The sequence below is a fragment of the Neorhizobium sp. S3-V5DH genome, assembly GCF_004343065.1.
Taxonomy (GTDB): domain Bacteria; phylum Pseudomonadota; class Alphaproteobacteria; order Rhizobiales; family Rhizobiaceae; genus Neorhizobium; species Neorhizobium huautlense.
This window is the reverse complement of the sequence record NZ_SMCL01000018.1, coordinates 1-57211: the sequence shown is the minus strand read 5'-3', so window position 1 is coordinate 57211 and position 57211 is coordinate 1. Positions and strand designations below refer to the sequence as shown.

Sequence of the window (57211 nt, the reverse complement as noted above, 5' to 3'; positions counted from 1 at the left end):
AGGCACCGACATCGCCACTAATCCTGCCAATGTAAAGCTCGTCGGCACCGGCCCGTTCAAGTTCACGGAATACAAGCCGGGGGAATATTATCGCCTGACGAGGAATGCCGACTACTGGAACAAAGGCGAACCGAAGCTGGACGAGGTGATCTTCCGCGTTCTGCCGGATCGCGCCGGCGCAGGCGCGGCGCTGGAAGCGGAAGAGATCCAGCTCGCCGCCTTCTCGGCCATACCGCTCACCGATCTCGCCCGCATTTCCAAGGTGCCGGGTATCAAGGTCATCTCCAAGGGCTACGAAGCACTGACTTACCAGCTTGTGGTGGAGATCAACCACCGCCGCAAGGAACTCGCCGATCTCAAGGTGCGCCAGGCAATCGCGCATGCCATCGACAAAAAGTTTGTCGTCGACACCATCTTCCTCGGCTATGCGGCTGCCTCGACCGGGCCAGTGCCGAAGAACGCCCCGGAATTCTACGACGCCAGCGTGCCGGCCTATGATTTCGACGTCGCCAAGGCCAATGCCCTGCTTGACGAAGCCGGTTATCCGAAAGGCGCCGACGGCAACCGCCTCTCGCTCAAGCTGCGCCCGGCTCCCTATTTCAACGAGACCAAACAGTTCGGCGCCTATCTTCGCCAGGCGCTCGCCGCAATCGGCATCGATGCGCAACTCGTCAATGCGGATTCCGCTGCTCACCAGAAAGCGGTCTACACGGACCACGATTTCGATCTCGCAGTCGCTCCGCCGGTTTTCCGCGGCGATCCGGCAATCTCGACGACAATTCTCGTGAAGTCCGGCACCCCCGCCGGAGTGCCCTTCTCCAACCAGGGCGGCTACGCCAACAAGGAACTGGACGACGTCATCTCCGAGGCGGCAGAGACGGTCGACACCAAGGCCCGCACCGACCTCTACAAGCAGTTCCAGAGATTGGTCGCCACCGACTTGCCATTGATCAACGTCGCCGAGTGGGGCTTCATCACCGTGGCGCGCGACAGCGTGCTCAACGTCTCCAACAATCCGCGCTGGGCAGTCTCCAACTGGGCGGATACGGCGCTGCAATCGTGATAGGTTCGGATTTCAAAAAACGAGTCCAAAGGCCTTCCGCAGCGTGAACCGTGCCCTTCGATTGATCAGGCGACGCGCGATCAGCAGCATTCCGGTGCTGCTGATCGTCATCGTCCTGACTTTCCTGCTGCTCGAATCCGCCTCCGGCGACGCCGTGGACGCCTATCTGCTGTCTATCGGCGGCGGGGATGCGACAGTGGCGCAATCGCTGCGCCAGGCCTACGGCCTCGACCAGTCCATGCTCGCCCGTCTCTGGCTCTACATCTCTTCGCTCTCACGACTTGACCTCGGCTGGTCCGTCGCCTTCGACCGGCCGGTCCTCCTCCTCGTTCTCGAACGCCTGCCTAATACCCTGCTCCTGATGGGAAGCGCCACCGCGCTTGCCTTTGGGCTCGGTTCCGCACTTGGCATCGTCGCCGGTGCAAAGCCAGAAAGCGCAAGCGACAGAGTGCTTTCCACCGTTTCCCTGATTCTCTACGCGATCCCGAGCTTCTGGCTCGGCCTGGTGCTCAGCATCGTCTTTGCCGTTCAGCTTCGCTGGCTGCCGACTTCCGGGATCGAAACGATCGCCTCCGGCAAGACCGGCCTCACCCGCGCCGCCGATATCGCGTCCCATCTCGTGCTGCCGGTCGGGGCATTGGCGCTAATCTATACGGCGCTTTTCCTGCGGGTGATGCGTGCCGGGATGGCCGATGTCTGGGCGCTGGATTTCGTGCTCTTCGCCCGCTCCAAGGGTCTGTCCCGCAGCCGCATCGTGCTGCGCCACGTTGCCCGCAACGCGCTCCTGCCGCTCGTCACCATGCTCGGCCTTCAGTCGGCAGCCATGCTCGGCGGCAGCGTCGTCATCGAGAGCATTTTTGCGGTACCCGGCTTCGGCAGGCTGGCTCAGGAAGCGGTGAGCGGTCGCGATGCGCCGCTTCTGATGGGTATCATCCTTGTCAGCGCAGTGCTGGTCATCTGCATCAACCTCGTGATCGACCTCCTTTACGCCGCACTCGATCCACGCGTCGGCGCCTCGGAGCCGGCAGCATGAGGCGGATTCGAAATCTCATGAAAACGCCGGAAGGTATGGCCGGGTTTGGCATTTTGGCCACGCTGATACTCGTCGCGCTGTTCGCACCGGTGCTGTCGCCCGGTGATCCTCTGCGCATTGCGGGCGACCCGTTGCTGGCGCCCTTCGTCGATCCCGCCTTCCCGCTCGGCACGGATCGACTCGGCCGGGATGTACTCGCCGGCATCATACATGGAACCCGCACCTCGCTTGCGGTCGGCATTGCGGCGGCCATTGCTGCCATTGCCATCGGCCTCTGTGTCGGGCTGGCGGCCGGCTTTGCCGGCGGGCTCGTCGAAGAGGCGCTGATGCGGGTGGTCGACGCCTTCCAGATCGTGCCGAGCTTCCTCCTGGCGCTTGCCTTCGTCAGCGTCATCGGCGCCTCCGTTCCCGTCGTGGTGCTGGCAATCGCTTTGGGCGCATGGGCCGACCCGGCCCGGCTGACCAGGGCGCAGGTGCTTTCGATCCGGGAAAGGGACTACGTCGCCGCCGCCCGGGTGATCGGCATGCATCCGGTCGAGATCGCCTGGAAGGAAATCCTGCCGAACGCCCTGCCGCCGGTGCTGGCGCTGTCGGCGATCATCGTCGCTGCCGCGATCCTCACGGAGGCCGCACTTTCCTTTCTGGGCCTGGGTGATCCCAATATCGTCACCTGGGGTTCGATGATTGCCGAAGGCCGCAATGTCCTGCGCTCGTCGCCGTCGCTGTCGATCTTTCCGGGCATCGCTCTAGTGGTGACGGTTATCGGCGTCTATCTGCTCAGTGAGGGCTTCGGGAAAACGCTCGCCGGGAGCGAGGCATGAGCGCGCTTTGCGAAATCAGAGAGCTCGAGGTCGCCTATCGAGGCAATTCCGTGCCCGCGCTGACGAATATCGATCTCGATATCCACGCCGGCGAGCGGCTGGCAATCATCGGCGAAAGCGGGTCCGGCAAGAGTACGCTTGCGCGAACAATTGCAAGGCTTCTGCCGGCTGGCGCGAGGGTGCGCGGAGAGATGCGCTGGTCCATCGGCCAGGTGCCGCTTCCCGGCCGGGACTTAGGATTCGTCTTCCAGGACCCCTCCGCAAGCCTCAACCCCGTGCTGACGATCGGCGAACAGGTGGCCGAAGGCGCGCGCCGCCATCTCGGACTGACCTGGAGAACTGCCTATGAGCGGGCTCTCGACATGCTGGAACGAGTCCGGATTCCCGATCCGGCAAAAGTGTTGAAGGCTTTCCCGCATCAGCTTTCCGGTGGACAAAGGCAGCGGGTGGCGATCGCGGCCGCTCTCGCGGCCGGGCCCGGCATTCTGATCGCGGACGAAGTAACCAGCGCGCTCGACATGATCGTCCAGGCCGAAATCGTCTCGCTCCTCGACGAATTGGTTCGCGAAGCCGGGATGACGCTGATCTTCATCACCCACGACATCGCGCTTGCGTCTGGCTTTGCAGACCGGGTGGCAATCTTTAGGGACGGCGGATTGGTCGAGGCCGGACCAACCGGGGCCATCCTCACCTCGCCGAAGGATGTCTATACCAGGGCGCTGCTTGCCAGCCATCGGGATCTCTCCACACCCCCTCTCATCCGCGAGGCGACGTCCTGATGTTGCTCGATATCGCAAACCTCTCGAAACGCTTCTCCTCCGGCGGCCGCGACGTGGCGGCGCTGAACGATGTTTCGTTGACGCTCGACCCCGGAGAGACGCTTGGTCTCGTCGGTGCGTCGGGAAGCGGAAAATCGACGCTCGCCCGCATTCTCCTGCGGCTGACGTCCGCCGATGCAGGCAGTATCCGGTTTGAAGGGAAAGACTGGCTGGCGCTTTCGGGCGCTGAACTGCGCCGCCGTCGCGCAAAAATGCAGATGGTGTTTCAGGACGTGCTCGGCGCCTTCAATCCCCGCGCCACCGTCGCCTCGGTCCTGGGCGACCCGCTGCGGATCCACGATATCGTCCCGAAGGTGGAGAGGCCGAGGGAGATAGCGACCCTGCTCGAACGGGTCGGACTGCCGGCAAGTTACGCTAGCCGCTCGATCCGCGAGGTTTCAGGCGGTCAGCGGCAGCGGATCGCGATAGCCAGAGCGATCGCCACGCGGCCATCCCTGATCGTGCTTGACGAGGCCGTCTCGGCGCTCGATGTCTCCATCCGCGGAAAGATCCTCGAACTCCTGGTCGAACTGCAGCAGGAGCGCGGCATCGCCTGCCTCTTCGTTTCCCACGACCTTGCGGTGCTGCGGGCCGTCTCCCACCGCATCGCAGTCATGGAAGCCGGCCGACTGGTGGAAATCGCCTCCGCTCGCCAGGTGATCGAAAATCCGCAATCGTCCGCCGCGCGGGCGCTGATCGCCGCCGTGCCGCGTCTCGTCACCGGAATGCCAGAGAGACCCCATCATGACGTTTGAATCGTGGAACCCGCTCAACGATCCGCCCGCATTTCCCGCAGCGCGCTATGGCGCCGTCGCCGATCGGTTGAAGAACATCCTGAAGACACGGATGGATGTGCTGCTCATCCAGGCGGAAGCCGTCGTGGCGCTGGAGGCGGCGGCTGCCAGCGTCGCGCGGCCCGGCATGAAGGTCCTCAACATCGTTACGAGCCTTTACGGCGCCTGGATCGGCAACTGGCTGAGACGTGCCGGTGCCGAGGTGATCGAACTCAGGGCCGAACCGGCGCGCCCCATCGATGCGGCGGCCGTCGAAGCGAACCTCAAGGTTCATCCGGACATTGCGGTCCTGTCACTCGTCCATGCGGAATCGGCGAGCGGCATCCGCAATCCGCTCGAGGAGATCATGCTGCTTGCGCGTGCCCGCGGTATAGTGACGATCGTCGATGCGGTCGCTTCCGTCGGCGGCCATGCCTTGAACGTCGATGAGCTCGGCATCGACGTCGCCGTGATCGGCGCTCAGAAATCGCTGGCTGGCCCGGCCGGCATTTCCGCCATGTCGATCAGCCCCGCCGCCTGGAAACTGATTTCTCAAGAAGGCGGACCAAGGGATTCCATTCTTTCGCTTTTCGACCAGAGGGCATGGCTCGAAACCGGCCGCGGCCAATTGCCCGGGACGGCGGCGCCGCTGGAATTCTTCGCGCTCGAGGCGGCGCTGGATCGGGTGGAGGCAGAGGGCCTGGAGCAGATGATCGCCCGGCATGTCCGGGCTGCCCGGGCAACTCGAGCAGCACTGGCCGCCATGGGAGCCGAGCTGTGGGTCCCTCCCGCCGGACGTTCCAATCTGGTCACCACGGCCAGGCTGCCTGCGGGTGCCGATACCTCCGCCTTGCTGGCTGTCGCGCCCGGCGTCATGGAGCTCTCTGCCGGGGTCGGCCCTGGCGCCGAACGGCTCATCCGGCTGAACCATACCGGCCGCCGCGCCCGCTTCGACAGCGTGCTCGGCAATGTCACGGCCTTCGGCATGGGTCTGAGGCGCCTCGGCTTCAAGGCGGATATCGCCGCAGCCGTCGATGCGGTCTCCCTCCACTACGGCGACTGACCGGGCCGACATCTCGTAAGGCACGCGGCCGGACGAAAATTTACATCCCGGCGTCGCTCAGCCAGTTGCGAGCGATCGTCTCGTCCTCCCACCCGATCCCGTGGTTGGCATCGAGTTTCATCGCGGTGACCTCCGCACCGGCAGTCCGCAGCCGCTCCTCCAGTTCCTCCGCGAGAGATCCGTAGAAATCGTCCGTGGCGCTCAATGAAAGAACCTTGCTGCCGGAAAGAACAACGGACGGTTTCTCTTCCAGGCAGTTCATCGAACGCAGCAGCACCGCCTTGCGGATCAGTTTCGGATGAAGCTGCATGACCGCGCCGATCATGTTGCCGCCGTTCGACCAGCCTGCAAAAGCCGTACGGTCGGGATCGACGCCATAGGCCGGCCCCAGTTCCTGCACGAAGGCCGCGAAAGCTTCCGCTTCGGATACGATCTCCCTCTGGTCGAACGTCGTTTGGCTAAAGCGGCGGAAGTAACGGGGATGTCCCTCGTCGGTCGACCGTCCCCGGATCCCGATCAGCATCGCATTCGGCGCAGCGCTGCGGCCGAAGGGAAGCATTGTCGTCTCGTTGCCGCCCGTTCCATGCATCACGATCAGTGTGGAACCGTCCCACGTTTCGGGCATGTGGATACGATGCACGAAAGGCAGGTCGCGATAGATGATGCGCTCCTCTCCCGGCAGGCCGAATTGCGGCAGCATGACCCGGAGCACCTCATGGTCTTCCTTGAAATGCGCCGGAATGAAAAGACGGCTGCCAAGCGTTTCCAGAGGTTCGTCGGCCGTGAAACCCGGCCCGTCGGTTGCCAATTCGATCAGCGTTCCGGCAGGCTCACGCACATAGAGCGAATAGAAATAATGGCGGTCGTGCATGTTCATCTCGCCGCTGCTTTCCGCTTCCAGCGCCGAATACACCGCCTCCACCCGTGCCCGGTCAGGCGCCCGGAAGGCGATATGATCGATCGTTCCTGTGCCCGGAGCCGCGGTCCAGAAGCCGCCCGCATCGCGGACATCGACGATGTCCTGCGCCTCCGAGGTGAGCCGCTGGATAGTGCCCTCCTTCGGTCCAGGCGTAAGTCCCATGTGACGCGCCAGGAAATCCGCCGTCGCCGCCGGCTTTTCCGATAGGATTGTCACGCCGCGCAGTCTGCGGATCGCGTCAGCCTCGGCAATGCCGCCGCCGGCCCACCAGATCCAGGGCGCGGCTTCCTCGACCCCAACCAGTTTCACGATAATGCCGTCAGGATCCGTCAGCCGCAGAACCGGTTCGCCAAACTCCTGTGTGGGGCCGCTGAGCTTGACATTGTACTGCAGTGCCCGCGTCAGCCAGAAACCGATCGCGTCCGGCGCGATCGAAAAGCTGATTTCGCTCGGCGCGCCATGGCCTACCCGGCCGAGCGATCCGTCCTCCCAGGCAAGAAACGTCACCAATGAGCCGGGAGATGCGCCGCCGTCACCGTAGAAGAGGTGAAGCTGACGCGCATCCTCGAAACCCGCCGTCCGCTTTACGAGCCTCAGACCGAGGAAACCCACGTAGAAATCGACATTGGCCTGGATCTTCCGGGTTATCGCCGTGACGTGATGAAGGCCGCTGGTCATGCGTATTCTCCCGCCCTCAGGCCGCCTGGATGGTCTTGATACGGTCGATCCCGCCGACAGTGGCCGCAAACTCCTGCCAAACCCCTTGCGCTCCCTTTTGCCATTCGTCGAGCGCCTCCGGCTTCAAGACCTTGCCGCCGTTCCCCAACGCCTGCTGCACCGACCTGGCTTCGTCTTCGACGATAAGGCGGTCGAAATAACCCGCCGCCTCCTGCGAAGCATCGCGAAAAACCGTCTTCTGCTCGTCCGTCAGCCGGTTCCAGAAGTTCGCTGCGTAGAAAACCACCCCCGAGGCCCAGATATGGCCCGTCTCGGTCATATAGGGCACGACCTCGTAGAGCTTGAATCCGGCATAGGCGGACTTGGTGAGATCCATGGCATCCGCCACGCCGGTCGACAGGGCATTGTAGGTTTCGGTGATCGGGATGCCCACGGGCGTGGTGCCGAAGGCGCTCCAGAGCTTGGTGTGCAGCGGGCTTTGGATGACCCGGATCTTCTTGCCCTTGAGCTGATCGGGGCGCGTTACGGGCTCCTTGGTAAGCAGGTGCCTGGCACCGTAATTTATGAAATCTCCGACGACGAAACCCTGCGCAGCAAGCTTCTCTTTCAGGTTGCCGCCGATCTCCCCATCCACGGTCCGGCGCACATGGTCGCGATCACGGTAGAGGAAGGGAAGATCGAGGATCTGCAATTCCGGCACCCATCCGGAGAGCGAGGAAACTGTCGAGAGGCTTGCTTGCACCGAACCCAGCCGGGCGCCCTCGGCAACTTCCTTCTCGCCTCCAAGTGCGCCGTTCTTGACCACATTGAACCTGAACTGGCCGGGAAGCCTTGCCTCCACCAGTTCGCCGATCTTCACCCAGATCTTGGTCTCAGGCTTGTCGTCGCCCAGAAGCGAGGCGACCGTGATCGCAGTCGCGCGAGCGTTGGCGGTGCGGACATAGGCCGGAGCGGCGAGCGCCAACCCGGTGGCAACCGAAGTCTTCAGAAAGCGGCGGCGGTCCAATTTGTTCATATCCGGATCCTCGGGTTCAAAAACGACGGCACCGGCGGATTGAATTGCCTGGCTCAGCCGACCCGACCTTTTCACCCATGAGATCCGTTTCTTCAAGTTCTCAGATGAGCACCTTTCCAACCATTCACTCGGAAAATGCCGGATCGTCCCATCGAAGTACCTGCATTTTGTCAATTATGTTGACTGGCAATTACGGTTGTGCACGCTAGGTCTTCTACCGAGTCTCATCTCATAGTGGTCTTTCCGGATATTTTAACCGGCCCAGTGATTCATTTTGGAATAAAACCGTGAGCAGCGAAGCAAAACTTCGCGTCGCGAAGCCGTCGGCTTCGTTGGCGTTCGTGAATGCGACAGGCTGGGGCAAGGGCCTCTCGATCCTCACCCGCATCACCGTCATGGCCTTCCGCCATCCCTGGCAATCAAGTCTCGCGATCGGCGCGACCCTGGTCGCCTCGACGTTTCAGCTGATGATCCCGCAGCTGCTCGGCGAGGCGGTGGATCACACGCAGGTCGTGCTCACCGGCGGTGATGCCGGCCGCGCGGCTCAGGATGCACTCCTGACCACGGCACTGCTTCTGCTGGGCGCGAGCGTATTGCGCGGCATCTTCACGCTCGTGCAAAACTACTACAGCGAATCCGTCGGCCACCACATGGGCTATCGGCTGAGGCTCGCGTGTTACGAAAAGATCCAGCGCCTGTCCTTCAGCTTTCACGACAGCATGCATTCCGGAGACCTGATCACCGTCGGGCTTCTCGACCTCGAAGGCGTCCGCATGTATTTCTCGACGGCACTGGTGCGTATGGTGCTTCTCACCATGCTGATCGGCATCGGTGCCTACCTGTTGCTCTCCACCGATGTCGTCCTCGGTCTGCTCGCCTTGAGCTTCGTTCCCTTCGTCGGCTGGCGGTCGTCCGTGACCCAGCTCAGGCTGCGCGCCACCTGGCTGGAACTACAGGAGCGGCTGTCGGTGCTGACCCGCGTCATGGAGGAAAACCTCGGCGGCATTCGCGTCGTCCGGGCATTCGCCGCGCAGAAACATGAACTCGACAAGTTCGAGACAGCCTCGCAGAGCGCCGTGACGCTGGCGCATCAACGCGTCGGCATTCGGGTCGCAAACACCAGCGCCATGACCTTCTCGTTCTTCCTCGCCATGGTGCTCGTTCTCTGGCTCGGCGGAGCCAAGGTGATGGCCGGCGAGATGACGGTCGGCACGCTCACCTCGTTCCTGACCTTCATGACGATCATGCAGATGCCGGTGCGCCAGCTCGGCCTGATGGTCAATGCCTTTGCCCGTGCTTCTACCTGCGGGGCGCGGCTCTTCGAGCTGCTCGATCTCGATATTGCGATCAAGGACGAAAAGGACGCCAAGGACCTTGCCGTTTCTCAAGGCACGCTGCGCTTCGAACACGTCGATTTCGCCTATCCCGGCGCAGAAGAGCATAAAGTGCTGACGGACATCTCCTTTGAAGCAAAACGCGGCGAAACAATCGGCATCGTCGGACCTCCCGGTAGCGGCAAGTCGACCCTGGCTCATCTGATCCCGCGCTTCTATGACGTGACAGCCGGACGCATCACCATGGACGGACAGGACATTCGCAGCGTGACGCTGCAATCCCTGCGCCGCAAGGTCGTCGTGGTGCAGCAGGATTCCTTCCTTTTCACCACTACCATCGAAAACAACATCGCCTACGGCGATCCCTGGGCGAAGGAAGGCCGGATCGAGCGCGCCAGCGAAAGCGCCCAGCTGCATAACTATGTGCTCGGCCTTCCCAGCGGATATGACACTGTCGTCGGTGAACGCGGCGTCTCTCTTTCCGGCGGCCAGCGCCAGCGCCTGTCGATCGCCCGCACCCTGATGCTGCGCCCCGCCGTGATGGTGCTGGACGATTCCACCGCCGCGATCGATGCCGGCACCGAGCAGCGCATCCGCAGCGCCATGCGCAGATACGCTTCGGATCGCGTCACGATCATCGTCGCGCACCGCCTGAGTTCGCTGATGCATGCCGACCGGATCCTCTTCATGGAGGAAGGGCGGATCGTCGAAAGCGGCACGCACGAGGAGTTGCTCGCTTTGGGCGGTCGCTACAAGGCGCTTTACGATCTGCAGATTCGCCCCGACGACGACGCGCTGACCGCTTGATGACGGCCTGAGGAGGAGCCGGGAATGGCCGATGAACTGGAAACCGAACGCGCCGACGTGCGCGACGACGGCAGGCGGCCGCCCCGGGCGGTCGTCGGCTCACACCGGATCGAAGAGGAAATCTTCGGCAAGGTCTTCGACGGCGATATCGTCAAGCGGATATGGGCCTTCGTGCGCCCCTATCGGGTGAAAATCTACTGGGCGGTTGTCGCCGTCCTGATCTTCACCGCCATGCAGTTGGTGATCCCGCTGATCATCCGTTACGCGATCGACAACGGCATGCAGTCCGGCAGCGCCGATCACGGCGTGCTCATCGGGGCCATCGGTGCCTTTCTCGTGGCGATCGTCATCAATTTCGGCGCGAGCTATGCACAGGAAATGCTGGTCGGAAATGCCGCAGAGGACGTTCTCTTCGACATCCGCAAGGCGATGTTCAGCCATCTCCAACGCGTTTCTCTTTCGTGGATGGACAAGACCGAAGTCGGCCGGCTGATGTCGCGGCTGCAGGGCGACGTCAATTCCATGCAGGAATTTCTGGAAACCTCGGTGCTGTCGGTGGGCGATATCGCCCTGCTCTTTGGCATCGTTTTCGTGATGCTCTACCTTGATTTCAAACTGGGCCTGCTGACGCTTTCGGCCTTGCCGGTCCTTTTTGTCGTCCGCATCTTCTGGCTGCCGAGGGCACGCAAGTCCTTCATGGCCGCGCACGAGACCAATTCCGTCGCGAACGGCGCCCTTGCCGAAGCAATCCATGGCGTTCGTGCCATCCAGAGCATGGACCGCGAACGGGTCAACTTCATGCTCTACGACGACAAGGCGCGGGCGAACCTCAGGACCCATCTGACGGCCGCGAAATACGCCCAAGTCATGGTGCCGATCGTCGATACGCTCACCGGCCTCGCCATGGCGCTGGTCATCGTCGTGGGAGGCGCCCGCGTCCTCAACCAGGCGCTGGATGTCGGTGTGATGATCGCCTTCCTGTTCTACATCCAGCGCTTCTTCGACCCGATCCGTTCACTGACGCTGCAATATTCCGTGATGCAGCGCGCCATGGCCTCGGGCCAGAGGCTGACCGAAGTGCTGGACGTGCCAGTCGACATCAAGGACGCGCCAAATGCCAAAGTCCTCTCGCCGGACATGGATGGTTCGGTCGAATTCCGTGACGTTGTCTTCGGCTACAATCCGAAACATCCGGTGCTGAAACATGTGAGTTTCAAGGTCAATCCTGGAGAAACGGTGGCTCTTGTTGGGCCGACAGGCTCAGGCAAATCGAGCTGCATGTCGCTCATTCATCGTTTCTACGATGTCCAGCAGGGCCAGGTCCTGGTCGGCGGCCACGACGTCCGGGACCTGACGCAGGATTCGCTCGGCCGGCAGATCGCCATGGTGCTGCAGGAACCCTTCCTGTTCACCGGCACCGTCTTCGACAACATCCGCTACCACAAGACCGAAGCGACGCGGGAGCAGGTGATCGAGGCGGCCAAGGCCGTGGGCGCCCATGACTTCATCATGCGCATGCCGGGCGGCTACGATGCCGAACTCGGCCAGCGCGGCGGCAACCTTTCGCTCGGTCAGCGGCAATTGATCAGTTTTGCCCGCGCGCTTGTGGCCGATGCCAAGATCCTGGTGCTCGACGAGGCGACCGCCAACATCGACAGCTATACCGAAATGCTGATCCAGAAGGCGCTGGTGAAGCTGCTCGAAGGCCGCACCGGCCTGGTCATTGCCCACCGTCTCGCCACCATCCGCGAGGCAGATCGCATCATCGTGCTGCAGAACGGCGAGCTGATCGAAAGCGGCAACCACGCGGATCTGATGCGCAACCGCAAGCTCTATGCCAAGCTCTACAATCTCAACTACGCGTCCTTCGATGATATCCCCGAGGAGATAATAGAAGACGCGGTGACGGAATCGGCGACCTGATGCGCCGGGACGTTCAGTCCGAGTTGCGAGACGAAACGCGACATTTTCGCCGTGCCGTTCTGCTCCTTCCAACTTATGATATTATGAGTCAGACCAGAACGTGAAGCTCCGACCTACAGGCAGATGTGAAACGTCAACGCGAGCGCTCTCCCGATGCGGCCGAGTTGAGATGGAGAAAGAAATGAGACGTAGGCAATTCATCTGCATGGCAGCGTCCGCGGCATTCCTGCCACGCGCCGCAGCAGCTGAAGGCACGGCGCTGGTTGTGCACAAGGACCCGTACTGCGGCTGCTGCGGTGCTTGGGCATCGGCCTACGAGGCAGCAGGCTTCGTGGTGACTATCCGCAACGAAGACGACATGGATATGATCAAGGCACAACTGAAGGTGCCGAACGAGGTTCATGGCTGCCACACTGCCATCGTCGACGGCTATTACCTGGAAGGGCACGTGCCCCTTGAGGCGGCGGAAAGGCTCCTGAATGAGCGACCGCCGATCGCTGGGCTGGCGGTCGCGGGCATGCCCAAGGGATCGCTGGGAATGGGAACAGATCCCAACGCCTCTTATGACGTGATGGCCGTACCGCGCGACGGATCGAAGCCCTTCGTCTATCTGGCGGTGCGCCCTTCCTGATGCTTTGTCGTCGCGGCCGTGCGGGATTGGTGGACATTGCCGCCGATCCCGCCGTCGCCGGTCCGATGCTTATTGCTGCCAGAACGCCAGCATCTCTTTGGGCGTTACCTTGCTGTCCTTGTTCGCATCCACGCTGTCGAAGATCCGCTTGTGGACTGCCGCCACCTCCTCGAAGGACAGCGCGCCGTCCCCGTCGGTGTCGGCGATCGCGAACATGATCTTCATCATCTGTCCGCGCATGCCCATCTGCGGCATTCCTCCCATCATGCCGGGCTGCATCATCATGCCTCGCCCCATCATTCCGCCCGGCATCATGTCGGAGCCGGGCATGGTCCCCTGGCTTTGTCCGGCCATGCCGTCCGTCCCCGAAGGCGGGGCGGCCTGCGACGACTCCGCCGGGTGATGCGGATCCGCTCCGCTGGTCTGCGCGAGGGCAAAACCTGCACTCCCGAAGGCGATCGCCGCGGCAAGCAGGACAGCGGTTGGAATTGTTGTGGTTCTCATGTCGTTTCTCCTCTAGATTGGTCTGTATCCGCCTGCCCCCTGAAGTGGGACAGGATGAATTCGAATGTCGTGTCCGGCGAACGCGCCGCCGGGCCACCTAGTCGATCGATGAACGGCGCAGTCTGAGCGAGTTGGCGATGACGCTTACCGAGGAGAGCGCCATGGCGGCCGCCGCAATGATCGGCGACAACAGCAGCCCGAAGGCCGGGTAGAGCACGCCCGCCGCGACGGGCACGCCCGCGGCGTTGTAGAAGAAGGCGAAGAACAGGTTCTGGCGGATGTTGCTCATGGTCGCGTGACTGAGCTTGCGCGCCCTAGCGATCCCTTGCAGGTCGCCCTTCAGCAGCGTGACGCCGGCGCTCTCGATCGCAACGTCCGTTCCCGTGCCCATGGCGATGCCGACATCGGCCGCGGCAAGCGCCGGCGCATCGTTGACCCCGTCTCCAGCCATGGCCACGACACGCCCTTCGCTTCGAAGCCGCGCAACCACCCTTCCCTTGTCCTCCGGCAGGATCTCGGCTTCCACCTCGTCAATGCCGAGTCTTCTCGCCACCGCCTGTGCCGTCGTTCTGTTATCGCCAGTCAGCATGACGACCCGGATATTCTCCTCCTTGAGCGAGCGCAGGGCGGCGGGCGTCGTCGCCTTGACGGGATCGGCAATCGCAATAAGGCCGCCGACTTTGCCGTCGACGGCGACGTAGATCACCGTTGCCCCCTCTCCTCGCAACATCTCGGCCTCGCCCATGAGAACCGACAGGTCGATCCCCATTTCCGCCATGATCCGATGGCTGCCGATGACGAGCTTTTTGCCGTCGACGGTCCCGGTGACGCCTTTACCGACCGGGCTGTCGAAGTCGCGCGCCTCGCCCAAAGCGATCTCTCTCTCCTTGGCTGCAGCGACGATGGCCGCGGCAAGCGGATGCTCGCTGGCACGTTCGAGGGTGGCGGCCAGTCTCAGAAGCTCCGTCTCCTTAAAGCCGTCGATGGCCTTCAGCGCCGTGACCTTCGGCCGGCCTTCCGTCAGGGTGCCGGTCTTGTCGACCACCAGCGTGTCGATCTTCTCGAAACGCTCCAGCGCCTCGGCGTTCTTGATGAGGACACCCATCCCCGCGCCGCGCCCGACACCAACCATGATCGACATCGGGGTCGCCAGTCCGAGAGCGCAGGGGCAGGCGATGATCAGCACGGCGACGGCAGCGACGAGGCCGTGGGCGAAGCGAGGTTCCGGTCCCCAGATGCCCCAGGCGACGAAGGCGGCGACCGCGATAAGGATCACCACGGGAACGAACCAGCCCGACACTTGGTCGGCCAGGCGTTGTATCGGTGCGCGGGAGCGCTGGGCATCCGCGACCATGTGCACGATCTGCGCAAGCATGGTATCGCGTCCGACCTTGCCCGCCCGCATAACGAAACCGCCGCTCTGGTTGAGCGTGCCGCCGATCAGCTTTGCGCCGACCTCCTTCGTCACCGGCATGGATTCCCCGGTGATCATGGATTCGTCGACGGAGCTGCGCCCCTCGACCAGTTCCCCGTCAACCGGCACCTTTTCGCCCGGCCGGACCCGCAGGCGGTCGCCGACCTCCACGACGTCGAGGCTGACGTCCTCGTCCGAGCCGTCATTTCCGACACGGCGGGCCGTCTTCGGCGCGAGGTCCAGCAGCGCCCGGATGGCGCCGCCGGTCTGCTCCCGCGCCCTGAGTTCCAGAACCTGCCCCAAGAGCACGAGGATTGTGATGACAGACGCCGCCTCGAAGTAGATCGCAACGGAACCGTCAGCGGCGCGGAAGGTGTCCGGAAAGATGCCGGGTACGGCCGTGGCGACGACGCTGTAGACCCAGGCGACACCCGTTCCCATCGCGATCAGCGTGAACATGTTAAGGCTGCGATTGACGAGCGAGGCCCAGGCTCGCTCGAAGAACGGCCATCCCGCCCAGAGGACGACTGGCGTCGCAAGCGCGAGCTGGATCCAGTTCGAAAGCTGCGCCCCGAGCAGCATGTGAAGGTTGGTGAGATGGCTCCCGATCTCCAGAGCGAGCACCGGCAACGTCAGCACAAGTCCGATCCAGAACCTGCGGGTCATGTCCAAGAGTTCAGGACTTGCTCCCGTCGCTTCGGTCGCGACTTCCGGCTCCAGCGTCATCCCGCAAATCGGGCAGTTGCCGGGGCCAAGCTGCCGGATCTGCGGATGCATCGGGCAGGTGTAGATCACGTCCGCCTCAGGCTCTGGTTTGACGCTCGTCTTCGAGGCGGGCTTCTTCTCTTCGTGGAGGTGGCCGCTTCGGGAAAGGGAATGGCTTGCATGCGTGTGATGATCAGTCATGGATTGCTCCTTCCCGATGAGAACCGGCTGCATCCGTCCCACGGCCGAGCTTTGGAAGGAACCTCGGTACCGCTCTTGCATAGGCGTCCCATGCGGCTCCGAACTCGGCTCGCGAGGCTTCCTCTTCCCGCTTCGCCAGCCGCACATAGACCCAGACGAGGACCGGGAACATGGCGAGCGTTACAAGCGTCGGCCATTGAAGCAGGAATCCTATCATGATCACGACGAAGGCATCGTATTGTGGATGCCGGACGCGGGCATACGGCCCCGAGGTCGCCAGACGGTGATCGCGCTGGGCGGCGTGGAGTACGTGCCAGCTTGACGCAAGCAGCCAGAAGCCTGCGACGATCAGGAGATTGCTCAGGAGATGGAACGGTCCGAAATGCGGGTTGACCCGCCATCCGAACATCATCTCCAGCAGATGGCCGGCGTCATGCGACCAGAAGTCGATGCCGGGGAATTGCCGCCCGAGCCAGCCGGACAGCAGGTATACGGTGAGCGGGAAGCCGTACATCTCCGTGAAGAGCGCGACGACGAAGGCGGAGAAGGCGCCGAGCGAGCGCCAGTCCCGTTTTGTCTCAAGCTTCGTGAAGCTCGCGGCGAAGATGATGAACACCAGGGAATTGATGAACACCAGACTCCAGAACCCGTAGGCCGGAACATCAAACATCGCGGGTCTCCTTCGTCTTCTGTTGGGCCGCGCCCAGTCTGTGGCCGGCATGATCATGGCCGGGATGGCCGCCGTGACCGTGGCCGTGATGCATGACGACGTGCATCAGAGGGCAGATCAGGATGAGGAGCCACGGCAGAACGCCAAGGACGTGCACGCGGTGCTCGTAGGCAACGAGCGCCAGCGCGATCGCGGTGAAGGCGATGAAGACGGTCCGGCTGTAAGTGCTCCAGGCAGATGGGGAGTTTTTGTTGTCCATGAGAATGTCTCGTCGATTTGTTTCGGGAAGGGCTTCGCAGTCATCAACCGCGTCAACCGATGCCGTCATAGGTCACGTAAGCCATCATGCCCGTCGCCATGTGGTAGAGGTGATGGCAGTGAAGCGGCCAGCGGCCGGGATTGTCGGCGTCGAATGCCAGGACGACGCTCGCCATCGGCGGCAGCAGCACGGTATCCCTGACGGCTCCTGCGACCGGCGCTCCATTGACGGCGCGTACCTGGAAATGGTGGCCGTGCAGGTGCATCGGATGCGCCATCATCGAGGTATTGCTGATCACCACTTCGATCCGCTCGCCGCGCTTCACGACAAGACCGTCCGCGCCATCGATTCCCCAGGTGTAGGCTGCCATGTCGCCCGTCAACGAAAGTTCGAAGCGGCGGTCCGCCGCGCGGGCTGCCAGCGGGATGACGGGATGCAGCCGCTGTTCGAGATCGAGCCCGAGGACCGGCCCCCTCGCCTCGCCATCAACGGCGATCCTGCGAATATCCGCACCCGCGGTGGCAAGGATGATGCCCGTCCGTTCCACGGCTCCCTCGCGCAACGCGAGGACGGGAAACGCACCGCCGTTCTTCGGAATGCTGATGCGGATATCGAGACGCTGACCCATGGAGACAGGGAAAGACGTCCCCGTGACCGGCTGCACGCCCTGCCCGTCGACGGCGACCAATTCCGCGGAAAGGCTGCCCGTGTCGATGGTGAAGGCAGTCGCCGTGGCGCCGTTGATGATGCGCAAACGAACCTGGCCGCCTTTCTCGACCCTTACGACATCGGGATCGTCGAGCGTCCGGTCGTTGGCGAGATAGGCGTCATATTCGATGTCGTTGAGGTCCATCGCCGACGTGGCCGCCATCGGCATGCCCATCGTCGACATGCCCGTCATCGGCATCTGATGCCCCTGCATAGTCTTCATTGTCTGCATCATGCCCTGATGGCCAGACCGCATGCCATGCCCGGCGCTCACACCCTTCAGCCCTTCAAGCAGTTCCTCCGGGGATTTGAACGAGAAGTCATGGAGCAGGATCACGACCTCCTGCTCGTCGCGGGCGCGATCTTCGGCAGTCCGCACGATCAGCGGTGCAGCGAGGAGGTTCTGCTCCTGCAGCGTATGGGCATGCATCCAATGCGTGCCACCCGCGCCGACCGGGAAGATGTAGCGGCGGGTCTCGGACGGCTTCAGGAGTGCGGCCGGGTTGTCGGGTACGCCGTCGGCCGCCCAGGGCGGCGTCAGACCGTGCCAGTGGATCAGAGTGGGCTGGTCGATAGCGCTCGACAGCGCGACATCGAATTCCGTTCCGGCATCCAGCGTCAGCCCCGAACTGCTGTCTGGCTGGACGAGGCCGAAGACTCGGGCAGACTTGCCCCTGACGTCTATGGTCCTGTATCCGACGGAGAGGCTGCGAGGCGCTCCCTGTGCAGATGTGGATCTTGCGTCCTGCGAAAAGGCGCGGACGGGACGGAGGGCGGCCGATGTGCCAAGCGCTGCTGCGCCGACCATCAGACCGTTAAGAAAATCACGGCGGTTCATTGCAATTGGTCCTGTTTCCGGATCGGCTGCGCCGATCATTGGTCTTGGGCACCCGTGAGGAAGCCCGTCGAAATGGCCGGATGCCGCAACGGAGCGGCTTCCGGAATCCTCAGACCGGAAAACGGGGGGGACCAAGCGTCGGCGGAAGCGCCAGACCGTGACCGGTCTGGTCGCGCCATGCAAAACGGAGGAAGGAGCCAATGGCTGCCGGCGCCTCCGGCCTGTCCATATTCGTCAGGACGACACAGAAGCCGCATGGAACGGCGCAGCAGCTCTTGTGGTCGGGAATGTGAAGGCCGCCCTTGACCGAGGCGTGGACGGCCTCCTGGATCGAGGAGCGTTCGAAGCCGGAGTGCTCGTGAACGGAATGTTCATGGCACCGCATCGCCTGCACGCCTGCCGTCGGCGCGAAGAGAAGCGCAAGCCCGACCAGCACGGTCAGCACTGCGTTCATCCATGCGAACCTGCGGCGATCGGCTGCCATGCGTGCGGCTCCGTTCCCCTGATCAGCCGAAGCGACGGCTGATGGCGTTGAAGATAGTGCCGATCAACGCTCCCGCATAGCCCCCGAAGACGATACTCTGAACAACGCCCAGCGCCAGGCTCTGCAGATCGAAGCCGGTCAGTCCCAGATAGAACTGCAGCCAAGTCCGGTGCAGACCCCATTCCGGAGCGACGAAGCCGAGCAGCATGCACAGCAGAAACGAGATGGTAGCGAAGGAGGCAAGTGTGGCGGCAAGGACTGGAACGGAGACATGCGCGGACACTGCCGGAGACGCCTCGGAACCAGGGTGCAGGATCGTGTTCACCATTGTAGATCCTCCGATGGGGCTGTTCGCGCAGCCATCACGACCCGACTACTTTGGACCCTTCCGACCGCGCATTCCTTGATTCAAGTCAACAATGCCGGAGCCCGCCGGACAAGAGTTACCACAGCCCTGGATGTAGCCATTCGAAGTGGCGTATCCCCTCAAAAGCAGCATCATGATCGGCATGTCGGCGGCGTCGAACCAATGGGCGCAGCCGGCGCCGAGCTCCGTGCACGACACCAGGACCGGCGCCCGGCGCCCCCGCTACAAAAGGCATGCGTTGGCTTTCCACGGGACAGATTTCGACCTGAACGCGAATAACGGCCGCTCGTCATCCAGATGTATTATTCCGGAAGTACGCCGCTTGTTGCGATTGTTCCGAAAGCAACGATGGAGAACCACCATGACTGACGTCGACACCAGCAAACTGTCTTGGGACGAGTGGGACGAACTGCACAATCCGCCGCCGGCCGAGACCGAATTCGACCGCGTGGTGGAAAGTGCCCTTTCGCGGCGCGGCTTCCTCGGCGGTGTCCTTGCCATCGGCTCCGCCGCGGCTGCGATGGGCACGCTCGGCAACCTGATGTCGTCCACCTCTGCCCAGGCACAGCAGGCAGCCTCGGCCGGCCGCTTCGCGTTCAAGCCGATCCCCGTCTTCACCGACAATACGATCCATGTACCCGAAGGTTACAGCTGGAAGCCGCTCGCCAAGTGGGGGCAGCCGCTGTTTAAGGGCGTGCCGGACGTTGACCCTGTGAAGGGTGTGAGCCTCAAAAACTCCGATAAGGTGTTTGGTGAAAACACCGACGGCATGGAACTCTTCGTCGTCGGCGACCACCAGCTGATCGCCGTCAACCACGAATATGTGAACCCCGAAATCAACCTGCCGCATCGCGAAAAGGGCACTCCGGCCAATCTCGATGAAGTGCGCATCCTGCAGAACATGCAGGGCGTCACCGTCATGGAAGTGGCCGAAGGGGAAAATGGCTGGGAGATCGTGCTCGACAGCCCGTTCAACCGTCGCATCCATCACAACACGCCGATGAAGCTCTCCGGCCCGGCCGCCGGCTCGGATCTCATCAAGACCGCAGCCGACCCGAACGGCACCGACTGTCTTGGGACCTTCAACAATTGCGGCGCCGGCCGCACGCCGTGGGGCACCTACCTCACCTGCGAAGAGAACTTCAACGGCTATTTCGGCACGACCGACGCCGCCTTCAAGCTGCCCGATGACTACAAGCGCTACGGCATCGTCGCCGAGACGCGTTATGCCTACGAGAAGTTCGACGAACGCTTCGACGTCGCCAAGAACCCGAACGAACCCCGCCGCGCCGGCTATATCGTCGAGATCGATCCGTCGGACGCCTCCTCGACCCCGGTCAAGCGCACGGCGCTCGGCCGCATCAAGCATGAGAACGCCGCCGCCGTGGTCGCACGCGACGGCCGTGTGGTCGTCTACATGGGCGACGACGAGCGTGGCGAATTCCTCTACAAGTTCGTCTCCAACGGCATCTACGTACCGGGCGGCGACACCTCGAAGCTGCTCGACGAAGGCACGCTCTTCGTCGCCAAGTTCTCCGACGACGGTACGGGCGAATGGGTCGCGCTGACGCCGGAATCGACCGGCATGAAGATGGACGAGATCTGCGTCTTCACCCGCCAGGCCGCCTCCAAGGTCGGCGCCACGACGATGGACCGTCCGGAATGGGTCGCCGTCAACCCGGTCGCCATCGAGGCCTATTGCGCGCTGACCAACAATTCGAACCGCGCCGTGAGCAAGGACGGCAAGATGAAGTCGAACGCCGGCGGCGACGTCATGGCGCTCAACGCGGCCAATCCGCGCGAGAAGAACGAGTACGGCCAGATCGTGCGCTGGTATCCGGAAAACGACGACCATGCCGACGGCAAGTTCAAGTGGGACCTGTTCGTCATGGCCGGCAATCCGGACGTGCACAAGGAAGGCCCCTATGCCGGTTCGTCCAACATCAACTCCGGCAACATGTTCAACTCGCCTGATGGCATGATGTTCGACTCGACCGGTCTCTTGTGGATCCAGACCGACGGCGAGGACACCAATGAGGGCGAATTCCTCGGTCAGGGCAACAACCAGATGCTCGCCGGCGATCCGGTCACCGGCCGCATCGAGCGTTTCCTGACCGCGCCCAAGGGCGCGGAAGTCACCGGCCAGACCTGGTCGGCCGACAAGCGCACCCACTTCGTCGGCATTCAGCATCCCGATGCTCCCTTCCCGGATGGCGAAGGCAAACTGCCACGCTCGACCGTGGTCGCAATCAAGCGCGACGACAATGCGCTCGTTGGATAGCCGCTAGATGCCACGAAACGGTTTGGGGGCGCTGACGTCAGCGCCCCCAACACGGGCTGCGATGGCGTTGCCCTGGCCAGGGAGTGCGTAGGCGATACCTCGCTATGCCGCTGAATCTCATCTTCCGTCATTTGAAACTTGTTATCGCGGGACACTGATCCGCCCGGTCACGCCGCCCTCTCCGGCGCAGATCAATGCAAAAACGCCCGGAAGCGGCAGCCGCTTCCGGGCGTTTTTTTGATTGCCGATGCCTGTGTCAGGCTCTCAACGGCGCTGGTTATAGACGTCTACGCAGACGGCACCGAGAAGCACCAGCCCCTTGATGACCTGCTGGTAGTCGATGCCGATGCCGAGGATCGACATGCCGTTGTTCATCACGCCCATCAGGAATGCGCCGATGACGGCACCCGTCACCTTGCCGACGCCGCCATAGGCCGAGGCACCGCCGATGAAGCAGGCAGCGATGACGTCAAGCTCGAAGCCGGAGCCGGCCTTCGGGGTTGCACTGTTGAGGCGGGCCGCGACGACGAGGCCGCCGAGCGCTGCCAGAACGCCCATGTTGACGAATGTCCAGAAGACGAGGCGCGTGGTCTTGATGCCGGAGAGTTCGGCAGCGCGGGCGTTGCCGCCGACCGCGTAGATCTGCCGCCCGATGATGGTGCGGTTGGTGAAGAAGCCGTAGGCCGCGACCAGCACCGCCATGATGATCAGCACGTTCGGCATGCCGCGGTGCGACGAGATCAGATAAGCGACATAGCCGATCGCGGCCAGAACCACGATGTTCTTGCCGATGAAGAAGCCCATCGGTTCGCTCTCCACGCCGTGCGAGATGCGGCGGGCGCGGCTGCGGAAGTTCTGCCAGACGAGCGCTGCGGCAAGCAGCAGGCCGAGAATGAACGAGGTCAGGTAGACGCCGCCATCGGAGGAGATGAGCTCGACGACATAGCCGGACGACAGCTTCTGAAAGATCGGCGGGAACGGACCGATAGCCTGGCTGCCGAGAATGGCGATCATGAAGCCGCGGAAGACAAGCATGCCCGCCAGCGTCACGATGAAGGACGGTATCTTGAAATAGGCGACAAAGTAGCCTTGAATGGCGCCGATGAGCCCGCCGACCACGAGGCAGATCACGATCGAGCTCGCGAAATCAAAGCCCCACCGGACCATCAGAAGCCCGGCCAGGCCGCCGATGAAGCCGGCAACCGAGCCGACCGAGAGGTCGATATGGCCCGTCACGATCACCATCAGCATACCAAGCGCCATGATGACGATATAGCTGTTTTGCAGGACGATATTGGTTACGTTGAGCGGCTTGAGGAGAATGCCACCGGTCGCGAACTGGAAGAAGATGACGATCACGACCAGCGAGATCAGCATCCCATAGTCGCGCAGGTTATCTTTCCAGAAACTCGTTGCCAGCTTGGGAGCGGTGATTGCTTCCTGCGGGGTGGTCATGATTATCTCCCTTTGCGACGCATGATGGCGCGCATGATATTTTCCTGCGTTGCCTGCTCGCCGGCCACTTCGCCGACGAACTCACCCTCATGCATCACCATGATTCTATCACAGGTGCCGATCAGTTCTGGCATTTCGGACGAGATCACGATGACGGCTTTTCCGGCATCCGCAAGTTCGTTGATGATGGAATAGATTTCGTACTTTGCGCCGACATCAATGCCACGCGTTGGCTCATCCAGGATCAGGATGTCGGGCCCGGTGAACAGCCATTTCGACAGCACCACCTTCTGCTGGTTGCCGCCGGAGAGCTTGCCGGTTTCCTGGTAAACGGTATGGCTGCGGATCCGCATCCGGGTGCGGAACTCCTGGGCCACCTTCATTTCCTGGATGTCGTCGATGACCCCGCGGTTCGAGACGCCGCCGAGATGCGCAAGCGAGATGTTCTTGCGGATGTCTTCCGCCAGAATGAGCCCCAGGTGCTTGCGGTCTTCGGTCACATAGGCGAGACCCGCCTTGATGGCGCGATGCACGTCCGACGTATCGACTTCCTTGCCGTGGATCTTCACCGTGCCCGTGATGTCGCGGCCGTAAGTGCGGCCGAAGACGCTCATGGCGAATTCGGTGCGGCCGGCGCCCATGAGGCCCGAAATACCGACGACCTCGCCGGCGCGGACCTTCATGGATACATTCTTGACAACCTGCCGGCTTGCGTGCAGCGGATGATAGACGGACCAGTTTTCGACTTCGAAGATGACCTCGCCGATCTTGGGGGTGCGGGCCGGATAACGGCTTTCGAGGTCGCGGTCGACCATTCGGCGGACGATCTCATCCTCGTCGACGGTGCCTTCGTGGCAGTCGAGCGTGCCGACGGTCCGGCCGTCGCGCAGAACGGTGATGCGGTCAGCGACCTCTGTGATCTCGTTCAGCTTGTGGCTGATCATGATCGAGGTGATGCCGTTGCGGCGGAATTCCTTGAGCAGTTCGAGAAGTGCTGCGCTGTCGGTTTCGTTGAGCGACGCAGTCGGCTCGTCCAGGATCAGCAGGCGCACTTCCTTCGACAGCGCCTTGGCAATTTCGACCAGCTGCTGCTTGCCGACGCCAAGATTGGTGATGAGTGTTTCCGGCGCTTCGGTGAGCCCGACCTTGGCCAGGAGCTGCTTGGTGAGCCTGTAGCGCTCGTCGCGGTCGATCACGCCGTATTTGGATGGCGCCTTGGCGAGAAAGATATTCTCGGCAATCGACATCAGCGGAATGAGGGCAAGCTCCTGGTGAATGATGATGATGCCGAGCTTTTCGGAATCGTTGATGTCGCGGAAGTGCCGCTCCTCCCCATCGAAGAGGATCGAACCTTCGTAGGAGCCATGCGGATAGACTCCCGAAAGCACCTTCATCAACGTTGATTTACCGGCTCCGTTTTCGCCGACGAGCGCATGGATCTCGCCTTCCTTGACGGTGAAGCTGACATCGGAAAGCGCCTTGACGGCGCCAAAGCTCTTCGAAATGCCCCGCATCTCGAGGATCGGCGGCTTTTCGGGAAGAGAGACGGGATCGAGCATGATCACTCCGCAATAAGAAAGCCCGCGCAGCGGATTGCTCCGCTGCGCGGGTCGATGAGATTACTTGACCTGAGCTTCGGTGTAGTAACCGCTGCCGATCAGGATTTCTTTCCAGTTGGTCTTGTCGACGATAACCGGCTTCAGCAGGTAGGACGGAACGACCTTCTTGCCGTTGTCGTAGGTCTTCGTGTCATTCACCTGGGGCTCCTTGCCGCTCATGACCGCATCCACCATGTCGACAGTCACTTTAGCAAGTTCGCGGGTATCCTTGAAGATGGTGGAATACTGCTCGCCAGCAAGGATCGACTTGACCGACGGAACTTCCGCGTCCTGGCCGGTTACGATCGGCATCGGCATGTCGCCGCTGCCGTAACCGACACCCTTCAGGGAAGACAGGATGCCGATGGAGATGCCGTCATAGGGAGACAGAACGCCGTTCAGCTTCTTGTCGGAATAGGTGGACGACAGGATTGCGTCCATGCGAGCCTGTGCCGTCGCGCCATCCCAACGAAGGGTCGCAACCTGGTCCATGCCGGTCTGGCCGCTGCCGACGACCAGCGTACCCTTGTCGATCAGTGGCTGAAGCACGCTCATCGCGCCGTTGTAGAAGAAGTAGGCGTTGTTATCGTCCGGAGAACCGCCGAAGAGTTCGATGTTGAACGGACCCTTTTCGGTGTCGGCCTTCAGGCCCTTCACGAGCGACGTCGCCTGCTGCACGCCGACCTGGAAGTTGTCGAAGGTGGCGTAGTAGTCGACGTTCGGCGTGTCACGGATCAGGCGGTCATAAGCGATGACCTTGATCTTCTGGTCGGCAGCCTGCTGCAGAACGTCAGAAAGCGTCGTGCCGTCGATCGACGCAACGACGAGAACCTTGGCACCTTTGGTGATCATGTTCTCGATCTGGGAAAGCTGGTTCGGAACGTCGTCTTCCGCATACTGCAGATCGACCTGATAGCCGCGCTCCTTGAGAACCTTCACCATGTTGTCGCCGTCGGCGATCCAGCGCGCCGAAGACTTGGTCGGCATAGCGACGCCGACGAGACCCTTTTCCTGAGCTGCGGCAGGCGCAGCAAAGGCCAGGCCCGCCAGCATGGCGGCCGTGGTCATATATTTCAAGATGCTCATGTAGTACTCCTCCTTGAGGTCGGCTCCCCTTGAGCCGCCGTAGCTAAGGTTAGGGCGGCCCCCCGCCGCCCCTGGGGATCGTTACCGATCAGTGGTTATCGCGCGGCAGCCCGGCTGTCTGGGCGATCCGCTGGTATTTGACGGCCGGTTCAAGAACCGCGCCGGTTTCCATCTGACCCACGATGCCTCGCTGGATTTCCTGCCAGGGGGTCTGATGCTTCGGATAGTGGTAACCACCGTTTGCTTCCAAAGCCTTACGGCGTTCGGTTAATTCTTCGTCAGAGATCAGGATGTTGGCCGTGCCCCGTCCGAGATCGATGCGCACGCGGTCACCGGTCCGCAGCAGCGCAAGGCCGCCACCCGCCGCCGCTTCCGGCGAAGCATTAAGGATGGACGGGCTGCCCGACGTGCCGGACTGACGTCCGTCGCCGATGCAGGCGAGCGACGAAATACCCTTCTTCAGGAGGTAATCGGGCGCGCGCATGTTCACGACTTCCGCCGCTCCAGGATAACCGATCGGACCGGCGCCGCGCATGAAGAGGACGGTATGCTCGTCGATCTCCAGCGACGGATCGTCGATCCGGTGGTGATAATCCTCCGGTCCGTCGAATACCACGGCCCGGCCCTCGAATGCCTCCGGGTCGGCCGGGTTCGACAGATAACGTTCGCGGAATTCCGGCGAAATGACGCTGGTCTTCATGATCGCGGACGAGAAGAGATTGCCGCGCAGCACGCGGAAGCCGGCCCGCTCCTTGAGCGGCTCTTCGTAGCGGCGGATAACCTTGGCATCCTCGATAATGGCGCCGCGGCAGTTCTCGCCGATCGTCTTGCCGTTCACGGTCATAGCGTCCTCGTGAATGAGGCCCTGTTCCATGAGCTGGTTGACGACCGCCGGCACGCCGCCCGCGTGGTAATAATCTTCGCCGAGATATTCGCCGGCCGGCTGGAGGTTGACCAGCAGCGGCACCTCTTCACCATAGGTCTGCCAGTCGTCGACGGTGAGTTCGACGCCGATATGGCGGGCGAGCGCATTCAGATGGATCGGGGCATTGGTGGAGCCGCCGATCGCGGAATTGACGCGGATCGCGTTGATGAAGGCTTCCTTGGTCAGGATATCGGAAGGCTTCAGATCTTCCTTCACCATCTCGACGATGCGAAGGCCGGTCAGATAGGAAACCTCCTGGCGGTCGCGGTAAGGTGCCGGGATGGCCGCCGAACCCGGCAGCTGCATGCCCAGCGCCTCGGCCAGCGAATTCATCGTCGTTGCCGTGCCCATGGTGTTGCAGTAACCGGTAGACGGCGCCGACGACGCGACCAGCTTGACGAAGCCTGCATAATCGATCTCGCCCTTTGCGAGCAGCTCGCGGGCTTTCCAGACGATCGTGCCCGAACCGGTGCGCTCGCCGCGGAACCATCCGTTCAGCATTGGTCCGACCGACAGAGCGATCGCGGGAATGTTGACCGTGGCGGCGGCCATGAGACAGGCCGGGGTCGTCTTGTCGCAACCGATGGTGAGGACGACGCCATCGAGCGGATAACCGTAGAGCACCTCGACGAGGCCGAGATAGGCCAGGTTACGGTCGAGACCTGCTGTCGGACGCTTGCCGGTCTCCTGGATCGGATGAACCGGGAATTCGATCGCGATGCCGCCGGCCTCCCGGATGCCTTCGCGCAAGCGATGAGCAAGCTCGAGGTGATGGCGGTTGCACGGAGAGAGGTCGGAGCCGGTCTGCGCGATACCGATGATCGGCCGATCCGACTGAAGTTCTGCCTGGCTGAGGCCGAAATTCATGTAGCGCTCAAGATAAAGCGCCGTCATGTCGACATTCGCCGGGTTGTCGAACCAGGCGCGCGAGCGGAGCTTCTTCACCTCCTGGCGGCGGTGCTCGGTTTCGGCGATCTCATTGGATGGAGCGTTCTCTGAATTGCTCATAATCAGTCCTCGAATGCATCTGTTTGAATGCGCCGGCCCAGCATGAAGGCATCGGCGACATGCACCAGCGGCGAAAAGTCGGCATCGCTCCGGCCGGCAGCCACCAATGCTACGAAATCACGATAAAGGTTACGGTACTCGCGGTCCTCTTCGAGAATCGCGTTTTGACCATCGACAAAAAGCCGGCTGCCGCCATGCGTCAAAACGACCGGGCCCTCGTCGGTCTCAACCCGGATATCCCATGTCTGTGGGCCAGTCTGCCGCCAGTCGAATTCCGCCGCCACCGGAAGCCCGCTATCGGTCTCGAATGCAAGGCTGGCGGCGATCGGTGCCGCGCGGTTGGCCGGGAAGGTCAGCTCGGACCGGGTGAGGTGGAATTTTTCCGGCATGATTTGAGTGACGATCGACAATGCATTGATGCCCGGATCGAATACCCCGAGACCGCCCGGCTCCCAAATCCAGGCTTGACCCGGATGCCAGTGACGGACGTCTTCCTTCCACTCCACAGCCACGCTGCGGATCTTTCGCTTGGCGAGCAGCGCGCGTGCCGGCTCGACTGCGGCAGCGGCGCGCGAATGCCAGGTCGAAAACAGCGTCAACCCTTTCGCCCTTGCGAGTGCCTCCAAGGCGTAGACCTCGGACAGCGTCGCGCCCGGCGGCTTTTCGAGCATCACGTGCTTGCCGGCGTCGAGCGCCGCCTTGGCCTGCTCGAAGCGGCCTTGCGGCGGCGTACAGAGAGAAACGGCGTCAACTTCCACGCCCGATGCAAGCAGATCGCCGATTTCGTGGAAACAGGCGACGCCGTCGAGCTGGGCATGGCGGCTTGCGACGGCTACAAGCTCGATGCCGTCGGTCGCCTTGATCGCGCCGAGATGCTGATCTCTTGCGATTTTTCCGAGACCGACGATGGCAAGACGAATAGAAGCCATGGGACCCTCAGAGCTTCTTGATCGTAACCGGCTTGTCGGCGGCAACCGTCAGGCGGTTGACGAGCGGCAGCTTGAAGGGAGCCGCAGCGATCTCGAACACGTCACCTGGCTCCGTCTTGACCCCTTCCGAGAAGGAAAGCGTAGCCGTACCGAAGAAGTGGACATGCAGATCGCCCGGTTCGCGGAACAGCTCATATTTGAAATTGTGATGCTCGAGATTGGCGATCGTATGAGACATGTTCGCCTCCCCGGAAAGGAAGGGCTTCTCGAAGATCACCTGATCGCCGCGACGCACCCGCGACGTGCCCTCTACATGATCGGGCAGATCGCCGACAAGAAGCTCAGCGCCCAGCGAGGCCTGCCGAAGCTTCGAGTGGGCAAGCCAGAGATAGTTGCCTTTTTCGGTCACATGGTCGGAAAATTCGTTGGCAAGGCAGAAGCCGATGCGGAAGGGCGTACCGTCCGGTCCGATCAGATAGATGCCGGCAAGCTCCGGCTCTTCGCCGCCATCGAGCGCGAAGGCGGGCGAAACGAGATTTTCGCCGGTTGCGCGCAACTGCGAGCCATTGCCCTTGTAGAACCATTCCGGCTGCGCGCCGATCTGCCCCAGATCAGGCTTGCCGCCCTCGACACCCATGAGGAACATGCGCATGGAATCGGTGGGCTTTTCCGAGGACTGAGCGGCCTTGTGCATCTTGTCGCGGCCGTCCGCGGAACCGAGATGGGTGAGCCCCGTCCCGGCTACGACGAAATGGCCGGGATCCGGATGCGTGATCGGCAGAGCAAGACGGCCCTCCTCGGCAGCCTTTTGAACATCCACGGCATCGCCCAGGCCCGCGGCATCGATGCGCTGCGCCAGCGTCTGGCCGGCGGCAATTGCCTGCTGAGCGAGCTCATATGTCGAAGAAACGCCCTGCACTATACGTGCAGCCCCTTCTCCATCCCATGCGACGACCTGCAGCTTGCCGCTGCCATCTTTAACCTGAAGAACGCGCAACATCGATTCCGTTACCCAATGATTTCATATTCTGCATGGCGTCTCCTGCCACCATGCGCCTCCCACCAGAACCTTCGGATCCGATGCAGTCATAAATACGACTATTGGATTGATCGCCCGCTTGTCAAGAACGATTGGGCAGCCCTTCAGACGCCATGGAAATTTTTCCACATACAGATTCTTTATATATATCAATGCGTTAAAAAACAAGCACAGGTGCTCGAACTGAAGTTTCCCGCAACTTCATCAAAAATGCCTCTTGAAAAAGTAATATTATATGCTCATCCTCGGCTCCGTCAGTTTGCTTCATCTCTGGGAGGATTATAGATGAAAAGAGCACTCGCGGCGGTTACCGTCGCATTCGGCCTGGCACTTGCTTCAGGCGTATCCGCACAATCACTCACCGTTGGCTTCTCGCAGATCGGCTCCGAATCGGGCTGGCGTGCGGCTGAAACCACCGTTACCAAGCAGGAAGCGCAAAAACGTGGCGTGAATCTGAAATTTGCCGATGCGCAGCAGAAGCAGGAAAACCAGATCAAGGCCATCCGCGGCTTCATCGCCCAGGGCGTTGACGCCATCTTCGTGGCACCGGTCGTGGCGACCGGCTGGGACGCAGTCCTGAAGGAAGCCAAGGAAGAGAAAATCCCGGTCATCCTGCTCGATCGTGAGATCGATGCGCCGAAGGACCTCTACCTGACCGCTGTTACGTCCGACACCGTCTTCGAAGGCAAGGTCGCCGGCGAGTGGCTGGTCAAGGAAGTCGGCTCCAAGGATTGCAAGGTTGTTGAGCTTCAGGGCACGACTGGCTCCTCGCCCGCCATCAACCGCAAGAAAGGTTTTGATCAAGCGATTGCCGGCAAGAGCAATATCAAGATCGTCCGCTCGCAGACCGGCGACTTTACCCGCACCAAGGGTAAGGAAGTCATGGAAAGCTTCATCAAGGCCGAAGGCGGCGGCAAGGGTATCTGCGCCGTCTATGCCCACAACGACGACATGGCCGTCGGCGCCATCCAGGCTATCAAGGAAGCCGGCCTGAAGCCCGGCACCGACATCAAGATCGTCTCGATCGATGCCGTGCCGGATATCTTCCAGGCAATGGCCAAGGGCGAAGCCAACGCGACGGTGGAATTGACGCCGAACATGGCCGGCCCTGCATTCGATGCGCTCGAAGCCTATCTGAAGAACAAGAAAGAGCCGCCGAAGTGGATCCAGACGGAATCCAAGCTCTATACGGCCAAGGATGATCCAATGAAGGTCTATGAGGCCAAGAAGGGTCTCGGCTACTAAGTCCTCCCGCTGCCCGGCCTGCTCTTCATTCTGGGCCGGGCGCTAACTGAAACCGGAGCGGAGCCCCCATACCGCTCCGGTTCTTTGATACGTGCGGGAATTATCGGCATGTCAGATTCCAATTCTCTTCTGGAAGCCCGAGGCATAGGCAAGGCCTTTCTCGGCATCACGGCGCTCGACGGCGTCGACTTCTCCCTGAACCGGGGCGAAATCCACGCGCTGCTCGGCGAAAACGGCGCCGGCAAATCGACGCTGATCAAGATTTTGACCGGGGTCTACAGCCGTGACCGCGGAACCATGCAACTTGACGGAAGCGACGTGACCCCGGCAAACGTGGCTGAGGCTCAGGCACTCGGCATCGGTACGGTTTACCAGGAAGTCAATCTGCTGGAAAACCTGACGGTAGCCGAAAACCTCTTTCTGGGGCGCCAGCCGCACCGCTTCGGTCTGATCGACCGCCGCGAAATGCGCCGGCGTTCGAAGGCGCTGCTTGCCCGCTATGGCCTGGACATCGATGTCGACGCCCTGCTCTCCTCCTATTCGGTGGCCGTCCGCCAGATCGTCGCGATCGCCCGTGCAGTGGATCTGTCCGGCAAGGTCCTGGTTCTCGACGAACCGACCGCCAGCCTCGATTCCCATGAGGTCGAGATGCTGTTTTCGGTGCTGCGCCGGCTCCGCGAAGAAGGCCTCGGCATCATCATCATCACCCATTTCCTGAACCAGGTCTATGCGATTGCCGACCGCGTCACGGTTTTGCGCAACGGGCGGTTGGTTGGCACGCGAAAACTTTCGGAACTGCCGCAGCTGGAACTTATCTCGATGATGCTCGGCCGCGAATTGCAGCACATCACCCGCGAACATCAGGCCCAGGACGAGACGGTTGCGGCAACCGCCGAGGCGCCCATACGCTTCGCAAATTATGGCAAGCGCGGCAGCGTGGCGCCCTTCGACCTTGATATTCGCCCCGGCGAAGTGGTCGGCATTGCGGGCCTCCTCGGCTCCGGGCGGACCGAGACCGCGTTCTTGCTCTTCGGCATCGATCGGGCCGACAGCGGCACTGCGACGATAGACGGCCGGCCGGTTTCCTTGACTTCCCCCGAGGCGGCGATCGTCAACGGCTTCGGCTTCTGCCCCGAGGAACGCAAGACCGATGGCATCATCGGCGACTTCTCGGTTGCCGATAATATCGCTCTGGCGCTGCAGGCCCGGCAAGGCTGGTCAAAGCCGATCTCCTCGCGTGAAAAGCACGCTCTGGCCGAAAGCTTCATCAAATCCCTCGATATCCGCCCGCCGGATGCCAACCGGCCGATCAAATTCCTGTCCGGCGGCAACCAGCAGAAGGCGATCCTCGCCCGCTGGCTGGCGACCGAGCCGCGCCTGCTGATCCTCGACGAACCGACACGCGGCATCGATATCGGCGCGCATGCGGAAATCCTCAAGATGATAGAACGCCTGTGTTCGGAGGGCATGTCCCTGGTGGTGATCTCGTCGGAACTTGAGGAACTGACGGCGGTCGCCCACCGGGTCATCGTGCTTTCCGACCGGCGGCATGTGGCGGAACTGTCCGGCGACGCCTTGACGGCCGACAATATCATGCAGGCAATCGCCACCTCCGCCCGTACGGAGGCCGCGTGATGAACCGTCTCACCCGCCGCCTGCGCCGCCTCGCCCCGCAGATGGTCGCGCTGGCGATCATTCTCGCGCTGATCACGGCGATCGCCCCCGGCTTTCTGACGATCTCCTTCCAGAACGGCCGCCTCTACGGCAGCCTGATCGACATTCTGGTGCGTGCCGCCCCGGTAGCACTGCTGACGATCGGCATGACACTGGTGATCGCGACCCGAGGCATCGACCTTTCGATCGGCGCGGTGATCGCCATTTGCGGCGCCGTTGCTGCAACCCTCATCAGCAAGGACTATCCGCTCTCGGTGGTGATCCTCACATCGCTCTGCGTCGGCCTGGTGTGCGGCTTGTGGAATGGCGTCCTCGTCGCACTCCTCGACATTCAGCCGATCATTGCCACCCTGATCCTGATGGTGGCCGGGCGCGGCATTGCGCAGCTGATCACCGAGGGCGTCATTCTCACCTTCAACAATGACGGCTTTTCTGCCCTGGGCTCCGGTTCGCTGGCCGGCATCCCGGTTCCGATCCTGATCTGGATCCTGGCGGCGCTTCTGATCGGCGTGCTCGTCAGGCGCTCTGCCCTGGGCTTCCTGATCGAAGCGACCGGCATCAACCGGCGCGCCGCGACCCTTGCCGGCGTACGGGCGCGGTTCCTGCTGTTCTTCGTCTATGCCATATCCGGTATCTGCGCAGCCGTAGCCGGCCTGATCGTGACCGCCGACATCCGCGGCGCCGACGCCAACAATGCCGGTCTCTGGCTGGAGCTGGATGCAATTCTGGCAGTCGTCATCGGCGGAACATCGCTCAATGGCGGCCGGTTCTCGATCACCGCTTCGTTGATCGGCGCGCTGATCATCCAGTCGATCAATACCGGCATCCTGGTTTCGGGCTTCCCGCCGGAATTCAACCTCATCATCAAGGCGGGCATCATCATCGTCGTGCTGACACTCCAATCTCCGGCGATCATGAACCTGCTCGGCTTCGTGAAAGCGGCGAAGACCCGGCCGGAAACGGCAGCCAGCAAAGTGGAGGGAGCAGCGCGATGATCCATACCCGCAACCTGCCCTTCGTCACCACGCTCGGCATCTTCGTCATCGCCTACGCGCTCTGCATCCTGCAGTTCCCGAACATGCTGTCGACCCGGGTGATCGGCAATCTCCTGACCGACAATGCCTTCCTCGGCATTGCGGCGGTCGGGATGACATTCGTCATACTTTCGGGCGGCATAGACCTGTCCATCGGTTCGGTTATTGCATTCACCAGTGTCTTCGTCGCCGTGCTGGTCGGATCGCTGGGAGTCCATCCGCTCGCCGCCTTTACCGTAGTGCTGGTGATCTCAACGCTGTTCGGCAGCTTAATGGGAGCGATGATCCGCTATCTCGGCATCCCGCCCTTCGTCGTCACCCTTGCGGGAATGTTTCTTGCCCGCGGCGCGGCCTACCTCATCTCGACGGAGTCGGTACCGATTTCGCACGAGGTCATCGATACGATCCAGGGCTTCTATTTCCGATTTCCGGGCGGAGGCAGGCTGACGGCGCTCGCCATGCTGATGCTGCTGGTGTTTGTCGTCGGCGCCTTCGTTGCCGGCCGGACCCGCTTTGGCGCCAATGTCTATGCGATCGGCGGCAGCGAACAATCTGCGGAACTGATGGGGGTGGCGGTCGGACCGACGACCATCGGTATCTATGCCCTTTCGGGCTTTCTCTCCGGCCTTTCCGGCATCGCCTATACGCTCTACACGTCTTCGGGCTATTCGCTGGCGACCGTCGGCGTCGAGCTGGATGCGATCGCGGCGGTCGTTATCGGTGGCACGCTGTTAACGGGCGGCGTCGGTCTTGTTGCAGGGACATTCGTCGGAATCCTGATCCAGGGCCTGATCCAGACCTACATCGTCTTCGACGGCACGCTGTCTTCCTGGTGGACCAAGATCGTCATTGGCATTCTGCTCTTCATCTTCATTGTATTGCAGCGCGGGATCATCTGGTATTCGAACAGGCGATTGGCCGAGGGACGGCTTAGGGAGGTTTAATTGGGTCTTCTGGAAACGACGATCAGTGGTCGAAAGCGCCGCAGCAACCACGCGCATGTGGTAGCGGAGCTGGGCCGCGGAATCGTGTCCGGGAAGATACCGGAAGGCTCGCTGCTACCGGGCGATGCAGAACTTTCGGCGCGCTTCGGGGTGTCCCGCACCGTACTTCGGGAAGCCATGAAGACGCTGGCGGCCAAACGGCTTGTCGAAGCGAAAGCAAAGGTCGGAACCCGCGTCCTCGACAAGGCAAGCTGGAACTTCTTCGATCCTGACGTTCTCGGCTGGCGCTTCGAGTCGGGGCTGGACTACGAGTTCATCGAGCACCTGGCGGAAATGCGCATGGCGCTCGAACCAGCCGCGGCAGCTGCTGCTTCCTTGCGTGCTTCCAGCGACGACATTATCGCGCTCTATGCGATCGCCGCCAAGTTCGATGATCTCTCGCACACGCCGGAAACGATCGCCAACGTGGATCTGGAATTCCATCTCGCAATCGCCCGGATGTCCGGCAATCCGTTCATGCGCTCGGCAAGCGCGCTGATCGAGGCAGCGCTGGCCATATCGTTCCAGCTCTCCTCACCGGCCGCTTCTCCCGAAATGATCGACGAGGTGGCCGATAATCATTTGAAGATCGCCCATGCGATAGCATCGCGCGATCCTCAGAAAGCCATTGCCGCCATGCGTCACGTCATCGAGGTCGGCAAGAGCCGTATCCGCAACTCCTTCGAGGTGCCCCTGCCGGCCTGAGCTCATCTTGCCCGGAGTGAAAGCATCAAATTGGCGAGCAGCGCGGTGCGCGGAGCAATGCTGCTCAAGAAGATATGCTCTTCGAATGTGTGAGCACCGGCGCCATCCGCGCCGAGGCCGTCGAGTGTCGGCACGCCTAGGGCTGCTGTAAAATTGCCATCCGACCCGCCGCCGGTCGCCATGCCTTCAAGCTTGATACCGAGATTGCCGGCAATATCGGCCGCGACATCGAACAATCTCCGCCCCTCTTCCGATTGCGCGAAGGGCGGCCGGTTCATCTGCCCGACGATTTCGAAGGTGATGTCGGGATCGACCGGCCGCACCGCCTCGATCCTGCCCGTCACCTCCCTGCCTACGGCATCGTTGGGGACACGGACATCGACCTGCAGCCGGCATTCTGCAGGAACGGTATTGCGTCCCGTCCCGCCGTGGATCGTTCCGACGGTGACCGTCACGCCGCGTTCCGCATCGTTGAGCGCATCCAGCTCGAGCACCAGACGGGCAGCGGCGCGGATGGCGCTCCGGCCCTCCTGCGGCCTCACCCCCGCATGAGCCGCGCGTCCATTCACGGTGATGTCGTACATGGCGACGCCCTTGCGGGCGACGACGATCTTGCCGCCGTCGCGCGCCGGTTCCACAACGAGCGAATATCCGGCTCTCCGCGCGGCCTCCTCCATAAAGGCACGCGAGGACAGGCTGCCCGTCTCTTCGTCCGGCACGAAGATCAGGTCGATCGGCATGTGGTTTCCCTGCTTGACGGCAAGCTTCATGGCTTCGAACGCCATCAGGGCACCGGACTTCATGTCATAGATGCCGGGGCCGTAGAGTCTGTCGCCCTCCTGCCGCAATGGCAGCTGCTTGGCGATGACACCCTCCGCATGTACCGTATCCAGGTGGGCAAGGACGAGCAGGGTCTTTTCATTGCTGCCGGCCGGACGCGGAGAACGGACAGCCAGGATATCGCCGAAGCCGAGGGTGCCTGCCAGCCGCTCCACTTCCAAACCCGCCAGCCTGCTCAAAACCTCGACACGATCTGCAAGACGATTGACGGCGCTCGCGTTGGACGTCGGCGTTTCCATTTCGACCCAGCGCTTCAACTCTTCGATCAGCGCAAGGTCGTCGATGTCTTTGGCGGAAATGGCAAGTGTCATGGAAGAACTACCTGGGAAAGCATGGCGGGCAATGCGAGGCCGCAAAAGCGCGGCCGGCCCACTATAATTAGCCGCCCAAGGATCACCAGAGTTAAATCCGCTCGGCGCTGCCGATACGGACAATCAAGCAGTCATAGTCTCGAAATGCCGTATCATCCGGCCTACATCGGGCTCGTGCCCGGTAAATAGCCGGAAGGCGCCCACCGCCTGAAAGACGGCCATTCCCCCACCATTGAGAACCTTGCATCCACGCTCTCTAGCCTTCTTCAGGAGCGTCGTCTCCAGCGGAAAATAAACGATCTCCGCAACCCAATGATGCGGCTTCAGCAGCTCCGGCGGCAGCGGCATGCCCGGATATTTCGCCATGCCGGTCGGAGTCGCGTGAATGAGGCCCGACGTCGTCTCCATTGCGGAAGCGACATCGCTCGAAGCCGAAATCGTCGTATCCGGAAAGAGTACCGACATGCTTTCCGCCAGCTGCTCTGCCCTCTCCGGCTCTCGGTCGACAACCGTAAGCGTCTTCAGGCCGAGGGAAAGAATGGCGTAAGCGGTGGCAACACCGGCGCCACCGGCACCAAGCTGAACCGCCGCCTGCAAATCTGCATCCGGCAGACCACGCTTGAAACTCTCGGCAAATCCCCACCAGTCGGTGTTATGGCCAAAGCGCTTTCCGTCCTTCAGCACGACGGTGTTGACCGCTCCCAGTGCCCTCGCCTCTTCGGACAGCTCATCGAGATAAGGAATGACGAGCTGCTTGCAGGGATGGGTGATATTCAGTCCGATCAGCCCCCTCGCCTCGGCATCGCGAAGCAGGTCCGGAAGGCTCTCCGGCGTTCGGCCGATCTGATTCAGATCGATGAGCTCGTAGTCGTAGCGGATGCCCTGCGCAGCGCCTTCCACCATGTGCATGGCGGGCGTCAGCGAGGCCTGGATGCCGGCGCCGATCAGCGCGGCCTTCAACGGTTTCAGCAATGTCTCGGCCATGGTTTATGCCTTGTATGCCTGGATGGATCGGCCCGCCCGGTGAAGACGGGCCGATGGAACGGTCACTTCTTGCGTACGGCTTCGAGTTCCCTGAAGAGCAGCGAGACGGTGTCAGCACCGATGTCGGCGCTGAACTTGTCGATCAGCGGCTTCACGGCATCACGCAGCTTCTGGGTTTCGGCCGCGCTGAGCTCATCGACCTGCATGCCTTTCTCCTTGATCTCGGCGACGGCCTTCGCATCCGCCTCGCGCGAGACCTTACGCTGGAAGTCGCGTGCCTCGGTCGCTGCCGACTGGAGGACCGCCTTCTCCTCGTCATTCAGGTTGTCCCAGAACTTCTTGCTGATCAGCACGATCTGCGGATTGTACTGGTGACGGGTGAGCGTCATGTATTTCTGGACTTCGTAGAACTTGGCGTTGATGATGTTGGCGGCCGGATTTTCCTGGCCGTCGACCGTGCCGGTTTCGAGTGCCGTATAGAGTTCGGTATAAGGCAGCGGCACGGCGTTGGCGCCCAGGCTGTTGAACATCTCGATCGGGATCGGCGACTGCAGAGTGCGGATCTTCAGGCCCTTGATGTCTTCGAGCTTGGTGACCGGCCGGCGTTCATTGGTCAGGTTGCGGAAACCGAGTTCCCAGTAGGCAAGTCCGACCAGACCGGTCGCCGGCAGCTTGTCGGCGAGGCTCTTGCCGAATGCGCCGTCCATCACCTTGTCGGCTTCTTCGCCGCTGTTGAAGAGGAACGGCAGGTCGACGGCGCCGAATGCCTTGACGTTGCTTGCCAGAATGCCGGCGTTCAGCACCAGCATTTCCACCACGCCCCCCTGGAGCGCCGAGACGGTCTGGACGTCGCCGCCGAGGACGCCGCCCGGGAACAGCTTCACCTCGATCTTGCCGCCGCTCTTTTCCTTGACGATCTCGGCAAACTTCTCCATCCCGGTGACCTGCGGATGGCCCTTGTTGTTGGCGGCTGCGAATTTGAGCGTATGCGCGCCGATTTCGGCGGACGCCGTACCGGCAAACAACAACGCCGGCAGCGCGATCCCCAGCGCCAGTTTCTTCATCGTGTCGAACATAGTTTCCTCCCAGAGAATGGCCGGGTTCCCCACGGCCGGTTGACATGCATTTTAAAAAGGCACCCCTCGGTCTCACCGCGCGAACCAAGCGACCGGCACGGTCACCAGCTGCGGAAAGAGGACGAGAAGGAAAAGGACGATCAGCTCGGCGATCATGAACGGCATCACGCCCTTCATGAGGTCTTCCATCGACAGCTTGGACACGCCGCAGATGACGTTGAGCACGGTGCCGACCGGCGGCGTGATCAGCCCGATCGAATTGTTGATGATGAACAGCACGCCGAAGTAAACAGGATCGATGCCGGCCTGCTTGATGATCGGCATCAGCACGGGGGTCATGACGAGGATGGTGGGCGTCATGTCCATCGCCGTGCCGACGACGACGATCAGCACCATGATCGCCAGAAGCAGAAGCGTCTGGTTGTCCATCAGAGGTTCGATGAGCGCAACGAGACTGCCCGGCACGTCGGCGACCGTGATAAGCCAGGCGGAGACTGCCGCACAGGCAACCAGGAACATGACCACCGCCGTGATTTTTCCGGCCGCGACGAAGACGGAAAAGAGCTGTGAGGGCGCCAGTTCGCGATAGACGACCATCGACACGAAGAGCGAATAAACGGCTGCCACCACGCCAGCTTCGGTCGGCGTAAAGACGCCGAATTTCAGCCCGACGATGATGATGACCGGCAGCATCAGCGCCCAGATGCTTTCCAGGAAAGCCTCAATGCGAACTTGCCGGCTCTGTCTTTGCGGAAGCTCGAACTGTTCCCTGCGCGCAACGATCAGCCAGGTAATGCAAAGGGCCCCGGCAATCATGAGGCCCGGCACGATGCCGGCGAGGAAAAGCTTGGTGATCGAAACGCCGCCGATAACGCCATAGAGGATGAAACCGATAGAGGGAGGAATGATCGGACCGATGACCGAGGCTGAAGCCAGGAGACCGCCGGTGCGGGCCGGATCATGACCGGACTTGATCATCATCGGAAAGAGCAGCGCGCCGAGCGCTGCGGCATCCGCCACCGCCGAGCCGGAAAGGCTCGACAGAATGCAGGCGGCAAAGATTGCAACGAAGCCGAGACCGCCGCGAATATGGCCGACCATCGCCATGGCGAGGTTGACGATGCGCTTCGAGAGACCGCCGGTATTCATGATCTCGCCGGCAAGCAGGAAGAAGGGCACTGCCATCAGGGGGAAACTGTCCGCACCGTTCAGCACGTTCTGAGCGACGATCTGCGCGTCGAAAATGTCCATATACATCATCAGCGCGACGCCGCTGAGAATGAGCGCGAACGCGATCGGCACGCCGAGTGCCATTGGGCCGAGAAGTGCGCCGAGGAAGATGGTCAGTGTCATGGCGGCTCTCCTCAGACCTTGTTAACGCCGGCAACGGCCGCTTCCGGGTGGCTATCGAGCGCGATCTCCTCCTCGCTGTCACGGACCAGATGGGCCGTCGCGAGATCGATGCGCCCCGTCGCTACCTGGAAGGCGTCATAAAGAATGATGAGGAAGGTCGGGACACCGAAGGCAAGCCCGGCTCCGTAGAACCAGCCCATGGAAATGCCCGTGGCCGGCATGCTGGCCGGAAGGTTTATAAGCGTCTGGGTCCAGCTCCCGCTCACCATCAGCCATGTGGCGGCTAGCATCAGCCCCTGGCCGAGAAGTACTGCGATCTTCGCGGATGCGGGCGGCAGGCGCTTCAGGAGCGAATCCACGCCGAGATGCCCGTGCTCACGCATTGCGACGACTGCACCAAGGAAGGTCAGCCAGACGAAGAAAACGCGCGACAGCTCTTCGGAAGCGGTAATGCCCTGGTTGAAGGCGTAACGCAGCACCACATTGCCGAAGACAAGCACCACCATGGCCGCCAGCAGCAGCGCGATGATCACCTTCAAGGCAAGGAAATACCAGTCGATAATTCGTGTCATTCAGTCCTCCCGAAGCTTCGCCGCCCAATTGCCAAGGTGACGCGTGGAACGTCACCACTTTGCACCTGACAGGAAGCTCTCACCAGCGCCCCCTCCTCAGGACCGCTGATTGGATGATAAAATGTACTAACTAGTGAGTATGTCAAGCATGATCTGTTGAAATTGCCGGTACGGATCGCTATGACTTTGGAAAAGATGCGTAAATTTAAGAAGGCGGGTTGGGGATGGCAGCGAAACGCCAAAACACCAGGAAGAACGATCCGCAGCGCACGCAGGAGGATATTCTGGAGGTCGCGACGGAAGAGTTTTCCACCAACGGCCTTGCCGGCGGCAGGGTCGATGCGATTGCGGAAAAGACCCGCACCTCGAAGCGGATGATCTACTATTATTTCGGCAGCAAGGAAGGCCTTTATCTTTCCGTTCTGGAACGCGCCTACCGCAAGATCCGTACATTGGAAGCCGATCTGCAGCTTTCCAATCTACCGCCGGAACAGGCGTTGCGAACGCTGATCTTCACCACGTTCGAACACGACGAAACCAATCCGGACTTCGTGCGCCTGGTCAGTATCGAAAACATACATCACGCGGCCCACATGCTGCGTTCCGATGCCATCCGTGACCTGAACGTTTCCATCATCGAGACGATCGCAGCAATCCTCGACCGCGGCATAGCCGACGGCGTCTTCACGAGAAGAGCCGATCCGATGGACGTGCACATGCTGATAAGCGCCTTCTGCTTTTTCCGGGTCTCGAACCGATACACCTTCGGCACGATCTTCCGTCGCGATCTCTCCGAACCGGAGACAATGCAGCGCCATAAGGGGATGATCGCCGACGCGGTGATCAGCTATCTCCAGTCCGGAGCCGCGTGAGCGCCCTCACTTAGTTTTTTCGATCGATGAGGATCCTGGTGATTGCTACTCTCTCGGGCAGCGCGATGAGGAATTCGGGATCGCGGTCGAGGTGATGCACCTTGTCGGGATCGCCACCCGTAAACGCTGCCATGGATTCAAAATCGGGCCAGTAGGAGGTGGTGATGAATTCGGTTTCCGCGCCGATGTCATCCCGAAAGAGCTGCACGGCAAGAGCCGTTTTCTCAAGCGGCGGAATGCCTGCCTCCCGCAGATAAGCCTCATATTCATCGGCCACTTCGGCCAGCGTTCGGCCCCGCCAGATTCGTGCGATCGTTGCTTTGGTATCCATGGATGCTCCTCGGCTTCGTCTGCCGGAGGAAGTAGAACAGCGCTAGGAAGAGACAACCTGCTATTCCTTACGAAAAATGGAGCTTCCATTCGAGAAGACTGTCATGCCCGTCACCGCCCCCGCCCCGGCGACAGGAAGGCGGCGATTGCTGCCTCGTCGTGCCCTGCCTCGGATAAAAACCGGTGGGCAAATTGTGCCGCCGCCCCGCGCAACGCATCGTTTGATCGGATAAGATGAAAGGCGACGTGATGTTCGATCGTCCTTTCCGAAACCCGCACGATCCTGCCGCTGGCAAGTGCCGCATCGGCGAGCGGTGGACGGGCGAGCGCAATACCCAGGCCGTGCGAGCAGGCATCGACCACGAGGTTATAGTCCTCGAAGCGCCGGTCATGCCCACGCGGCACGTAGTCCAAACCTTCGGCCGCCAGCCAGCGCCGCCAGGCTTCGATGTTGGAATCATGCAGGATCGGATAATCGAGCAGGGACTTGGCGTCGGGATGCGGGCCTAGTCGTTCCGCCAGCATGGGTGCCGCGATCGGGTAGAGCTCCTCCTGCCAGAGCGGCAAGCTGCGGACGCCGGCCCACGGCCCTTTTCCGCAGCGAATCGCAAGATCGATCCCCTCGCTGAAATCAGCCAGCCGATGTTCGAGCACCAGTTCGAGATGAATGTCCTCGGTCTCCAGCCTGGACAGTCGTGGGAACAACCAGAGCGATGCGACGGATGGTGTCACCGAAAGCCGCACCGCTGTCCTGTTGCGCCGAGGGAGCCATCTCTCGTCCATGTTGGCCAGGATTCCAAGCGCATCTTCGGTGCGGGCCAAAAACCGGATTCCTTCGGGCGTCAGCGTCACGCCCCGCGCTTCACGCAGGAAAAGCCGGACCCCCATCCAGCGTTCCAGCCGCGCGACCTGACGAGAGACGGCCCCGTGTGTCACACCGCCCTCTTCCGCCGCAGCCGAAAAGGACCCGAGGCGAGCGGCCCGGGCAAACGTTTCCAAAGTATCGAGAGGCGGCAAAGTCTGCGAGCTGTGAACCATGCGCACATATGATCATCGATCGCGTTGCTTTTCAAGCATAGATCAACGGCCTAAACCAATGTCGACTACGCCAGACGGAGGCAGACATGAGCACTGTTGCAATGGACTCACCAGCAATGAATGAAAGACAGGGATTTGACTGGATTGCCTTCGCCGCGATCCTCGTGACGATCGTTTTCTGGGCTTCCTCCTTCGCCGCCATCCGCATCGGTCTGGGGGCATTGACCCCGATCGAACTCGCCACCGCACGCTATGTTTCCGCGGCCTTGATCGCAGTCCTTTATCTCGCTGCGGCAAGGCCGGTACTTCCCGCAAGGCGGGATGTCGTGAGGCTTTCCGTCGCAGCGATCCTGTTCATCGCAGCTTATGCGGTCCTGCTGAACATGGGCGAGCGGACGGTCGCCGCGGGGCCGGCAAGCTTCATCATCAACACGATGCCTGTCTTTACTGCGCTGATTGCGACCTTCGTTCTCGGCGAGCGGTTCGGGAAGTGGGGTTGGCTTGGCACGGCGGTCTCGTTTGCCGGCGTCGCTCTTATCGCTGCATCGAGCGAAAACGGCTTCGATCTCGATCCCAACGCCATCCTTATTCTCGGCGCCGCCCTCTGCTCCGCCGTCGCGAGCGTGTTGCAGAAGCCGATCCTTGGTCGGATGCCGGTGCTTGCCGTCACCGCATGGCTGATGCTGATCGGTTCCATTCCCCTGCTCCCGGCGGTACCTTTCACGATACAGGCGCTTGCCGTTGCGCCCGCCGACGTGAACTGGAGCGTCGCATATCTGGTCGTCTTTCCGACCGTGATCGGCTACGTCACCTGGGCAGTCGCCTTGAAGCGCCTGTCCGCAGCCCGGGCCGCAAACTTCCTCTATGGCGTCCCCCCGACCGCCACCTTGATCGGTTTCCTGTGGCTTGGCGAAGTGCCCACCGTAATCGGGGCCGCAGGCGGCATCATAGCGATCCTCGGCGTGCTGATCGTCAATCTGATGCGCAGGAGGTGAAGTACTGCGCTTAGTCAGCCTTAACAGATAGCTACGCCACTTTGTTGAATCGTTCTGGCAGCCGCCCTTGCGGCTGCCTCGACTATTTGCCGTTCACCAGGTTCAGGATGAGTTGATGGACGTTGCCGCCCTCGCTCATCTCGACCTTGTCGAAATCGCTGTTGCGCTTGCGGTGAGTCCTGGAAATCTCGCCGAGTTTCGCGGTCAGCTCCGTCCGGATTTTAGAGCACCTCGGATCGTTGGCGACCGTGAGGCCGACGCTCACCCGCTCGATCTCCTTCACCATGTCGACGATCATAACCCCGTGCACATTTTCGTGCCGACGGACCCCCGCGATGAAGATATCCCATTTCCTCTTAATCTCCGGCGACAAGGGAGAAACGGGCTTTGGCAGCACGTAAGTGATGATCAGCTTCGGTTTTGCCGAGACCAGGGTACAGGCACCATCTGGCTGTGGTTCGTATTTCCTAGTCCAGGTGAGTTTGAAGTTGGTGTGGGCAATGGCCCGAACCTCCTTGCCCACTTTTGGGCCTCTTTCACCGATCGATCCATAGAGATCGATCCCGGAATCGCCGGTAACGGGATAGGTCTGCACCTGTTCGACCGGCTGCCACTGAGCCTGCGCTGATGCCTCCATCGGGAGGAGCGCAAAAGAGGCTGCAGCCCAAAGTCCAATGCCTTTCGTCAACCGATTCCCCTTGCGTGTTTGCGCAAAATCGTAGCGAGAACCGCCACAAGTTTCAATTTCCACCGCCGCCCGTCACCGCATCTGCTCCATACATATAGCCGGCGACAATCCTGATCGGGAAGCGACAACCAGCGCCGACTCGGCCGATTATCAGGTCTTCGGCCTCGCTGCTGGAACCAGCACCCGGTGGGTGATCCGTGAATCGAGATCATACAGGGTAATCGGCGTTTCCCTGCCTATTCGCGTTCCATCCAGGAGACGGATAAGATCATCCCCGCCGCTGACCGGCTGGCCGTCGATCGCCAGGATGAAATCCCCCTCCTTCAACCCGGCCCGCTCCGCGGGACTGCCCGGATCGATGCGGCGAATGCGTACCGTCGTCTCCTGGGTCATCCCAGCCTTCAACGCTATCCGACGCGGCAGCGCGATCGTATCGACGACGATCCCGACAAAAGCCCGGCGTACATGCCCGAAGCGCAGGATTTCGGAGACCACAAAATTCGCCGTGTTAGAGGCGACGGCGAAGGCGATGCCCTGCGCACCGCGGATGACGGCCGTGTTGACGCCGACGACTTCGCCGGCAGCCGAGACGAGCGGACCTCCGGAATTGCCGGGATTAAGTGCTGCATCCGTCTGTATGACGTCCTCGATCAGCCGGCCGGTCGACGCCCTCATCGAGCGTCCGAGTGCCGAAACCACGCCGGCCGTGACCGACCAGTCGAAGCCGAGCGGATTGCCGATGGCAATCGCGACATGGCCGCGGCGCAGTCTCTTCGAATCGCCGAGCCTGGCCCAGGCCTGGACGTCCATGTCGGCACGAACAAGTGCGATATCGGTATCCGCATCGCGCCCGAGCACGCTCGCCTGCCCCACCGCGCCGTCGGCGCTGCGGATGCGCACGGCCTTCGCGTCGCCGACGACATGGTGATTGGTGATGATCAGCCCGTCGGGCGATATGGCAAAGCCGGACCCATGGCCGTTGTCGCCGAGCCGTTCGATGCGGCTGACGGCAGGGCCGACGCGATCAACCGCGCCGGCAACAGTCTCCGAATAGACGTCAAGCAGGGCGCCATCCTCGGGAACAGGAGGATTGATGTCGATGAAACCCATGGCAAGAACTCCAGAAATCCGCGCTTCTGGAAATGGAAGAAGCGGAAGAAGAACAGCATGTGGTGGGTAGGCCGTCGCGAAACAAGAATGCGCTGCGACAGGCCTGAAGCGGACGCCGATTTCATCCCTCGCCATCTGATGCTTACCGGATACACCAGCCGATATCTTCGAATTGCCCCCGTTCGAACCGCCATTAATACTTGACAGACAGTATCATATTTGTGAGCTCGAACTATTCATGAGTCTAGGGGCAAGTTATGAGAATCAAAGTGCGGGTGGGCCTGCTGGCGGCAGGCGTGGTCATCACTTCCATTGGCTGGGCGAAGGCTCAGGATCCCAACGCCGATACGACGCTCGCGCCGATCATTCTCGAGTCGGAAAGCGACGACATCCTCGTTCAGGAAGGATATGTCGCAAAATCCGACCGGATCGGCACGAAGGTGGACACCCCGATCGTCAAAATTCCCCAAGCCGTTTCGGTCGTTACGCAAGATCAGATCGAGGACCAGAAGCCGCGCACCCTCAACGAATCGCTGAGCTATACCGCGGGCGCCAATCCGAACACGTTCGGCTACGATTCCCGCTATGATGCTTTTTATCTTCGCGGCTTCCCGGCCTATTATACCGGTCTCTTCCGCGACGGGTTGAAGCAGTTTAATGGCCCCTCGGCCTGGTTTCGGACCGAACCTTACGGATTGGAGGGTATCACCGTCCTCAAAGGACCGGCCTCATCGCTCTATGGTGTGAGCGGCCCCGGCGGCATCGTCAATCTGGTCACCAAGCGTCCCAAGGACGAGCCCTTCCATGAGGTCGAGACGGTGATCGGGCAAGACAACAGGTATCAGGCGGCAATCGATCTGTCGGGGCCTGTGGATGAAGAAGGCACGCTCCTCTACCGCCTGACAGCGCTCGGCCGGAAGAGCGACACCCATATTGATGGCTATCCCGACGACACGTTCTATATTGCCCCGGCCTTTACCTGGAAGCCGGATGAAGACACCAAGCTAACGGTGCTCGGCGAATATTCCCGCTCGGTCACGGGCGGCACGGCTTTCTACGACAATCCAACCTACGGAACTGTCTCGCGAACCTATGCCGGCGACCCGGACTGGAACGATTTCACCACCAAGCAGGGCCGCATCGGATACGAATTCGAGCACCGCCTGAACGAAGTCGTCACCTTGCGGCAGAACCTGCGTTATCACGACGTCGATGCCGATCTGCAGTATAGCGGCTTTTATCCGGCTGCTCCCACCCGCTATTGGGGACATTACAAGGAACACGTGAAGAACTTCTCGATCGACAACATGGCGCAGTTCGAGTTCGACACCGGCCCGGTCAGCCACACGGCCGTCGCCGGCTTCAACTACAGCTGGACCGACTACAGCGCACGTTCCGCCTCCTCCTTCGTATCGGTCGACGACCTGAAGTCGCAGCCCTTCTTCTTCTCCGGCAGCCAGGAAATGAACCAGTACGGCCTCTATCTCCACGACCAGATGGAATGGGACAAATGGACGTTCTTCGTGACCGGTCGACAGGATTGGGCGAAGTCGCACAGCGTCACGGCTGCCCTGACCGAGATCGACAGTACCGATAGCGCCTTCTCCGGCCGAGTTGGAATATCCTACGAAACCGAATGGGGCGTAATTCCCTATGCCAACTATTCGCGGTCCTTCTCGCCAAACCTCGGCTTCGTGTACGACACCTCCGGCGTTCGATCTGTTGCCAGACCCACGCTCGCCGACCAGGTCGAAGTGGGCGTCAAATATGAGATCCCGGATACGAACGCCGTCATCACCGCCAACTACTTCGATATCAAGCAGACCGACGGCGTGGTCTATGACGGTACGTTCGACGCGGACGGCAATCAGGTTCAGCGCCAGCTCGACTTGCATTCGCGCGGCATCGAACTCGAGGCAAACGCCTCGTTCGACAACGGCTTCAGCCTGATCGCCTCCTATACCTACATGCGCATGGAGATCGACAAGGGACTGGCAGGCACGGTCGGCAATCAGCTTTCCGCTACACCGAACCACATCGCTTCGCTGTGGGGGCACTATCTGTTCGAAGACGGTCCGCTCGCCGGTCTCGGTCTCGGCGCCGGCGTCCGCTATATCGGCGAAAGCTATGGCGACGACACGAATACATTCAAGAATGATTCCCGCACGTTGATGGACGCTGCCTTGTCCTACGACTTCGGCTATCAGAACCCGGACCTGAAGGGTCTGACCCTTCAGGTGAACGCCAAGAACCTGTTCGACACCCAGAAGGCGGTTTGCTCTGCCGGAAATTGCTATTGGGACGAAGGACGCACGGTCTATGGCAGCCTGCGTTATCGCTTCTGATGGCTGAGACAGCGATCCGCAACCCGCCCTCGCCGCTCCTCGTGCTCACGGGGATCGGTGGGCTTTACGTCGCGCAGAGCGTCATCGGCGGCGTTACCTGGGCCGGCCTTCCCGCGATCATGCGCTCCGAGGGCGTACCGCTCGACCAGATCGGCTATGTTTCGCTGATCGCGCTGCCCTGGGCGCTCAAATTCCTCTGGTCGCCCTGGGTGGAGCGCTACCGGCTGCCGCCAAGAGGAAAAAACCGCTCTGCCGAAATCGTTGCGACAGGCGGACTGATCTCGATCGTCGGCATGTTGCTGGTCGGCAGCCTGACGCCGAGTGAAGCCTTTCCGTTGCTTGCCTGCCTGACGGTTGTGGCCTTTGCTGCCTCGACGGTCGACATCGCCTGTGACGGTTTTGCGGTTCAGACGCTGTCCAAGGCGCAGCATGGCTGGGGCAACGCCGCACAGGTCGGCGGCGCCTATCTCGGTTCGGCGATAGGCGGTGGCCTGTTCCTTTACCTGGTCGGGGCCTTCGGCTGGTCTCAGGCATCCTGGACGATATCAGCGATCCTGCTCCTTCTCGGCCTGCCCTTCCTGTTCGGCGCCGCACGGAACCTGCCGGAGGAAACCCGTCAGCACGTTCCATCGCTCGGCGCTCCGCTGAGGCGGCCGGAGCTGCGTCGCGGCCTCCTGGTTTCGGCGATCTTTGTGATCGCGCAGAAAACAGCGCTCGGGATGATCGGCCCCTTCCTCGTCGATTCCGGGTTCGACGTGGCGACGATAGGCCTGTTGAACGGAGTGGGAAGCCTTTTCGTGGGCTTGGCCGCGGCACTTCTTGGCGGGCTCTGCGTCAGGTTGTGGGGCGTGCGGCCCGTGCTGGCGCTCTCACTCCTTGTCCAGGCGGCGTTTCTCGCGCTGTTCAGCCTTGCAGGTTTTACCAAACTGCTGCCGGAAAGCCTGCTGGTCGTCGCAGCGATCGGCAGTTCGTCCGGCATCATGGCTTTTGGCTTCGTCGCGCTTTACGCCCAGTTCATGCGCTGGTCGGATCCACGGCAGGCTGGAATCGACTTTACCCTCTTTCAGTGCATGGACGCTTTGGTGAGCATCCTCGGCGGAATCCTGGCCGGCCAGATTGCAAACGCCTTCGGCTACGGAATATTCTTTGCCTCTGCTGCGGCACTTGCTCTCGTTGCCGCCCCCGCGATTGCGGCATCGGCCAGACCTGAAAACGCTTTGGCTTCGTAAGGCGGAAGCGGCATCTGTGCCGCTTGTTCCTGCCCACTTTCCGGCGGCGAGCGCGCCGCGCCTTCCTGCAATACGAACGTTGTTGATGACAACCACCCAAAGTTATCATACATCTTGCACAACAGGGCACCGGAAATAGACGCTATCCCGAGTGGAATACTCGGCGTGGCTGGAGAAGGATGAGGGAACCTATGAGCGTGGAGACGAATGCGGATACCGGGAAGAAATCAGGAACGCTCGTATCCCGGCTTGACGAAACGCTCAGGCGGGCGATCGCCAGCGGTCAGTTTCCGCCTGGTTCGAAACTGCCGAGCGAGGCCCAGCTGACGGCGGCCCATGGCGTCAGCCGCACCGTTGTCCGCGAGGCGATAGCCGCACTTCGGGCCGACCGGCTGGTGGAGGCACGGCAAGGCGCCGGCGTCTTCGTGCTGGAGACCTCCGCGCCGAATCGTCCCGCAATGTTATCACTTTCCAATACCGACCTCGCTCGCGTGTCGTCGATGATCGAGCTGCTCGAGCTCAGAACTGCAGTGGAGGTGGAGGCTGCGGGGCTCGCAGCGCTCCGGCGGTCACCGGCGCAGGAGGAAGTTATCCTCGAACGACATGACGCAGTTCGCGCCTGTCTGGAGGCCTCGAAGCCGACGAGCGAGGCGGATTTCGCACTGCATCTCGCGATCGCGGAAGCGACAAACAATCCCCGCTTCCGCGAATTTCTCACGATGATCGGACGCAATCTCATCCCCCGCGCTGCTCTGCGACCGGACGACTCCGAGGCCGATCAGGCGGCCTATATCAAGCTCCTGGACGATGAACATAACGCCATCGTGAGCGCGATCTCCATGGGCGACGAGGAAGGCGCTCGCGAGGCGATGCGACGGCACCTGCGCGGTGCCCAACTGCGCTACCGGACCCTCCTGAGAGAGATGCGGGAATCTGTAAGATAACTTGTTGACACAAGTAACTCCGACCTGTACGACAATTTCCGTCCGGAGGAGACGTTTACAGAGGAAATACAGATCATGACGCCTGAAGAAATCAAGGCTACGCTTGGGGCCGGCCTGCTGTCCTTTCCCGTCACCCATTTCGACAAGGAAGGCCAGTTTCAACCGGAAAGTTATCGCCGCCATATCGAATGGCTGTCTGGTTTCGAGGCGCCGGTTCTCTTTGCCGCCGGCGGCACCGGCGAGTTCTTCTCGCTCTCTCCGAACGAAATTCCCGGTATCGTCGCAGCCGCCAAGGAAGCCTCCGGCAAGACTGCGATCGTTTCCGGCTGCGGCTTCGGCACCCATGTGGGCGTCGAACTCGCCCGCGCCGTCGAAAAGGCCGGCGCCGATGGCATCCTGCTGCTGCCCCATTACCTCATCGATGCGCCACAGGAAGGGCTCTATCATCATGTGAAGCGCATCTGCCAGTCGGTCGGCATCGGCGTCATGGTCTACAACCGCGACAATTCCGTCCTGCAGGTCGACACGCTGAAGCGCTTGTGTGATGAGTGCCCGAACCTCATCGCCTTCAAGGACGGCACCGGCGACATCGGACTGGTCCGGCAGATCACCGCCACCATGGGCGATCGGCTGATGTATCTCGGCGGTATGCCGACTGCCGAACTTTTTGCGGAAGCTTATCTCGGGGCCGGTTTCACGACCTATTCCTCAGCAGTCTTCAACTTCGTGCCGGGACTGGCCGTCGAGTTCTACAAGGCTCTTCGGGCGGGCAATCGCGCACGCTGCGAGGAGATCCTGAGGGACTTCTTCTACCCGTTCATGGCGCTGCGCAGCCGTCGCAAGGGTTATGCGGTTTCGGCAATCAAGGCTGGCGTTCGCCTCCAGGGCTTCGATGCGGGCAAGGTACGCCCGCCGCTGGACGATCTGACAGCGGACGAAGAAGACATGCTTCTGCAACTCATCGGCTCCCACAAGCGGTAATGCCATGAAGATCGCATCGGTTCGCACCCATCTTCTCGAACACAAGCTCGATGTCGCCTTCGAAAGCGCTTCCATGCGCTTCGATCGCCGCGCGCATATTCTGGTGGAGATCGAGTGCGACGACGGCACGATCGGCTGGGGCGAGTGTCTTGGCCCTGCCCGACCGAATGCTGCGGTCGTCGCAGCCTATGCAAATTGGCTGGTCGACGAAAATCCGCTGGAAACCGAAAAGATCTGGGCGCGGCTCTACAATGCGCTTCGCGACCAGGGCCAGCGTGGCCTTGCCGTCACAGCATTGTCCGGCATCGACATCGCGCTCTGGGACATAAAGGGCAAGCATTTCGGTGTCCCGGTCTCGATCCTGCTCGGCGGTCGCTTTCGCGAGTCCGTCAAGGCCTACGCAACCGGCAGCTTCAAGCGCGACGGTGTCGACCGGGTCGAGGACAATGCGACGGATGTCGCCCGCTACCGCCAAGAGGGTTTTCACGCCACCAAGATCAAGATCGGCTTCGGCGTCGAGGAAGATCTGCGCGTCATACGCGCAGTCCGCGATGCCGCCGGCCCGGACATGCGCCTGATGATCGATGCCAATCACGGATATGACGCGGTGGAAGCCATCAGGCTCGGCAACGCAGCATCGCAGTTCGGAATCGACTGGTTCGAGGAGCCCGTCGTCCCGGAACAGCTCGCTGCCTATCGAGAAGTCCGCGCCAGACAGCCGATCCCGGTTGCCGGCGGCGAGACTTGGCACAGCCGCTGGGGTATACGCGAACCGGTGGAAACCCGTGCGGTAGACATTCTGCAGCCCGATTTGGCTGGCGTGGGCGGTTTCACGGAGGCCAAGCGCGTCGCCGACCTCGCCGCATTGCATGGCATCCGCGTCGTGCCGCACGTCTGGGGTACGGCGGTGCATATCGCGGCAGCCTTGCAATTCATGGCAGCAATGATTCCAAGCCCGGTCCGCGTCAACCCGATCGAACCGATCCTCGAATTCGACCGCACCGATAACCCGTTCCGGCAAGCGGTGATCAAAACGCCGATCGAACACGAGCGCGGCGTGGTGCAGATTCCGAACGGCCCAGGCCTCGGGATCGAGATCAACCGCGATGCGCTCGCTGAATTCCGCATGGGAGACATCTGATGCTCGTCCGCACCCTTTCCGGCAATCCTCCCAAGACTAAACTGCCCAAGGGCGCGGTCGATACCCAGATGCATGCCTATCTGCCGGGTTACCCTTCCCTGCCCGGCGGCCCAGGCCTGCCGGCAGGAGATTTACCGACGCCTGCCCAGTATCTTGAATTCATGCGCTGGATCGGCATCGATCGGGTCATCGTCACCCAGGGCAATGCCCAGCAGCGCGACAATTCCAACCTCAATGCCTGCCTTGCCGAGTTCGGCTCGATCGCCCGCGGTGTCTGCGTCATCGACTCGACCACGTCGGACCCAGAACTGGAGCGCCTTTCCGCAGCGGGCAATGTCGGCGCGCGGATCATGGATCTTCCCGGCGGCGCGGTGAACCTCGGCGAATTGGAAGCGGTGGATTCGAAAGCAGCCTCCCAGGGATGGATGCTCGCGATACAATTCGACGGCAGCAACATTCTTGACCACGAGGCAAGACTGGCCAAGCTCAAGTCCCGCTGGGTGCTCGATCATCATGGCAAATTCTTTGCGGGCGTCACGCCCGACAGTCCGCAGGTCGCAGCGGTCAAGCGGCTGATCGACGGCGGCAGGTGCTGGTTCAAATTCGCCGGCGTCTACGAGTCGTCCAAGTCCGGCGGCCCGGACTATGCCGATGTGGCGGCAGTGGCGCGCGAAATCGCAGCCTATGCGCCCGAGCGCATCGTCTGGGGCACCAACTGGCCCCACAATCTCGCCCGCGAGCAGGCCGATTATCCGAACGATGCGGCGCTGACTGATACCGTGCTCGGCTGGCTCCCAGACGACACGGCCCGTCACCTCGCGCTCGTGAAGAATCCAGAAGAACTTTACGGCCTTCCCGCGTGGACGGCTGAAAGAGACTGACGACAGAACGACCGGAGCATGGAGGCTCCGGCGTGTTACCAGAGGAGGAAAACATGAAACTCACCAAAATGCTCGGCCTTGCACTAGGCCTGGCGCTCGCCGCGACAACCGCCCATTCGCAGGAAGTAACGCTGCGTTCCGCCGACATCCATCCGGACGGCTATCCGACCGTGGAAGCGGTCAAGTATATGGGCGAACTGATTTCGCAGCGCACCAACGGCCGCATCAAGATCCAGGTCATGAACAACTCGGTGCTTGGCAGCGAGAAGGACACGATCGAACAGACCCGCTTCGGCGTCATCGACATGAACCGCGTGAACGCCGCTCCGTTCAACAACCTGGTGCCCGAGACAGCCGTTTTGGGCCTTCCCTTCCTGTTCCGTTCGACCGAACATATGCACAAGGTCGTCGACGGCCCGATTGGCGATGAGGTTCTGAAAGCCTTCGAACCCCATGGTCTCGTTGGTCTCGCCTATTATGATTCCGGCGCACGTTCCTTTTATACGACCAAGAAGCCGGTGGAGAAGCTCGCCGATCTTAAGGGTATGAAGATTCGCGTCCAGCAGTCGGACATGTGGATTGCAATGATGCAGGCCTTCGGCGCCAATCCTACGCCGATGCCGATGGGTGAGGTCTATTCCTCGCTCGAGACCGGCGTCGTCGACGGGGCGGAAAACAACTGGCCTTCCTATGAATCGGCTCGTCACTACGAGGTGGCCAAGAACTATTCCCTGACGCAGCACTCCATGACCCCGGAAATTCTGGTCATGTCGAAAACGTCCTGGGACAAGCTGAGCCCGGAAGACCAGAAGGCCGTCAAGGAATCCGCCAAGGAATCCGTCGGCAAGATGCGGGAACTGTGGGCGGCCCGTGAAAAGAGCTCGGAACAGAAGGTCCGCGACGGCGGCGTCAAGGTGATCGAGGTCAACAAGGAAGAATTCTCCGCGGCCATGAAGCCGGTCTACGACCGCTTCGTTACCGATGCGAAGATGAAGGATCTCCTGAAGCGCATCCAGGACGTAAAGTAAGTTCAAGCGGTAGACCGGCCCTCCTTCGAGGGCCGGTTTTTTTGTAGGCCGGTTTTTCGCAGACACCGGCGGGAGGACGTAATCATGAGAAACTTCATGCTGGCCATAAGACCCCTTCTGGGCGGGCTCAGTCGCATGTCACTTTACATCGCCGGCATTGGCATGGTCACCATGACCCTCATCGTCGGTTGGCAGGTTTTCGGCCGCTACGTGCTGAACGATTCCCCGACATGGTCCGAGCCGCTGTCACTTTATCTGATGTCCTGGTTCATCATGCTCGGAGCAGCCGTCGGCGTTCGCGAGAGCGTGCATCTCGGGCTCGATATCGTCCGTTACGTCATGCCGCCGGTGATCCAGAAAACGATGGATCTCATAAGTCTCGGCCTCATCGTGCTCTTTGGCATCGGAATGGCCTATTACTCGACGCTACTCGCGATCGGCACGTGGTCGGCCACCATTCCCGTTCTCGGCTGGCCGGGTGGCACGGATTTCTTCCCGATGATCGTCGGCGGCGCGATGATCTCTCTGTTCGCTCTGGAGCGCTTTGTCGATGTCGTTGTCGGCATTGAAGTGGCTGCCGACGTCCTCGTGCAGGAGGCTGCGTAATGGCCTACGCCATCCTTTTTGGTTCTTTTACTGTCCTGATGCTGATTGGCATGCCGATCGCGTTCTGCCTGGGGATCGCATCCTTCGCCACGGTCCTCTACATAGGTCTGCCGCCGATCGTCGTCTTCCAGCAGCTGAATTCCGGCATGAACGTCTTTGCGATGATGGCGATCCCGTTCTTCATCTTCGCGGGCGACCTGATGGTGCGCGGCGGTATTGCCCATCGACTGATCCGCTTTGCAGCCGGCCTCGTCGGGCATCTGCGCGGAGGCCTGGGCCAGGTAAACGTCGTCGCCTCAACGCTGTTCGGTGGTATTTCCGGTTCAGCGGTTGCGGATGCCTCGGCTGTCGGCGGACTCATGATCCCGCAAATGGCGGCCCGCGGCTATGACAAGGACTACGCCGTCAACGTGACCGCCAATGCCGCCATCATCGCGCTGATGATCCCGCCCTCGCACAACATGATCCTCTATTCGATCGCAGCCGGCGGCAACGTCTCCGTCGCAGATCTCTTCACCGCCGGCATCATTCCCGGCCTGCTGCTCGCCGGTGCGCTGATGTTCACGGCCTGGTGGGTTGCCGTTAAGCGTGGTTATCCGGCTGACCCGTTCCCCGGCCTCGCCCGCGTCGGTTATTACCTGCTGGCCTCGCTGCCCGGTATCCTGTTGATCGCCATCATCTTCGGCGGCGTCCGCTCCGGTGTGTTCACGGCGACGGAGAGCTCCTGCATCGCAGTCCTCTACGCCTTCTTGGTCGCCATGCTCGTCTATCGCGAATTGAACTGGGAAGGTTTTGTCGAGGCTGTCATGGGCGCGGTGCGCACCACGGCGATGGTGCTGCTGGTCATCGGCACCGCGGCCGCGTTCGGCTGGCTGATGGCATTCCTGCAGGTTCAGTCGCTGATCATCTCAGCAATCAGCGCGATCTCGGACAATCCGATCGTCGTTCTGCTGATGATCAACCTTATCCTGCTGGTCCTTGGCACGTTCATGGACATGGCACCGATGGTTATCATCTCAACGCCGATCCTGCTGCCCGTCGTCAAGGCTTTCGGCGTCGATCCAGTGCACTTCGGCGTCATCATGATCCTCAATGCCGGGATCGGCCTCAACACGCCGCCGGTCGGAACCGTGCTATTCGTCAGTTGCGCGGTGGGCGGCATCACGATACGTGAAGCGATGCGCACGATCTGGCCTTTCTTCGGAGCCAGCATAGCAGTATTGCTGCTCGTGACTTACATCCCTGCCCTGTCGCTCTGGCTGCCAAGCATTTTCAGGTGAGCGACTGAACAAGCTTTATCTGACGGTCCCGTCCCATGACGGGGCCTTTCACATGAAAGGAGAGGTCAATGACCATCTACCAGAACCTGATCGCCGGCGAATGGGTCGGCTCCGACGCTTCGAAGAACATCAATCCCTCCGACACGAATGATGTGGTGGGCATGTATGCCCAGGGCAGCGCCGAAGACGCCAAAGAGGCGATCGCCGCGGCAAAGGCAGCCTTCCCCGCTTGGTCCCGCTCCGGCATCCTCGAACGCCACGCGATCCTCAGAAAGACTTCCGACGAAATCCTCGCCCGAAAGGACGAGCTCGGCGCGCTCCTGGCCCGCGAGGAAGGCAAGATCCTTCCCGAAGCAACCGGCGAAGTCATCCGCGCCGCCCAGATCTTCGATTTCTTCGCCGGCGAAGCCCTGCGCCTCACCGGTGAAATGGTGCCCTCCGCCCGTCCGAACATCGGTGTCGAGATCACCCGCGAACCGCTTGGCGTCATCGGCATCATCACGCCCTGGAATTTCCCGATCGCCATTCCGGCCTGGAAGATCGCGCCAGCCCTCTGCTACGGCAATACCGTGGTCTTCAAGCCTGCCGATCTTGTACCCGGATGTGGCTGGGCGATCGTCGACATCCTGCACCGCGCCGGTCTCCCGAAGGGCGTGCTGAATCTCGTCATGGGCCGCGGCTCGGTGGTCGGCCAGGCCATGCTCGACAGCCCGGACCTCGCCGGCATCACGTTTACCGGCTCCACCGGCACCGGCAAGCGCGTCGCGCTCGCTTCGATCGAGCATAACCGCAAGTTCCAGCTGGAAATGGGCGGCAAGAACCCGATGGTCGTCCTTGATGACGCGGATTTGACCGTCGCTGTCGAAGCAGCCGCCAATTCCGGCTTCTTCTCGACCGGCCAGCGCTGCACCGCCTCCTCGCGGCTGATCGTCACCGAAGGCATCCACGACAAGTTTGTCGCGGCGCTGACCGAAAAGCTGAAGACGCTCAACGTCGACAACGCCATGAAGGCCGGCAGCCATATCGGCCCGGTCGTCGACGACAAGCAGCTGAAGCAGGACACTGACTATATCGACATCGGCAAGTCGGAAGGCGCCAAGCTCGCCTTCGGCGGCGAAGTTATCAAGCGCGATACCCCCGGCTTCTATCTGCAGCCAACGCTGTTTACCGAAGCGACCAACCAGATGCGGATTTCCCGCGAGGAAATCTTCGGACCGGTCGCAAGCGTCATCCGCGCCAAGAACTACGAAGAAGCGCTGGCAATTGCCAATGACACGCCCTTCGGTCTCTCGGCCGGCATCGCCACCACCAGCCTGAAATATGCCACCCATTTCAAGCGCAACTCGGAAGCAGGCATGGTGATGGTCAACCTGCCGACCGCAGGCGTCGATTTCCACGTCCCGTTCGGCGGCCGCAAGGCTTCCTCTTTCGGCCCACGCGAACAGGGTAAGTACGCCGCGGAATTCTTCACCGTCGTGAAGACCGCCTACACCTTGGCCTGAATCGGCATAGGGGGCGATTTAATCAATCGCACCCCTGCCACACCACCCGGCATGCGGGTCCGCACCGGGCGGTTTGAGAGATTGAGGCTAAGCGAGCCTGGGTAGTCCGATTTGA

At 61.5% G+C, this 57211-nt stretch carries 51 protein-coding genes (1 of these 51 cut by a window edge); 27 read left to right on the top strand and 24 right to left on the bottom strand.

Translation table 11 applies throughout. The features are described 5' to 3' along the window. The 6 genes in view from EDE09_RS21075 to EDE09_RS21050 are tightly spaced (at most 43 nt apart) and all read left to right on the top strand, a layout consistent with a single transcriptional unit that may run on beyond the window. Positions 1-1063 carry the 3' portion of an ABC transporter substrate-binding protein gene (locus EDE09_RS21075; protein ID WP_132412781.1) on the top strand. 548 nt of this gene lie to the left of the window's left edge, so the window shows 1063 of its 1611 coding nt (coding positions 549-1611); its start codon lies beyond the left edge, outside the window; the stop codon is at positions 1061-1063. Positions 1064-1106: 43 nt separating this feature from the next. Next, positions 1107-2096 carry an ABC transporter permease gene (locus tag EDE09_RS21070; RefSeq protein WP_112801267.1) on the top strand — a complete coding sequence of 330 codons (990 nt, stop codon included), beginning with the start codon at positions 1107-1109 and terminating at the stop codon, positions 2094-2096. Then, positions 2093-2917 carry an ABC transporter permease gene (locus EDE09_RS21065; protein WP_112801265.1) on the top strand — a complete coding sequence of 275 codons (825 nt, stop codon included), beginning with the start codon at positions 2093-2095 and terminating at the stop codon, positions 2915-2917. Before EDE09_RS21070 ends, EDE09_RS21065 begins: the two co-directional genes overlap by 4 nt. Further along, on the top strand, positions 2914-3696 hold the full coding sequence (locus tag EDE09_RS21060; protein WP_112801263.1) for an ABC transporter ATP-binding protein: 783 nt from the start codon (positions 2914-2916) through the stop codon (positions 3694-3696). The genes EDE09_RS21065 and EDE09_RS21060 overlap by 4 nt, the downstream gene beginning before the upstream one ends. After that, on the top strand, positions 3696-4490 hold the full coding sequence (locus tag EDE09_RS21055; RefSeq protein ID WP_132412779.1) for an ATP-binding cassette domain-containing protein: 795 nt from the start codon (positions 3696-3698) through the stop codon (positions 4488-4490). Before EDE09_RS21060 ends, EDE09_RS21055 begins: the two co-directional genes overlap by 1 nt. Continuing rightward, the gene (locus tag EDE09_RS21050; protein WP_112801261.1) at positions 4480-5571 is read left to right on the top strand and encodes an aminotransferase class V-fold PLP-dependent enzyme; all 1092 of its coding nucleotides are present in this window, start codon (positions 4480-4482) and stop codon (positions 5569-5571) included. The genes EDE09_RS21055 and EDE09_RS21050 overlap by 11 nt, the downstream gene beginning before the upstream one ends. Positions 5572-5611: 40 nt before the next feature. On the opposite strand, the gene EDE09_RS21045 is transcribed toward EDE09_RS21050, so the two are convergent. Both EDE09_RS21045 and EDE09_RS21040 read right to left on the bottom strand, forming a co-directional pair. After that, complete coding sequence (locus EDE09_RS21045) at positions 5612-7168, bottom strand: VOC family protein (RefSeq protein ID WP_112801260.1); 1557 nt, start codon at positions 7166-7168, stop codon at positions 5612-5614. A 16-nt stretch (positions 7169-7184) separates the two neighbouring features. After that, the gene (locus EDE09_RS21040) at positions 7185-8183 is read right to left on the bottom strand and encodes a TRAP transporter substrate-binding protein (protein ID WP_112801328.1); all 999 of its coding nucleotides are present in this window, start codon (positions 8181-8183) and stop codon (positions 7185-7187) included. Positions 8184-8470: 287 nt separating this feature from the next. Here EDE09_RS21040 and EDE09_RS21035 point away from each other — a divergent pair, with 287 nt between their 5' ends. The 3 genes from EDE09_RS21035 to EDE09_RS21025 all read left to right on the top strand — a co-directional run bounded on the left by EDE09_RS21035 (position 8471) and on the right by EDE09_RS21025 (position 12878). Then, positions 8471-10324, top strand: a complete 1854-nt coding sequence (locus EDE09_RS21035; RefSeq protein WP_207914880.1) for an ABC transporter ATP-binding protein — start codon at positions 8471-8473, stop codon at positions 10322-10324. Between the two features lie 24 nt (positions 10325-10348). Continuing rightward, entirely contained in the window at positions 10349-12247 is a 1899-nt protein-coding gene (locus EDE09_RS21030; RefSeq protein WP_112801259.1) for an ABC transporter ATP-binding protein, read from the top strand. A 181-nt stretch (positions 12248-12428) separates the two neighbouring features. Next, complete coding sequence (locus EDE09_RS21025) at positions 12429-12878, top strand: DUF411 domain-containing protein (protein ID WP_112801258.1); 450 nt, start codon at positions 12429-12431, stop codon at positions 12876-12878. 69 nt (positions 12879-12947) lie between these two features. On the opposite strand, the gene EDE09_RS21020 is transcribed toward EDE09_RS21025, so the two are convergent. The 7 genes from EDE09_RS21020 to EDE09_RS20990 form a co-directional block, all read right to left on the bottom strand. Beyond that, on the bottom strand, positions 12948-13382 hold the full coding sequence (locus tag EDE09_RS21020) for an EF-hand domain-containing protein (protein ID WP_112801257.1): 435 nt from the start codon (positions 13380-13382) through the stop codon (positions 12948-12950). A gap of 97 nt (positions 13383-13479) precedes the next feature. Beyond that, positions 13480-15702, bottom strand: a complete 2223-nt coding sequence (locus EDE09_RS21015; RefSeq protein ID WP_162712484.1) for a copper-translocating P-type ATPase — start codon at positions 15700-15702, stop codon at positions 13480-13482. Further along, positions 15695-16372, bottom strand: coding sequence for an isoprenylcysteine carboxylmethyltransferase family protein (locus tag EDE09_RS21010; protein WP_132412777.1), 678 nt, complete (start codon positions 16370-16372; stop codon positions 15695-15697). Before EDE09_RS21010 ends, EDE09_RS21015 begins: the two co-directional genes overlap by 8 nt. Beyond that, positions 16365-16631: a DUF2933 domain-containing protein gene (locus EDE09_RS21005; protein WP_112801323.1), complete on the bottom strand. Its 267-nt coding sequence runs from the start codon at positions 16629-16631 to the stop codon at positions 16365-16367. Before EDE09_RS21005 ends, EDE09_RS21010 begins: the two co-directional genes overlap by 8 nt. 52 nt (positions 16632-16683) lie before the next feature. Then, positions 16684-18177 carry a multicopper oxidase domain-containing protein gene (locus tag EDE09_RS21000; protein ID WP_112801318.1) on the bottom strand — a complete coding sequence of 498 codons (1494 nt, stop codon included), beginning with the start codon at positions 18175-18177 and terminating at the stop codon, positions 16684-16686. Positions 18178-18286: 109 nt separating this feature from the next. Continuing rightward, positions 18287-18661 carry a hypothetical protein gene (locus tag EDE09_RS20995; RefSeq protein ID WP_132412775.1) on the bottom strand — a complete coding sequence of 125 codons (375 nt, stop codon included), beginning with the start codon at positions 18659-18661 and terminating at the stop codon, positions 18287-18289. 22 nt (positions 18662-18683) lie between these two features. Next, entirely contained in the window at positions 18684-18989 is a 306-nt protein-coding gene (locus EDE09_RS20990) for a hypothetical protein (RefSeq protein WP_105370140.1), read from the bottom strand. Positions 18990-19389: 400 nt separating this feature from the next. Between EDE09_RS20990 and EDE09_RS20985 the strand changes: the two genes are divergently transcribed. Further along, positions 19390-21309 carry a PhoX family phosphatase gene (locus EDE09_RS20985; protein WP_112801253.1) on the top strand — a complete coding sequence of 640 codons (1920 nt, stop codon included), beginning with the start codon at positions 19390-19392 and terminating at the stop codon, positions 21307-21309. 264 nt (positions 21310-21573) lie between these two features. On the opposite strand, the gene mmsB is transcribed toward EDE09_RS20985, so the two are convergent. The 6 genes from mmsB to araD1 all read right to left on the bottom strand — a co-directional run bounded on the left by mmsB (position 21574) and on the right by araD1 (position 29310). Further along, positions 21574-22764 carry a multiple monosaccharide ABC transporter permease gene (gene mmsB, locus EDE09_RS20980; RefSeq protein WP_105370142.1) on the bottom strand — a complete coding sequence of 397 codons (1191 nt, stop codon included), beginning with the start codon at positions 22762-22764 and terminating at the stop codon, positions 21574-21576. 2 nt (positions 22765-22766) lie between these two features. After that, positions 22767-24323: a multiple monosaccharide ABC transporter ATP-binding protein gene (gene mmsA / locus EDE09_RS20975; RefSeq protein WP_105370143.1), complete on the bottom strand. Its 1557-nt coding sequence runs from the start codon at positions 24321-24323 to the stop codon at positions 22767-22769. 60 nt (positions 24324-24383) lie between these two features. Beyond that, positions 24384-25448 (bottom strand): multiple monosaccharide ABC transporter substrate-binding protein, encoded by a 1065-nt coding sequence (gene chvE, locus EDE09_RS20970; protein WP_105370144.1) that lies wholly within the window; start codon positions 25446-25448, stop codon positions 24384-24386. A gap of 88 nt (positions 25449-25536) precedes the next feature. Continuing rightward, positions 25537-27381, bottom strand: coding sequence for an IlvD/Edd family dehydratase (locus EDE09_RS20965; RefSeq protein ID WP_105370145.1), 1845 nt, complete (start codon positions 27379-27381; stop codon positions 25537-25539). Between the two features lie 2 nt (positions 27382-27383). Further along, the gene (locus tag EDE09_RS20960; protein WP_112801251.1) at positions 27384-28310 is read right to left on the bottom strand and encodes a Gfo/Idh/MocA family oxidoreductase; all 927 of its coding nucleotides are present in this window, start codon (positions 28308-28310) and stop codon (positions 27384-27386) included. Between the two features lie 7 nt (positions 28311-28317). Beyond that, a complete protein-coding gene (gene araD1 / locus EDE09_RS20955) occupies positions 28318-29310 on the bottom strand; it encodes an AraD1 family protein (protein ID WP_112801249.1) in 993 nt (330 codons plus the stop codon). A 324-nt stretch (positions 29311-29634) separates the two neighbouring features. On the opposite strand from araD1, the gene ytfQ reads away from it, so the two are divergent. The 5 genes from ytfQ (at position 29635) to EDE09_RS20930 (ending at position 34990) form a co-directional block, all read left to right on the top strand. Continuing rightward, on the top strand, positions 29635-30594 hold the full coding sequence (gene ytfQ, locus EDE09_RS20950) for a galactofuranose ABC transporter, galactofuranose-binding protein YtfQ (RefSeq protein WP_105370148.1): 960 nt from the start codon (positions 29635-29637) through the stop codon (positions 30592-30594). A gap of 108 nt (positions 30595-30702) precedes the next feature. Then, the gene (ytfR, locus tag EDE09_RS20945; protein ID WP_112801247.1) at positions 30703-32229 is read left to right on the top strand and encodes a galactofuranose ABC transporter, ATP-binding protein YtfR; all 1527 of its coding nucleotides are present in this window, start codon (positions 30703-30705) and stop codon (positions 32227-32229) included. Continuing rightward, positions 32229-33263 (top strand): ABC transporter permease, encoded by a 1035-nt coding sequence (locus tag EDE09_RS20940; protein ID WP_162712483.1) that lies wholly within the window; start codon positions 32229-32231, stop codon positions 33261-33263. The genes ytfR and EDE09_RS20940 overlap by 1 nt, the downstream gene beginning before the upstream one ends. After that, complete coding sequence (gene yjfF / locus EDE09_RS20935) at positions 33260-34246, top strand: galactofuranose ABC transporter, permease protein YjfF (RefSeq protein WP_112801243.1); 987 nt, start codon at positions 33260-33262, stop codon at positions 34244-34246. Before EDE09_RS20940 ends, yjfF begins: the two co-directional genes overlap by 4 nt. After that, positions 34247-34990, top strand: a complete 744-nt coding sequence (locus tag EDE09_RS20930) for a FadR/GntR family transcriptional regulator (protein WP_105370152.1) — start codon at positions 34247-34249, stop codon at positions 34988-34990. A 2-nt stretch (positions 34991-34992) separates the two neighbouring features. Here the strand turns inward: EDE09_RS20930 and EDE09_RS20925 are convergent, their stop codons facing one another. From EDE09_RS20925 to EDE09_RS20905, 5 genes are all read right to left on the bottom strand, one after another. Continuing rightward, positions 34993-36141 carry a M20 family metallopeptidase gene (locus tag EDE09_RS20925; RefSeq protein ID WP_112801241.1) on the bottom strand — a complete coding sequence of 383 codons (1149 nt, stop codon included), beginning with the start codon at positions 36139-36141 and terminating at the stop codon, positions 34993-34995. A 123-nt stretch (positions 36142-36264) separates the two neighbouring features. Next, positions 36265-37125, bottom strand: coding sequence for a shikimate dehydrogenase (locus EDE09_RS20920; RefSeq protein ID WP_112801239.1), 861 nt, complete (start codon positions 37123-37125; stop codon positions 36265-36267). Positions 37126-37187: 62 nt separating this feature from the next. Continuing rightward, entirely contained in the window at positions 37188-38201 is a 1014-nt protein-coding gene (locus tag EDE09_RS20915; RefSeq protein ID WP_112801237.1) for a TRAP transporter substrate-binding protein, read from the bottom strand. A gap of 72 nt (positions 38202-38273) precedes the next feature. After that, positions 38274-39554 (bottom strand): TRAP transporter large permease subunit, encoded by a 1281-nt coding sequence (locus EDE09_RS20910; RefSeq protein ID WP_112801235.1) that lies wholly within the window; start codon positions 39552-39554, stop codon positions 38274-38276. An 11-nt stretch (positions 39555-39565) separates the two neighbouring features. Continuing rightward, positions 39566-40126 (bottom strand): TRAP transporter small permease, encoded by a 561-nt coding sequence (locus EDE09_RS20905; protein WP_105370157.1) that lies wholly within the window; start codon positions 40124-40126, stop codon positions 39566-39568. A gap of 224 nt (positions 40127-40350) precedes the next feature. On the opposite strand from EDE09_RS20905, the gene EDE09_RS20900 reads away from it, so the two are divergent. Beyond that, positions 40351-40998 (top strand): TetR family transcriptional regulator, encoded by a 648-nt coding sequence (locus tag EDE09_RS20900; protein ID WP_105370158.1) that lies wholly within the window; start codon positions 40351-40353, stop codon positions 40996-40998. A gap of 10 nt (positions 40999-41008) precedes the next feature. Here EDE09_RS20900 and EDE09_RS20895 read toward each other — a convergent pair whose 3' ends face one another. Together EDE09_RS20895 and EDE09_RS20890 are read right to left on the bottom strand one after the other, a co-directional pair. Beyond that, positions 41009-41329 carry a hypothetical protein gene (locus EDE09_RS20895; protein WP_105370159.1) on the bottom strand — a complete coding sequence of 107 codons (321 nt, stop codon included), beginning with the start codon at positions 41327-41329 and terminating at the stop codon, positions 41009-41011. A gap of 110 nt (positions 41330-41439) precedes the next feature. Continuing rightward, entirely contained in the window at positions 41440-42366 is a 927-nt protein-coding gene (locus EDE09_RS20890; protein WP_105370160.1) for a LysR substrate-binding domain-containing protein, read from the bottom strand. 86 nt (positions 42367-42452) lie between these two features. On the opposite strand from EDE09_RS20890, the gene EDE09_RS20885 reads away from it, so the two are divergent. After that, the gene (locus tag EDE09_RS20885; RefSeq protein WP_105370161.1) at positions 42453-43361 is read left to right on the top strand and encodes a DMT family transporter; all 909 of its coding nucleotides are present in this window, start codon (positions 42453-42455) and stop codon (positions 43359-43361) included. An 82-nt stretch (positions 43362-43443) separates the two neighbouring features. Here the strand turns inward: EDE09_RS20885 and EDE09_RS20880 are convergent, their stop codons facing one another. Together EDE09_RS20880 and EDE09_RS20875 are read right to left on the bottom strand one after the other, a co-directional pair. Then, positions 43444-43998: a DUF922 domain-containing protein gene (locus EDE09_RS20880; protein ID WP_112801315.1), complete on the bottom strand. Its 555-nt coding sequence runs from the start codon at positions 43996-43998 to the stop codon at positions 43444-43446. Between the two features lie 201 nt (positions 43999-44199). After that, on the bottom strand, positions 44200-45159 hold the full coding sequence (locus EDE09_RS20875; RefSeq protein ID WP_112801313.1) for a trypsin-like peptidase domain-containing protein: 960 nt from the start codon (positions 45157-45159) through the stop codon (positions 44200-44202). Between the two features lie 257 nt (positions 45160-45416). Here EDE09_RS20875 and EDE09_RS20870 point away from each other — a divergent pair, with 257 nt between their 5' ends. The 10 genes from EDE09_RS20870 to EDE09_RS20825 all read left to right on the top strand — a co-directional run bounded on the left by EDE09_RS20870 (position 45417) and on the right by EDE09_RS20825 (position 57096). Next, positions 45417-47504, top strand: a complete 2088-nt coding sequence (locus tag EDE09_RS20870; protein ID WP_112801233.1) for a TonB-dependent siderophore receptor — start codon at positions 45417-45419, stop codon at positions 47502-47504. Beyond that, positions 47504-48733, top strand: a complete 1230-nt coding sequence (locus EDE09_RS20865) for an MFS transporter (RefSeq protein WP_112801228.1) — start codon at positions 47504-47506, stop codon at positions 48731-48733. The genes EDE09_RS20870 and EDE09_RS20865 overlap by 1 nt, the downstream gene beginning before the upstream one ends. A gap of 191 nt (positions 48734-48924) precedes the next feature. Then, positions 48925-49677: a FadR/GntR family transcriptional regulator gene (locus EDE09_RS20860; RefSeq protein ID WP_105370164.1), complete on the top strand. Its 753-nt coding sequence runs from the start codon at positions 48925-48927 to the stop codon at positions 49675-49677. Between the two features lie 75 nt (positions 49678-49752). After that, positions 49753-50658 (top strand): 5-dehydro-4-deoxyglucarate dehydratase, encoded by a 906-nt coding sequence (gene kdgD, locus EDE09_RS20855; RefSeq protein WP_105370165.1) that lies wholly within the window; start codon positions 49753-49755, stop codon positions 50656-50658. Positions 50659-50662: 4 nt separating this feature from the next. Then, on the top strand, positions 50663-51799 hold the full coding sequence (locus tag EDE09_RS20850; protein ID WP_112801225.1) for a mandelate racemase/muconate lactonizing enzyme family protein: 1137 nt from the start codon (positions 50663-50665) through the stop codon (positions 51797-51799). Next, complete coding sequence (locus EDE09_RS20845; protein WP_132412773.1) at positions 51799-52680, top strand: amidohydrolase family protein; 882 nt, start codon at positions 51799-51801, stop codon at positions 52678-52680. The genes EDE09_RS20850 and EDE09_RS20845 overlap by 1 nt, the downstream gene beginning before the upstream one ends. Before the next feature lie 53 nt (positions 52681-52733). Then, a complete protein-coding gene (locus EDE09_RS20840; protein WP_105370168.1) occupies positions 52734-53708 on the top strand; it encodes a TRAP transporter substrate-binding protein in 975 nt (324 codons plus the stop codon). 84 nt (positions 53709-53792) lie between these two features. After that, on the top strand, positions 53793-54314 hold the full coding sequence (locus EDE09_RS20835) for a TRAP transporter small permease (RefSeq protein ID WP_105370169.1): 522 nt from the start codon (positions 53793-53795) through the stop codon (positions 54312-54314). Beyond that, the gene (locus EDE09_RS20830) at positions 54314-55594 is read left to right on the top strand and encodes a TRAP transporter large permease (protein WP_112801221.1); all 1281 of its coding nucleotides are present in this window, start codon (positions 54314-54316) and stop codon (positions 55592-55594) included. The genes EDE09_RS20835 and EDE09_RS20830 overlap by 1 nt, the downstream gene beginning before the upstream one ends. 68 nt (positions 55595-55662) lie before the next feature. Continuing rightward, positions 55663-57096, top strand: a complete 1434-nt coding sequence (locus EDE09_RS20825) for an aldehyde dehydrogenase family protein (RefSeq protein WP_132412771.1) — start codon at positions 55663-55665, stop codon at positions 57094-57096. The last annotated feature ends 115 nt before the right edge of the window (positions 57097-57211 follow it).

Excerpts from the sequence above, each read along its gene's own strand:
- EDE09_RS20940 (WP_162712483.1), top strand. The coding sequence starts at position 32,229 with ATGAACCGTCTCACCCGCCGCCTGCGCCGCCTCGCCCCGCAGATGGTC.
- EDE09_RS21065 (WP_112801265.1), top strand. The coding sequence starts at position 2,093 with ATGAGGCGGATTCGAAATCTCATGAAAACGCCGGAAGGTATGGCCGGG.
- EDE09_RS21010 (WP_132412777.1), bottom strand. The coding sequence starts at position 16,372 with ATGTTTGATGTTCCGGCCTACGGGTTCTGGAGTCTGGTGTTCATCAAT.
- EDE09_RS20880 (WP_112801315.1), bottom strand. The coding sequence starts at position 43,998 with ATGGAGGCATCAGCGCAGGCTCAGTGGCAGCCGGTCGAACAGGTGCAG.
- EDE09_RS20825 (WP_132412771.1), top strand. The coding sequence starts at position 55,663 with ATGACCATCTACCAGAACCTGATCGCCGGCGAATGGGTCGGCTCCGAC.
- EDE09_RS21040 (WP_112801328.1), bottom strand. The coding sequence starts at position 8,183 with ATGAACAAATTGGACCGCCGCCGCTTTCTGAAGACTTCGGTTGCCACC.
- EDE09_RS21025 (WP_112801258.1), top strand. The coding sequence starts at position 12,429 with ATGAGACGTAGGCAATTCATCTGCATGGCAGCGTCCGCGGCATTCCTG.
- EDE09_RS21020 (WP_112801257.1), bottom strand. The coding sequence starts at position 13,382 with ATGAGAACCACAACAATTCCAACCGCTGTCCTGCTTGCCGCGGCGATC.
- EDE09_RS20990 (WP_105370140.1), bottom strand. The coding sequence starts at position 18,989 with ATGGTGAACACGATCCTGCACCCTGGTTCCGAGGCGTCTCCGGCAGTG.
- EDE09_RS20965 (WP_105370145.1), bottom strand. The coding sequence starts at position 27,381 with ATGAGCAATTCAGAGAACGCTCCATCCAATGAGATCGCCGAAACCGAG.
- EDE09_RS20900 (WP_105370158.1), top strand. The coding sequence starts at position 40,351 with ATGGCAGCGAAACGCCAAAACACCAGGAAGAACGATCCGCAGCGCACG.
- EDE09_RS20920 (WP_112801239.1), bottom strand. The coding sequence starts at position 37,125 with ATGGCCGAGACATTGCTGAAACCGTTGAAGGCCGCGCTGATCGGCGCC.
- EDE09_RS20850 (WP_112801225.1), top strand. The coding sequence starts at position 50,663 with ATGAAGATCGCATCGGTTCGCACCCATCTTCTCGAACACAAGCTCGAT.
- EDE09_RS21000 (WP_112801318.1), bottom strand. The coding sequence starts at position 18,177 with ATGAACCGCCGTGATTTTCTTAACGGTCTGATGGTCGGCGCAGCAGCG.
- yjfF (WP_112801243.1), top strand. The coding sequence starts at position 33,260 with ATGATCCATACCCGCAACCTGCCCTTCGTCACCACGCTCGGCATCTTC.
- EDE09_RS21015 (WP_162712484.1), bottom strand. The coding sequence starts at position 15,702 with ATGACTGATCATCACACGCATGCAAGCCATTCCCTTTCCCGAAGCGGC.
- EDE09_RS21005 (WP_112801323.1), bottom strand. The coding sequence starts at position 16,631 with ATGGACAACAAAAACTCCCCATCTGCCTGGAGCACTTACAGCCGGACC.
- EDE09_RS20995 (WP_132412775.1), bottom strand. The coding sequence starts at position 18,661 with ATGGCAGCCGATCGCCGCAGGTTCGCATGGATGAACGCAGTGCTGACC.
- chvE (WP_105370144.1), bottom strand. The coding sequence starts at position 25,448 with ATGAGCATCTTGAAATATATGACCACGGCCGCCATGCTGGCGGGCCTG.
- EDE09_RS21055 (WP_132412779.1), top strand. The coding sequence starts at position 3,696 with ATGTTGCTCGATATCGCAAACCTCTCGAAACGCTTCTCCTCCGGCGGC.
- EDE09_RS20840 (WP_105370168.1), top strand. The coding sequence starts at position 52,734 with ATGAAACTCACCAAAATGCTCGGCCTTGCACTAGGCCTGGCGCTCGCC.
- ytfQ (WP_105370148.1), top strand. The coding sequence starts at position 29,635 with ATGAAAAGAGCACTCGCGGCGGTTACCGTCGCATTCGGCCTGGCACTT.
- EDE09_RS20865 (WP_112801228.1), top strand. The coding sequence starts at position 47,504 with ATGGCTGAGACAGCGATCCGCAACCCGCCCTCGCCGCTCCTCGTGCTC.
- araD1 (WP_112801249.1), bottom strand. The coding sequence starts at position 29,310 with ATGTTGCGCGTTCTTCAGGTTAAAGATGGCAGCGGCAAGCTGCAGGTC.
- EDE09_RS21060 (WP_112801263.1), top strand. The coding sequence starts at position 2,914 with ATGAGCGCGCTTTGCGAAATCAGAGAGCTCGAGGTCGCCTATCGAGGC.
- EDE09_RS20925 (WP_112801241.1), bottom strand. The coding sequence starts at position 36,141 with ATGACACTTGCCATTTCCGCCAAAGACATCGACGACCTTGCGCTGATC.
- EDE09_RS20895 (WP_105370159.1), bottom strand. The coding sequence starts at position 41,329 with ATGGATACCAAAGCAACGATCGCACGAATCTGGCGGGGCCGAACGCTG.
- EDE09_RS20830 (WP_112801221.1), top strand. The coding sequence starts at position 54,314 with ATGGCCTACGCCATCCTTTTTGGTTCTTTTACTGTCCTGATGCTGATT.
- EDE09_RS20835 (WP_105370169.1), top strand. The coding sequence starts at position 53,793 with ATGAGAAACTTCATGCTGGCCATAAGACCCCTTCTGGGCGGGCTCAGT.
- EDE09_RS20875 (WP_112801313.1), bottom strand. The coding sequence starts at position 45,159 with ATGGGTTTCATCGACATCAATCCTCCTGTTCCCGAGGATGGCGCCCTG.
- EDE09_RS20960 (WP_112801251.1), bottom strand. The coding sequence starts at position 28,310 with ATGGCTTCTATTCGTCTTGCCATCGTCGGTCTCGGAAAAATCGCAAGA.
- EDE09_RS20915 (WP_112801237.1), bottom strand. The coding sequence starts at position 38,201 with ATGTTCGACACGATGAAGAAACTGGCGCTGGGGATCGCGCTGCCGGCG.
- EDE09_RS20885 (WP_105370161.1), top strand. The coding sequence starts at position 42,453 with ATGAGCACTGTTGCAATGGACTCACCAGCAATGAATGAAAGACAGGGA.
- kdgD (WP_105370165.1), top strand. The coding sequence starts at position 49,753 with ATGACGCCTGAAGAAATCAAGGCTACGCTTGGGGCCGGCCTGCTGTCC.
- mmsA (WP_105370143.1), bottom strand. The coding sequence starts at position 24,323 with ATGCTCGATCCCGTCTCTCTTCCCGAAAAGCCGCCGATCCTCGAGATG.
- ytfR (WP_112801247.1), top strand. The coding sequence starts at position 30,703 with ATGTCAGATTCCAATTCTCTTCTGGAAGCCCGAGGCATAGGCAAGGCC.
- EDE09_RS20890 (WP_105370160.1), bottom strand. The coding sequence starts at position 42,366 with ATGGTTCACAGCTCGCAGACTTTGCCGCCTCTCGATACTTTGGAAACG.
- EDE09_RS20870 (WP_112801233.1), top strand. The coding sequence starts at position 45,417 with ATGAGAATCAAAGTGCGGGTGGGCCTGCTGGCGGCAGGCGTGGTCATC.
- EDE09_RS21030 (WP_112801259.1), top strand. The coding sequence starts at position 10,349 with ATGGCCGATGAACTGGAAACCGAACGCGCCGACGTGCGCGACGACGGC.
- EDE09_RS20910 (WP_112801235.1), bottom strand. The coding sequence starts at position 39,554 with ATGACACTGACCATCTTCCTCGGCGCACTTCTCGGCCCAATGGCACTC.
- EDE09_RS21050 (WP_112801261.1), top strand. The coding sequence starts at position 4,480 with ATGACGTTTGAATCGTGGAACCCGCTCAACGATCCGCCCGCATTTCCC.
- EDE09_RS20860 (WP_105370164.1), top strand. The coding sequence starts at position 48,925 with ATGAGCGTGGAGACGAATGCGGATACCGGGAAGAAATCAGGAACGCTC.
- EDE09_RS20985 (WP_112801253.1), top strand. The coding sequence starts at position 19,390 with ATGACTGACGTCGACACCAGCAAACTGTCTTGGGACGAGTGGGACGAA.
- EDE09_RS20905 (WP_105370157.1), bottom strand. The coding sequence starts at position 40,126 with ATGACACGAATTATCGACTGGTATTTCCTTGCCTTGAAGGTGATCATC.
- EDE09_RS20845 (WP_132412773.1), top strand. The coding sequence starts at position 51,799 with ATGCTCGTCCGCACCCTTTCCGGCAATCCTCCCAAGACTAAACTGCCC.
- mmsB (WP_105370142.1), bottom strand. The coding sequence starts at position 22,764 with ATGACCACCCCGCAGGAAGCAATCACCGCTCCCAAGCTGGCAACGAGT.
- EDE09_RS21045 (WP_112801260.1), bottom strand. The coding sequence starts at position 7,168 with ATGACCAGCGGCCTTCATCACGTCACGGCGATAACCCGGAAGATCCAG.